41 protein-coding genes are annotated in these 41,595 nt (G+C 63.8%); 32 read left to right on the top strand and 9 right to left on the bottom strand.

Going from position 1 to position 41,595, the window contains the following annotated elements:
• The 11 genes from QZ501_RS05870 to QZ501_RS05820 form a co-directional block, all read left to right on the top strand.
• A partial coding sequence (locus QZ501_RS05870) for an ANTAR domain-containing protein (protein ID WP_295717964.1) occupies nt 1–354 on the top strand: 354 nt, incomplete at its 5' end.
• A complete protein-coding gene (locus tag QZ501_RS05865; protein WP_151439895.1) occupies nt 347–1,510 on the top strand; it encodes a CmpA/NrtA family ABC transporter substrate-binding protein in 1,164 nt (387 codons plus the stop codon). The genes QZ501_RS05870 and QZ501_RS05865, both read left to right, overlap by 8 nt.
• 296 nt (nt 1,511–1,806) lie before the next feature.
• Nucleotides 1,807–3,186, top strand: a complete 1,380-nt coding sequence (locus tag QZ501_RS05860) for a CmpA/NrtA family ABC transporter substrate-binding protein (protein WP_295717961.1) — start codon at nt 1,807–1,809, stop codon at nt 3,184–3,186.
• A gap of 57 nt (nt 3,187–3,243) precedes the next feature.
• Nucleotides 3,244–4,197, top strand: coding sequence for an ABC transporter permease (locus tag QZ501_RS05855; protein ID WP_295717973.1), 954 nt, complete (start codon nt 3,244–3,246; stop codon nt 4,195–4,197).
• Between the two features lie 17 nt (nt 4,198–4,214).
• On the top strand, nt 4,215–5,087 hold the full coding sequence (locus tag QZ501_RS05850) for an ABC transporter ATP-binding protein (protein ID WP_295717959.1): 873 nt from the start codon (nt 4,215–4,217) through the stop codon (nt 5,085–5,087).
• Between the two features lie 245 nt (nt 5,088–5,332).
• Nucleotides 5,333–6,541, top strand: coding sequence for an FAD-dependent oxidoreductase (locus QZ501_RS05845; RefSeq protein WP_295717957.1), 1,209 nt, complete (start codon nt 5,333–5,335; stop codon nt 6,539–6,541).
• Nucleotides 6,542–6,574: 33 nt separating this feature from the next.
• Nucleotides 6,575–9,112, top strand: a complete 2,538-nt coding sequence (nirB, locus tag QZ501_RS05840) for a nitrite reductase large subunit NirB (RefSeq protein ID WP_295717955.1) — start codon at nt 6,575–6,577, stop codon at nt 9,110–9,112.
• 11 nt (nt 9,113–9,123) lie between these two features.
• Complete coding sequence (gene nirD, locus QZ501_RS05835) at nt 9,124–9,489, top strand: nitrite reductase small subunit NirD (RefSeq protein WP_295717953.1); 366 nt, start codon at nt 9,124–9,126, stop codon at nt 9,487–9,489.
• Between the two features lie 164 nt (nt 9,490–9,653).
• On the top strand, nt 9,654–10,277 hold the full coding sequence (locus tag QZ501_RS05830) for an OmpW family outer membrane protein (protein WP_295717951.1): 624 nt from the start codon (nt 9,654–9,656) through the stop codon (nt 10,275–10,277).
• Nucleotides 10,278–10,460: 183 nt separating this feature from the next.
• Complete coding sequence (locus QZ501_RS05825; RefSeq protein WP_295717949.1) at nt 10,461–11,054, top strand: LemA family protein; 594 nt, start codon at nt 10,461–10,463, stop codon at nt 11,052–11,054.
• Between the two features lie 13 nt (nt 11,055–11,067).
• On the top strand, nt 11,068–12,996 hold the full coding sequence (locus QZ501_RS05820) for a M48 family metallopeptidase (protein WP_295717946.1): 1,929 nt from the start codon (nt 11,068–11,070) through the stop codon (nt 12,994–12,996).
• On the opposite strand, the gene QZ501_RS05815 is transcribed toward QZ501_RS05820, so the two are convergent.
• On the bottom strand, nt 12,997–14,241 hold the full coding sequence (locus QZ501_RS05815) for an FAD/NAD(P)-binding oxidoreductase (protein ID WP_295717943.1): 1,245 nt from the start codon (nt 14,239–14,241) through the stop codon (nt 12,997–12,999).
• A gap of 216 nt (nt 14,242–14,457) precedes the next feature.
• Here QZ501_RS05815 and QZ501_RS05810 point away from each other — a divergent pair, with 216 nt between their 5' ends.
• From QZ501_RS05810 to QZ501_RS05800, 3 genes are read left to right on the top strand one after another with little or no spacing between them, the layout of a single operon-like run.
• Nucleotides 14,458–15,453 carry a peptidase U32 family protein gene (locus QZ501_RS05810; RefSeq protein WP_295717941.1) on the top strand — a complete coding sequence of 332 codons (996 nt, stop codon included), beginning with the start codon at nt 14,458–14,460 and terminating at the stop codon, nt 15,451–15,453.
• Nucleotides 15,450–16,349, top strand: a complete 900-nt coding sequence (locus QZ501_RS05805) for a U32 family peptidase (protein ID WP_363174636.1) — start codon at nt 15,450–15,452, stop codon at nt 16,347–16,349. The genes QZ501_RS05810 and QZ501_RS05805 overlap by 4 nt, the downstream gene beginning before the upstream one ends.
• Nucleotides 16,346–16,801: an SCP2 sterol-binding domain-containing protein gene (locus QZ501_RS05800; protein ID WP_202405674.1), complete on the top strand. Its 456-nt coding sequence runs from the start codon at nt 16,346–16,348 to the stop codon at nt 16,799–16,801. The genes QZ501_RS05805 and QZ501_RS05800 overlap by 4 nt, the downstream gene beginning before the upstream one ends.
• Here the strand turns inward: QZ501_RS05800 and QZ501_RS05795 are convergent.
• The 3 genes from QZ501_RS05795 to QZ501_RS05785 are packed head-to-tail and all read right to left on the bottom strand — an operon-like array spanning nt 16,773 to nt 19,212.
• Nucleotides 16,773–17,525 carry a molecular chaperone DjlA gene (locus QZ501_RS05795; RefSeq protein WP_160899031.1) on the bottom strand — a complete coding sequence of 251 codons (753 nt, stop codon included), beginning with the start codon at nt 17,523–17,525 and terminating at the stop codon, nt 16,773–16,775. The genes QZ501_RS05800 and QZ501_RS05795 overlap by 29 nt on opposite strands.
• Nucleotides 17,522–18,208 (bottom strand): N-acetylmuramate alpha-1-phosphate uridylyltransferase MurU, encoded by a 687-nt coding sequence (gene murU, locus QZ501_RS05790; RefSeq protein WP_295717936.1) that lies wholly within the window; start codon nt 18,206–18,208, stop codon nt 17,522–17,524. Before murU ends, QZ501_RS05795 begins: the two co-directional genes overlap by 4 nt.
• Nucleotides 18,205–19,212 carry a phosphotransferase gene (locus QZ501_RS05785; protein WP_151439909.1) on the bottom strand — a complete coding sequence of 336 codons (1,008 nt, stop codon included), beginning with the start codon at nt 19,210–19,212 and terminating at the stop codon, nt 18,205–18,207. The genes murU and QZ501_RS05785 overlap by 4 nt, the downstream gene beginning before the upstream one ends.
• Nucleotides 19,213–19,378: 166 nt before the next feature.
• On the opposite strand from QZ501_RS05785, the gene QZ501_RS05780 reads away from it, so the two are divergent.
• The 9 genes from QZ501_RS05780 to QZ501_RS05740 all read left to right on the top strand — a co-directional run bounded on the left by QZ501_RS05780 (nt 19,379) and on the right by QZ501_RS05740 (nt 28,543).
• Nucleotides 19,379–21,778, top strand: coding sequence for an LPS-assembly protein LptD (locus QZ501_RS05780; RefSeq protein ID WP_295717932.1), 2,400 nt, complete (start codon nt 19,379–19,381; stop codon nt 21,776–21,778).
• Nucleotides 21,779–21,800: 22 nt separating this feature from the next.
• Nucleotides 21,801–23,126 (top strand): peptidylprolyl isomerase, encoded by a 1,326-nt coding sequence (locus tag QZ501_RS05775; RefSeq protein WP_151439910.1) that lies wholly within the window; start codon nt 21,801–21,803, stop codon nt 23,124–23,126.
• A complete protein-coding gene (gene pdxA, locus QZ501_RS05770; protein ID WP_295717929.1) occupies nt 23,123–24,130 on the top strand; it encodes a 4-hydroxythreonine-4-phosphate dehydrogenase PdxA in 1,008 nt (335 codons plus the stop codon). The genes QZ501_RS05775 and pdxA overlap by 4 nt, the downstream gene beginning before the upstream one ends.
• Nucleotides 24,127–24,939: a 16S rRNA (adenine(1518)-N(6)/adenine(1519)-N(6))-dimethyltransferase RsmA gene (gene rsmA / locus QZ501_RS05765; protein ID WP_295717926.1), complete on the top strand. Its 813-nt coding sequence runs from the start codon at nt 24,127–24,129 to the stop codon at nt 24,937–24,939. The genes pdxA and rsmA overlap by 4 nt, the downstream gene beginning before the upstream one ends.
• Nucleotides 24,936–25,742 (top strand): symmetrical bis(5'-nucleosyl)-tetraphosphatase, encoded by an 807-nt coding sequence (locus tag QZ501_RS05760; RefSeq protein WP_160899036.1) that lies wholly within the window; start codon nt 24,936–24,938, stop codon nt 25,740–25,742. The genes rsmA and QZ501_RS05760 overlap by 4 nt, the downstream gene beginning before the upstream one ends.
• A 25-nt stretch (nt 25,743–25,767) precedes the next feature.
• Nucleotides 25,768–26,130 carry a DUF423 domain-containing protein gene (locus tag QZ501_RS05755; RefSeq protein ID WP_151440046.1) on the top strand — a complete coding sequence of 121 codons (363 nt, stop codon included), beginning with the start codon at nt 25,768–25,770 and terminating at the stop codon, nt 26,128–26,130.
• Nucleotides 26,131–26,161: 31 nt separating this feature from the next.
• Entirely contained in the window at nt 26,162–26,362 is a 201-nt protein-coding gene (gene thiS / locus QZ501_RS05750; RefSeq protein ID WP_151439914.1) for a sulfur carrier protein ThiS, read from the top strand.
• A 64-nt stretch (nt 26,363–26,426) separates the two neighbouring features.
• Entirely contained in the window at nt 26,427–27,224 is a 798-nt protein-coding gene (locus QZ501_RS05745; RefSeq protein WP_295717967.1) for a thiazole synthase, read from the top strand.
• Nucleotides 27,224–28,543, top strand: coding sequence for an NADH:flavin oxidoreductase/NADH oxidase family protein (locus QZ501_RS05740; protein WP_295717923.1), 1,320 nt, complete (start codon nt 27,224–27,226; stop codon nt 28,541–28,543). Before QZ501_RS05745 ends, QZ501_RS05740 begins: the two co-directional genes overlap by 1 nt.
• Nucleotide 28,544: 1 nt before the next feature.
• Here QZ501_RS05740 and QZ501_RS05735 read toward each other — a convergent pair whose 3' ends face one another.
• The gene (locus QZ501_RS05735; protein WP_295717921.1) at nt 28,545–29,834 is read right to left on the bottom strand and encodes a sensor domain-containing diguanylate cyclase; all 1,290 of its coding nucleotides are present in this window, start codon (nt 29,832–29,834) and stop codon (nt 28,545–28,547) included.
• A 275-nt stretch (nt 29,835–30,109) separates the two neighbouring features.
• Here QZ501_RS05735 and QZ501_RS05730 point away from each other — a divergent pair, with 275 nt between their 5' ends.
• From QZ501_RS05730 to QZ501_RS05715, 4 genes are read left to right on the top strand one after another with little or no spacing between them, the layout of a single operon-like run.
• Complete coding sequence (locus QZ501_RS05730; RefSeq protein ID WP_295717919.1) at nt 30,110–30,910, top strand: hypothetical protein; 801 nt, start codon at nt 30,110–30,112, stop codon at nt 30,908–30,910.
• A gap of 1 nt (nt 30,911) precedes the next feature.
• Nucleotides 30,912–31,946 carry an ABC transporter substrate-binding protein gene (locus QZ501_RS05725; RefSeq protein ID WP_295717917.1) on the top strand — a complete coding sequence of 345 codons (1,035 nt, stop codon included), beginning with the start codon at nt 30,912–30,914 and terminating at the stop codon, nt 31,944–31,946.
• On the top strand, nt 31,943–33,460 hold the full coding sequence (locus tag QZ501_RS05720) for an iron ABC transporter permease (RefSeq protein WP_295717915.1): 1,518 nt from the start codon (nt 31,943–31,945) through the stop codon (nt 33,458–33,460). Before QZ501_RS05725 ends, QZ501_RS05720 begins: the two co-directional genes overlap by 4 nt.
• A 2-nt stretch (nt 33,461–33,462) precedes the next feature.
• Nucleotides 33,463–34,482, top strand: a complete 1,020-nt coding sequence (locus QZ501_RS05715; protein WP_151439920.1) for an ABC transporter ATP-binding protein — start codon at nt 33,463–33,465, stop codon at nt 34,480–34,482.
• A 6-nt stretch (nt 34,483–34,488) separates the two neighbouring features.
• On the opposite strand, the gene QZ501_RS05710 is transcribed toward QZ501_RS05715, so the two are convergent.
• Nucleotides 34,489–35,298: an inositol monophosphatase family protein gene (locus tag QZ501_RS05710; protein WP_295717913.1), complete on the bottom strand. Its 810-nt coding sequence runs from the start codon at nt 35,296–35,298 to the stop codon at nt 34,489–34,491.
• A 94-nt stretch (nt 35,299–35,392) separates the two neighbouring features.
• Here QZ501_RS05710 and QZ501_RS05705 point away from each other — a divergent pair, with 94 nt between their 5' ends.
• Nucleotides 35,393–35,893: a DnaJ domain-containing protein gene (locus QZ501_RS05705; RefSeq protein ID WP_192497283.1), complete on the top strand. Its 501-nt coding sequence runs from the start codon at nt 35,393–35,395 to the stop codon at nt 35,891–35,893.
• 19 nt (nt 35,894–35,912) lie between these two features.
• Here the strand turns inward: QZ501_RS05705 and QZ501_RS05700 are convergent, their stop codons facing one another.
• Nucleotides 35,913–36,656: a secretin N-terminal domain-containing protein gene (locus tag QZ501_RS05700; protein WP_160899043.1), complete on the bottom strand. Its 744-nt coding sequence runs from the start codon at nt 36,654–36,656 to the stop codon at nt 35,913–35,915.
• A gap of 103 nt (nt 36,657–36,759) precedes the next feature.
• Between QZ501_RS05700 and QZ501_RS05695 the strand changes: the two genes are divergently transcribed.
• The 4 genes from QZ501_RS05695 to QZ501_RS05680 are packed head-to-tail and all read left to right on the top strand — an operon-like array spanning nt 36,760 to nt 40,677.
• The gene (locus QZ501_RS05695) at nt 36,760–37,884 is read left to right on the top strand and encodes an NAD(P) transhydrogenase subunit alpha (RefSeq protein WP_295717910.1); all 1,125 of its coding nucleotides are present in this window, start codon (nt 36,760–36,762) and stop codon (nt 37,882–37,884) included.
• A 2-nt stretch (nt 37,885–37,886) separates the two neighbouring features.
• On the top strand, nt 37,887–38,192 hold the full coding sequence (locus QZ501_RS05690) for an NAD(P) transhydrogenase subunit alpha (RefSeq protein WP_077531660.1): 306 nt from the start codon (nt 37,887–37,889) through the stop codon (nt 38,190–38,192).
• A gap of 11 nt (nt 38,193–38,203) precedes the next feature.
• Nucleotides 38,204–39,622, top strand: coding sequence for an NAD(P)(+) transhydrogenase (Re/Si-specific) subunit beta (locus QZ501_RS05685; RefSeq protein WP_295717904.1), 1,419 nt, complete (start codon nt 38,204–38,206; stop codon nt 39,620–39,622).
• Entirely contained in the window at nt 39,622–40,677 is a 1,056-nt protein-coding gene (locus tag QZ501_RS05680; RefSeq protein WP_295717902.1) for a mechanosensitive ion channel domain-containing protein, read from the top strand. The genes QZ501_RS05685 and QZ501_RS05680 overlap by 1 nt, the downstream gene beginning before the upstream one ends.
• A 16-nt stretch (nt 40,678–40,693) precedes the next feature.
• On the opposite strand, the gene QZ501_RS05675 is transcribed toward QZ501_RS05680, so the two are convergent.
• Nucleotides 40,694–41,344 carry a DsbA family oxidoreductase gene (locus tag QZ501_RS05675; RefSeq protein WP_295717901.1) on the bottom strand — a complete coding sequence of 217 codons (651 nt, stop codon included), beginning with the start codon at nt 41,342–41,344 and terminating at the stop codon, nt 40,694–40,696.
• On the bottom strand, nt 41,341–41,595 hold a 255-nt coding region (locus tag QZ501_RS05670), incomplete at its 5' end, for a DsbA family protein (RefSeq protein ID WP_295717900.1). The genes QZ501_RS05670 and QZ501_RS05675, both read right to left, overlap by 4 nt.

Genomic DNA, 41,595 nt, shown 5'->3' with positions numbered 1-41,595 from the left:
AGCCATACGATCCAGCAGGCCGTTAACGCCGGCGTCAGTGCCTACATTGTGGACGGGCTTGAACAGCATCGGGTCAAGCCGATCGTGGAGGTGGCGGTGGCGCGTTTCGAGGCTTTCCAGTCACTGCGTCATCAGCTGGAGGAGACGCGGACGGCGCTGGAAGAGCGTAAGGACATCGAACGGGCCAAGGGGCTGGTGATGAAGCAGAACAACTGTTCGGAAGATGAGGCATTCCACAGCATGCGTAAACTGGCGATGGATCGGAATCAGAAACTCAGCGAGGTGGCCCGCCAGCTGATTGAGGTACTGGGTGGGGCCGAAGGGGCGGGATCCCCGGAGGCAATGGATGACTGACTGGATGCATGGTACGGAATCAAGTGAGACCATCCGGTTGGGATTCATCCCCCTGCTGGACGCCGCGCCCCTGATCATGGCTCAGGAGGCAGGCTTCTTCGCGGAGGAAGGGTTGGATGTCAGCCTGTATCGACAACCCTCCTGGTCCAGTCTGCGGGATCGTGTCGGCGTTGGAATGCTGGATGGCGCCCAGATGCTCGGGCCCATGGCCCTGGCCATCAATATGGGGCTCGGGGCGCCGCCGTGCCCGGTCATCAGCCCTATGGTGCTCAGCCGTAACGGCAATGCCATCACGGCCAGGCGAGCGCTCTATGAGCAATTGACTTCTACCGGCTTCGATCTCTCCGAACCCTCGGAGGCGGCATGTGCCCTGGCGCGGGTCGTGGCGTCCAGTGATGAGCCGATCAGGCTGGGCATTGTCTACGCCTGGTCCACCCATTACCTGCAGCTGCTCGACTGGCTTGCCAGTGCTGGACTGTCGCCCGGCCCGGGTCTGGAGCTGGTAACGGTGCCGCCGCCGGAGATGATGACTGCACTGGCCTACGGCAGCGTTGATCTGGCCTGTGTCGGTGAGCCCTGGAATTCGCTGATGGAGTATCACGGGCTGGGCCAGATCCTGGCGACGGGGTGCCAGGTCTGGCAGAACGCGCCGGAGAAAGTCCTGGGCGTGCGCCGCGACTGGGCGCAGGCCAACCCGGAAAAACTGCGTGCGTTGATGCGTGCCCTGGTCCGCTGCTGCCGCTGGCTGGATGACCCGGATAATCGCGAACTCGTCCACCGCATACTGGTGCACCCCCATTACCTCGGCAGTGCCATTGAGCCTCTCGGAGATCAGGGCGAAAGTCTCTTCCACCCCAGGGTCCAGCAGCACTTCTTTCGTCAGAGTGCGAACTTCCCGTGGCTCTCCCAGGCGCAATGGCTGCTGTCGCGTATGCGTCTGCGCAACCAGGGCGAGCAGCTGCTGGAGACACCGGATCTGGACAGCATTTTCCGTCCCGACCTCTACCGCAAGGTCGCGGAAAGCCTGAGTCTGGACGCGCCGATTATGGACTATAAGGACGAGGGGGAGCACCGTCAGCCCTTTGTGGTGGAAGGAGTCCGGGGGCAGGTTGAGGTAGCCCCGGATGCCCTGATCGCAACCGCCGGTCAGGACTGATCCGCGCCGGTGCATGGGGGCTGCCTGATGCACCTGATTCGGTCGTGGATGATCATCTTCTGCGGGTCGGGTTCCATAAAAAGCCTTTAAAATCAGAATCAATGATCAGTGGCATGCTTCCTGCTTAGGCTTGGGTGTGCCACGGACAGGTTGACGGTTTGCCATGGCACGGACCGGCGTGGCGGCCGGGGTGCAGATGGAGCTGCACACCAGAACATGAATTGAAACGGCAAAGGCGCCTGCTCCCGGACTGGGGGCAGGCGCTTTTTTTTGGTTTGTTGCAGGGGAGAAGTCCAATGAACGGGAACAGGCGGACAGTGTCCGGAATCGGCGCGCTTCTTCTGGCGGGTCTTGTGAGTGCATTGCCGGCGGGGGCCGAGGAGATCGGCCCGGCCGAAAAGCCGGACCTCAAGCTGGGGTTCATCAAGCTGACCGACATGGCCCCGCTGGCCATTGCCAAGGAGAAGCACTTTTTCTTCGACGAGGGTCTTTTTGTGGACCTGGAAGCCCAGTCCAACTGGCGCGTCCTCCAGAATCGCGTGGCCCGGGGCGCGCTGGATGGCGCCCACATGCTCGCGGGCCAGCCCATCGGGGCCAGCATCGGGGTTGGCGGTAACAGCTCCGACATTGTGACGGCATTCAGCATGGACCTGAACGGTAATGCCATTACCGTTTCGAACGATGTCTGGGAGGCCATGCGCCCCCATGTGCCGAAGCGAGAGGACGGCAAACCTGCCCACCCGATCAGTGCCGAGGCGCTTGCACCCGTTGTGGAATCGAGCCTGGACGAGGGCGAATCGTTCGACATGGGGATGGTTTATCCCCTCTCCACCCACAATTACGAGATCCGTTACTGGCTGGCGGCTGGCGGGCTTCACCCCGGGTTCTACGAGCCGCTTGAGGGTGACAACAGCGGTCGCAGCGGAGCGGATGTCCGGCTTTCCGTGACGCCACCACCGCAGATGCCCTCCACCATGGAGGCCGGCACCATCCAGGGCTACTGCGTGGGCGAACCCTGGAACCAGCAGGCCGTTGCCAAGGGCATTGGCGTTCCCGTGGTCACCAACCATGACATCTGGCCCCACAACCCGGAGAAAGTCTTCGGCGTGACCCGGGAGTGGGCCGAAGAGAACCCGAACACCCACCTGCGCGTGCTCCGGGCGCTGATCCGGGCAGCCCACTGGCTGGACGAGAACGGCAACGCCAATCGCGAGGAGGCCGTCGAGATCCTCTCGGATTCCCGTTACGTGGGGGCGGACGAAGAGGTCATCGCCAACTCCATGACCGGGACCTTCGAATACGAACCCGGCGACGTGCGCGAGGAGCCGGACTTCAACGTCTTCTTCCGCCACAACGCCAACTACCCCTACTACAGCGACGCCATCTGGTTCATGACCCAGATGCGGCGCTGGGGCCAGATTCCGGAGCAGAAGCCGGATGACTGGTACATGGAGAAGGCGCGCGAGGTCTACCAACCCGCCACCTATGAAAAGGCGGCGCGTTCTCTGGTGGCGGACGGCACCCTGAAGGCCTCCGATTTCCCGGATTTTGACGACATCGACGGCTTCAAGCCGGTTCAGGACGACTTCATCGATGGCCGGGCCTATAACGGCCGGGAACCCAACGCCTATATCAACAGTTTCGAGATCGGACTCAGCGGCGATGAAACGCCCTGATCAACAGGAGGCGGCGTTATGCAACAGACAGCCCCGGTGACACGGATCGCCGACTTCATGAAGCAACGGATGGCGGGGTTCAATCTCCAGGGTGCCATCAGGGCCCTGAGCATGCCGGTACTGGGCGTGCTCGTGTTCCTCCTGCTGTGGCAGATGGCGGCCCAGAACGTTACCACCTCCCTGGGCAGCCTGCCCGGGCCGGCGGGCGTCTGGGAGCAGGCGGGCAACCTCTGGGCGGACCATCTCGAGGAGCAGCGGCGCGCCGCCGAGTTCATCGAGATGCAGAAGGAACGCAATGCTCAGATTCTGGAGCGCAACCCGGACGCCGAGGTGCGGATCCGCCCCTACAGCGGCAAGGAAACCTTCATTGATCAGATCCTGACGAGCCTGGGGACGGTGTTCTCGGGCTTTGTCCTGGCCTCACTGGTAGCGATCCCCCTGGGCATTGTCGTGGGGCTGAACCGGTACCTGTACGAGGCGGTGAATCCCGTGATCCAGGTGTTTAAGCCGGTCTCGCCGCTGGCCTGGCTGCCCATCGTTACGCTGGTGGTGTCCGCGACCTACACGGTCGATGACCCCATGGTCTCGCGCGCCTTCATCACGTCCATGGTCACGGTCTCGCTGTGCAGTCTCTGGCCCACGCTCGTGAACACCATCATGGGTGTGAATGCGGTGAGCCAGGACCTGCGCAACGTCAGCCAGGTCCTGCGGCTGGGCTTTTTCACCCACGTCTGGCGGGTGGTGCTGCCCTCCGCCATACCCATGATCTTCACCGGCCTGAGGCTGTCGCTGGGAATTGCCTGGATGGTGCTGATCGCCGCCGAGATGCTCGCCCAGAGCCCCGGGCTCGGCAAGTTCGTCTGGGATGAGTTCCAGAACGGCAGCAGCGAATCACTGGGTCGCATCATGGTGGCCGTGATCGTTATTGGCCTGATCGGGCTGGTGCTGGACCGCGGCATGCTGATGCTGCAGCGCCTGCTCTCCTGGGATCGCGCCAGCGCCACACACTGAACAAGGGAGGTTTCATCATGAGTCATTCACGTCCCCATCTCGAACTGTCCTCAGTGGGCATGGGGTTCCCCGTCAAGGGCGGGACCTTTACGGCCCTGGAGGACGTCAACCTGCGCGTCGCCGAGGGCGAGTTCATTTCCCTGATCGGCCACTCCGGCTGCGGCAAGTCCACGGTTCTCAACATCATCGCGGGCCTGATGCGGGCCACGCGTGGCGGGTGCCTTCTGGACGGCCGCGAGGTCACCGAGCCCGGCCCGGAGCGCGCTGTGGTCTTCCAGAACCACTCGCTGATGCCCTGGCTGAGCGCCTTCGGCAACGTCGAACTGGCCGTGCGCCAGGTGTTCCGCCGTTTCATGACGCGCCAGCAGCGCCGGGACTGGGTCATCCACAACCTGGAACTGGTGCACATGGGGCATGCCATGGACAAGCGGCCGGATGAACTCTCCGGCGGCATGCGCCAGCGCGTGGGCATTGCCCGGGCCCTGGCCATGCAGCCGAAGGTGCTGCTCATGGACGAGCCCTTCGGTGCCCTGGATGCGCTGACCCGGGCGCACCTGCAGGACTCGCTCATGGAGATCCAGCGTGAGCTCAACAGCACCGTCATCATGATCACGCACGACGTGGACGAGGCGGTGCTGCTGTCCGACCGGATCGTGATGATGACCAACGGGCCGGCCGCAACCATTGGTGAGGTCCTGGACGTGCCGTTGGCGCGGCCTCGCGACCGTGTCGGGCTGGCGGACTGCGCCGAGTACAACCGTTGCCGTCAGTCGGTGCTGAGCTTCCTCTACGAAAAGCAGCAGAAAGTGATGTCGATGCCCAGGAAGAGTGGTGAGGCCTGGGGTGATCCGGAAGGGGCGCCATCGGCATCGGGGGCCGTGAACGCCTGATTCTGGTGCATCAGCGCCCACGTGTGCACCAGCAGGGTTCCAGTGACTCCCTTCCATCGACATGCCTTTGTTTCCAGGTAGTTGATTCTGTTGGGGAGTAAGTGTTGGCACGCAACCTGCTTCCTGAAGGGTGTGTCTGAGGACACGGACATTGCGAATCAACAGGGCATTGGCGCCTGATCGGTCTTCCTTAAGGGAAGGTTGGCAGGCGCCTTTTTTGTTGGGGCAGGGCCCCGGAGGCAGGAATGGGTGGTGAGCTCGTCATTATCGGACACGGCATGGCCACGCAGCGGCTCCTGGAGTCGCTGGCGGGGGAACAGCACGGCTGGCGTGTGACCGTCATCAGTGACGAACCGGAGCTGGCCTATAACCGGATCCTGCTCTCCCCCTGGCTGGCCGGCGAAACCACCACGGATGCGCTGGCGCTGGCATCGCCCGGCTGGTACGCGAATCAGGGCGTGCAGCTGCACCAGGGTGACGGCGTGGCCTGGATTGATCGCGCCGCACGGGCAGTGATCACCCGGGCCGGCCACAGGATTCCCTTTGACCGGCTGGTGATCGCCACCGGCTCCCGTCCGGCCATACCAGTGATCGAGTGGGCCGACCTGGAGGGCGTAACCGGATTCCGGAGCCTTGAGGATGCCCGGTGGATGGCGGAGGGCTCCCGGCAGGGAGGCAATGCCGTCGTTATTGGTGGTGGCTTCCTCGGGCTGGAAGCGGCCGAAGGCCTGAGGGCGCAGGGGATGACAGTGTCCGTGGTGCATCGGGGGCACTCCCCCCTGAACCGGCAGTTGGACGCGACCGCCGGCGGGATGCTCGCTGAGGCGCTCCGCCGGCGGGGTATGGTCCTGCACCTGGCCAATGGTGTGGATCGGATCCAGGGCAACGGCCGGGTCGAGGCGGTTCGCCTTCAGGACGGCCGTGAACTGGCAGCGGATCTGGTGGTGATGGCGGCAGGGATCCAGCCGAACCGGGAACTGGCGGAGGAGGCCGGGCTTGAATGCGAGCGTGGCATTCATGTGGACGCCACGCTCACCACCAGCGACGAACGCATCCATGCCCTGGGTGAATGCTGTCAGTTCCGGGATCAGACCTACGGTCTGGTCGAGCCGGTCTACCGGCAGGCAGAAGTTCTCGCTGACCGGCTCTGCGGTGGCCGGCGGGTCTACCGTGAAACGCCCGTGGCAACGCGGCTCAAGATCAGTGGTGTGGATGTGTTCTCCTGCGGGGATATTGAACCCCGTGACCGGGACACCGAATCCATCCTCTACCACGACCGTCGCGGTGGCGAGTACCGCCGCCTGCTCCTGAAGAACAACCGCCTCGTCGGTGCCGTCCTGTATGGCGATGCATCGATGGGCCCCTGGCTCTTCGATCATCTGAGCCGGGGAACGGATCTCAGTGCCTGGCGCGCGAGCCTGGCATTTGGCGAAGCATACTGCGAGGCGGCCTGAGATGCTGCCCGCTGGCAACCGGAGGAAAATGCCATGACACAACAGAACCTGATCGTGATCGGTAACGGCATGGTCGGCCACCACTTCCTGGAGCAACTGGCTGAAAGCGGCCAGGCGGACGGCTTCCATGTGACCGTACTGGGGGAGGAGCGGCACATCGCCTACGACCGCGTGCACCTGTCCGAGTACTTCCAGGGCAAGTCCGCCGATGACCTGGCGTTTTCCACGGCGGACCAGTATGCCCAGTGGGGGTTCGAGTTGCGGCTGAACACGGCGGCGACCGCCATTGACCGGGAGGCCCGCACGCTCACCCTCGACAGAGGCGAAACACTGCCCTACGACAAGCTCGTGCTGGCCACCGGCTCCTATCCCTTCGTGCCCCCGATCGAGGGCAATGACCGCGAGGATTGCCTGGTCTACCGGACCCTGGACGACCTGGATGCCATCCGCGAGGCCGCTTCCCGGTCGAACACCGGTGTGGTGGTTGGCGGCGGCCTCCTGGGGCTGGAAGCCGCCAACGCCCTGCGCGAACTGGATCTGGACACGGCGGTAGTGGAATTCGCACCCCGGCTGATGCCGGTCCAGGTGGACGAAGAGGGCGGTGGCATCCTGCGCGAGAAGATCGAGGAACTGGGCGTGCAGGTGCTGACCGGCCGCGCGACCCAGCGCATCGAGGCGGGCACCAACGCCCGTCACCAGATGGTGTTCCAGGATGACCGGCTGCTGGAGACGGACCTGGTTGTATTCTCCGCCGGCATCCGTCCGCGCGATGAACTGGCACGGGATGCCGGCCTGACCATGGGCGAACGCGGGGGCGTCGTGATTGACGATCACTGCCGTACCAGTGATCCCGACGTCCTCGCCATCGGTGAAGTGGCGCTGTGGAATGACAGCATCTTCGGCCTGGTCGGGCCGGGCTACCAGATGGCTAAGGCGGCCCTGGATACTCTGACCGGGGGCGACCGGGCCTTCACCGGGGCGGACATGAGCACCAAGCTCAAGCTCATGGGTGTGGACGTGGGCGCCATCGGCGATGCCCACGGCAACCAGAACCCGGGGGCGCGCTTCTACCGCTACACCAACGGCATCGCCCAGGAGTACCGCAAGCTGGTGGTCTCCGCCGACGGCAAGCAGCTCCTGGGTGCGATGCTGGTGGGGGATAACAGCTATTACGACACCCTCCTCCAGTATGCCCTGAACGGCCTGGAACTGCCGGACAACCCGGAATCCCTGATCCTGCCGGCCAGCGAGGGCGGTGCCCCGGCGCTGGGCGTGGATGCCCTGCCGGAGACTGCCGGCATCTGTTCCTGCCATAACGTCACCAAGGGCGACATCGTCCAGTACGTACACGACGGGTACACCTCGGTCGGGGACGTTAAGGCCGCGACCAAGGCGGGTACCGGCTGCGGTGGCTGCGCTGGCCAGCTCAAGGAGATCGTCGACCACGAGATGGCGGCGCTGGGCATGGAGGTGGACAACAGCGTCTGCGAGCACTTCCAGTACACGCGCCAGGAGCTTGAGCACATCATCCGCGTCGAGGGCATCCATGATTTCCATACCCTGCTGAAGAATCACGGCCATGGCCTTGGCTGCGACATCTGCAAGCCGGCGGTGGCCTCGATCCTGGCTTCCACCTGGAACGACTACGTGCTCAACCCGGAACACGTGGGCCTGCAGGACACCAACGATACCTTCCTCGCCAACATGCAGAAGGACGGGACTTTCTCCGTGGTGCCCCGTGTCGCCGGCGGCGAGATCACGCCGGACAAGCTGATCACCCTGGGCGAGGTGGCCAAGGAATTCGAACTCTACACCAAGATCACCGGCGGCCAGCGCGTGGACCTCTTCGGGGCCAAGCTCAACGACCTGCCCTCCATCTGGCAGCGGCTCGTGGATGCGGGCTTCGAGACCGGCCACGCCTACGGCAAGGCCCTGCGGACCGTGAAGAGCTGTGTCGGCAGCACCTGGTGCCGTTACGGCGTGCAGGACAGCGTGCAGCTCGCCATTGATCTGGAGCACCGCTACAAGGGCATCCGCGCCCCGCACAAGATCAAGTTCGGCGTCAGCGGCTGCACCCGTGAATGCGCCGAGGCCCAGAGCAAGGACTTCGGCGTGATCGCCACCGAGAACGGCTGGAACCTCTATGTGGCGGGCAACGGCGGCATGCGTCCGCGTCACGCGGATCTCTTCGCCCAGGACCTGGATACCGACTCGCTCATCCGGTTCGTTGACCGGTTCATGATGCTCTACATCCGTACCGCGGACCGGCTGCAGCGTACCGCGCGCTGGCTGGAGAACCTGGAAGGCGGCCTGGATTACGTCTACGACGTGGTCGTCAACGATTCACTGGGCATTGCCGAGGACCTGGATAACCAGATGGCGCGGCTGATCGAGAACTACCAGTGCGAGTGGAAGACCACGCTGGAGGATCCGGACAAGCTCAAGCGCTTCCGCCAGATGATCAACGACGACGGCGACGACCCCTACGTGGTCACGGTGGAAGAGCGCGAGCAGCCGCGCCCGGCCAAGGCCGAAGAGAAGCTGGAACGCATTCCGGCGGTATCCGTCTGAGGAGGATTCACATGACACATCAGAATGAATGGACCCCTGTGGGCAGCAGGGCCGACCTGGTACCGGGCGCGGGCATTGGCGCGCGCTTCGGTGACCGCCAGGTGGCCATCTTCTACATCCCCGAGTTGGAGCAGTCACTGTTCGCGGTGGACAACTACTGCCCGATCTCCGGTGTGAACATCATCGCCCGGGGCATTGTGGGTGATATTGAGGGCGAGCCTGTGGTCGCGACACCGTTGTACAAGAAGCATTTCTCACTGCTCGATGGCCGCTGCCTGGAAGACGCCAGGTACAGGATCCGAACCTACGCTGTGCGCCTGGAAGGCGACCAACTGCAGCTCGCGCCGCAGGAGCAGGGGCAGGGCGCTGCGGCCTGAATCCTGAACACCAGCCGGGGGCACGGATAGGATCCTGGCTTGCCGCGTGGCGGGGCGGGTGGAGAATTGACGGAAATCAAATTCAAAATCAATGAGATAGATCAATCTTGTTTTGGGTTAACGGGCTTATGCTGGTTCCATAATCCAACGGCAGGAGCCCGACCATGAAATTGAACCCGATTCGCCAATCCCTAATCGCTGCCCTTTCCATCAGTGTCATTGGCGCAGCTGCCCCTGCTTTGGCCTACGACAAGGGTGACACCATTGTCCGTGGCGGTATTGCCAGCGTGGTGCCCGGTGGCAGCTATTCCTCGGATCTGAATCTTCGTGCAGATTCGGATATCCAGGCGGGCGCAAGTATCAGCTATATGATGACCGATAATATGAGCGTGAATCTTCTGGCCGCCACACCTTTTGAGCACGATATAGAGATGAGCGGCGCAGGTACAATTGGCTCAACCAAACATTTGCCGCCGACGGTAACTGTCTCCTGGTTTCCATTGGCTGGACAGAACCTTGCGTTTAAACCCTATATTGGGGCAGGCGTGAACTACACCACTTTTTTCGATGAATCTCTCGACGGCAGCAACGCAAGCCTAAAGCTGGATGATTCAATCGGTCCCGCGGCTCAGGTTGGCGTAGATGTACCATTGGATGAGAGTTGGAGTGTTGGTGCGGCTGCTTATTATGCGGATATTGATACTGATCTGACGGTAGCAGGTAAGGATCAGGGCACGGTGGAGATTGATCCCATGATCTACCGCCTGCACGTCGGCTACAGCTTCTGAACCCAGTGACTCTGCGAGCGGGCGTCAATTGGCGTCCGTTCGAGTCCTTTCCTGATTGTTCCTGTCTATTCTTCTCCCCAAGCTGTTATCCACTGATTCCGAAACCGCCCCTGATTACTGGCGTTATCGTGACTTTTCCTCTTTAATCCTGCTCAGTATCCGGACCTGAAGAGGATTGAGCGTATGGACACAACCTCCCTGATCGGCCTGGCGGTGATCGTCCTGATCGTCGGCTATGCCATCGTCATTTACAACCATCTGGTCACGCTGAAGAACCGCTTCAAGAATGCCTTTGCGCAGATTGATGTCCAGCTCAAGCGTCGGCATGACCTGATCCCCAATCTGGTGGAAACCGCCCAGGGCTATCTGACTCATGAGCGCGAGACGCTGGCCCGGGTGACCGAAGCCCGCACCGGGGCGATGCAGGCCCAGGAAAATGCCCGGAAAGATCCCGGGGACGGACAGAAGATGAACAACCTGGCCAGTGCCGAGAACATGCTCACCAAGGCCCTTGGCGGTTTCAATGCGGTGATGGAGAATTACCCGGACCTCAAGGCCAACGAGACCATGCTGCAGCTTATGGAGGAGCTGTCCTCCACCGAGAACCGCGTGGCCTTTGCTCGCCAGTCGTTCAATGACTCCGTGATGGACTACAACACCTACCGTGAGAAGTTCCCCAACAACTTCATGTCGGGTTTTTTCGCCTTCAAGCCCGCCGGGCTGCTGGAATTCGATACCGAGGCGCTGAGCGAGCCGCCGTCCGTCTCCTTCAGCTGAGGGGGTGGCTACCATGCGCTTTTTCGAACGCCAGGACCGGGCGCGGCGCCAGTCGCTGGTCCTGATTCTGCTGTTCCTGCTGGCCGTGAGCCTGATCATCCTCGCGGTCTCGGCGGTGCTCTACGGCTTCTACGTTTTCTGGGTCCACTACCCGGTGCCGTTCCTGGACTGGCTCCTCTCGGAGCCCGGCTGGGCCGTGACCGGTACAGTGGCGGCCATTGTCGCCATGGGGTCACTCTACCGTTACGCGGATCTGCGTCGCGGCGGGGAACGGGTGGCGCGCATGGCGGGTGCCCGTCCGGTTCCCGCTGATACGGCAGAAAAGGGAGAGCGTCAGCTGCGCAATGTTACTGAGGAGATGGCCCTTGCCAGCGGGGTCACCGTCCCGCAGCTGTTCGTGATGGACCAGGAGGCGGCCATCAACGCCTTCGTGGCCGGTTATCAGCCCAATGAGGCGGTGCTGGTGGTGACCCGGGGCACTCTGGATGAGCTCAGCCGCGATGAGCTGCAAGGCGTCGTGGCCCATGAATTCAGCCATATTCTCAACGGCGACATGCGCATCAACGTGCGGCTCATCTCGATGCTGGCGGGTATTCTGCTGATCGGCCAGCTGGGCCAGTACCTGGTGCGGTTCGGCATCTGGGGCTGGAGCGGTTACCATCACCGGCGCCGCTACGATGGCGCTCTCGTACTCGCGGGCGCCGTGCTGGTGATTGTGGGCTACGTCGGGCTTTTCATGGGGCGGGTTATCAAGTCGGCGGTCTCGCGCCAGCGCGAATACCTGGCGGATGCCGCCGCCGTGCAGTTCACCCGCAATCCTGAGGGCATCGGAGGGGCGCTGTACCGGATCGGCGTGGCTGCTTCCGGATCGCGGCTCAGAGCCACCAGTCATGCGGAAGACCTGAACCACCTGTGCTTCGGGGAAAGCGTCTCTCTGGCGCGCCTTCTGGCTTCCCATCCTCCGATTGAGGACCGGCTTAACGCCATCGATGAGACCCTGCTGGTGCGCATGAAATCCCGGGATCGCAAGGCTGCCCGGGAACAGGGTGAGGCGCCGCCCACGGCAGCCAACGAGGCAGCAGCGGCCATGGGGTTCTCGGGTGCGGGCGGTCTCGAGATCGGCAGTGGTGCCACCTCGGTGGGGGCGCTCAGTGAGTCCGGGACCTGCCATGTCCGCTCACTGCTTGCCGCGCTGCCCGGCGGCCTGAACCAGCAGCTGCATGGGGCCGAGGGGGCAGTCCACCTGTGTCTGGCGCTGGCGCTGGAAGAGGCGGACCACGGCGCCTTGGATCAGTGGCTCCTGGAGCTGGAGCCGGTGGGTGCCGTAGCGATTGACCCACTCCTGGTGCGCCAGATGATCCAGACGCTGCGTGATCTGGGCCCGGCCTACCGGGTGCCGCTGGTCGAGCTGTCACTGCCGGCACTGCGGGAGCTGGAGACACCGGCGAAAGGCCAATTACTTCGGGACATGGAACAGCTGATCCGCGAGGACCGTGGCGCCCGCCTGCACGACATCGCCATCCTGGGCTTCCTCAAACATCATCTCGGCAAAAGCGCGGGTCGCAACCGGAAGGTGGTCCACCGTCGCTACGGGGCGGTAATGCCGGACATCCGCCGGCTGTTGTGGCTGATGGCATCGGCGGGTACACGCGCCGATCCGGAGCCCCTGTACCGGGAGGCCATGGCGGGATTCGAAGCGGAGGCCAGGCGGCCTTCCGGCGAGGGCACCAGCGCCCGCAAGCTGCTTCAGTCACTGGGGCGGCTGGACGGGCTGCCGGCGATGCTCAAGCCCGCCATCATTGATGCCTGTGTTCACTGCATCCAGGAAGACGGGCGTGTCAGCCCGCGTGAGTATGAGCTGCTGCGCATCATTGCCGATCAGCTGGACTGCCCCATGCCGCCGCTGCCCGAGTCCGGGGATAACACCCCGGAGGAAGACTGATCAGCCGGTTTTCAGGGGCTTGTGGGCAATGTCGGGCTCCTTGCCCTTAAGCATCTGGTTCCAGTAGAACGGTGGCAGCAGGTGCTTCTTGACCACCCAGTAGAACCGGGATTCGCTGAAGGGGCTCAGGGGCAGGGTTGGCGTGACCACGCCGTCGTACATGAACTCGGCCAGCATCACCTTGCCGTAAGCGGTGACCAGCGGGCAGGAGGTATAGCCGTCGTACTGGGCTGACAGTGCCTCTCCGTCCATCCGTGCCAGAAGGTTCCTGACGGTGACCGGCGCCTGCTTGCGCACCGCGGCGGCCGTCTTGGAGGTGGGCAGGGAGCTGGCATCGCCCAGTGAGAAGACGTTGGGGTAGCGGGTGTGCTGTGTGGTGCCCTTGTCCACGTCCACCCAGCCGTCGGCATTGGCCAGCGGGCTCTGTTTCACGAAGTCGGGTGAGGTCTGGTGCGGTGTCACGTGTAGCAGGTCGTAGGGCTGTTCCACCTCGGTGGTTTCCCCGTTGGCGTCCTTGGTGGCGAAGCGGGCCACCTTGCGCTCGGCATCAATGGCAACCAGGTCATGGCCCAGGTTGACGCCGATGCCGTAGCGGTCCATCACCTTCTGCAGGTGCGGTACGAAGTCCGGTACGCTGAACAGGGCGCCGGCGCCGCTGTAGAACTGCAGGTTGCTCTCCGGGCTGAGGTTGTTGCGGCGCAGGTGGTCCGCCGCCAGGTAGGCGATCTTCTGTGGCGCGCCGGCGCATTTCAGCGGGGGCGGCGGCTGGGTGAAGATAGCGTTGCCGCCCCGGAACTGGCGCAGGCATTCCCAAGTGTAGGGTGCCGTTTCCGGACTGTAGTTGCTGCACACGCCGTTGCTTCCCAGGGCTTCACGCAACCCTTCCACGCGATCCCAGTCCAGCTTGATGCCGGGGGCGACGACCAGGTGCTCATACTGCACCTGGCGGCCGTCCTCAAGTGTGAGCTGGTTGCTGTCCGGCTCGAACGTGGCCACGCCGGCGTGGATCCAGATGGCCGTTTCCGGCAGTGTTTCCTTCTGGGCCCGCTGGGTGCTGTCCATGTCATAGGTGCCGCCGCCGACCAGCGTGAATGCCGGCTGGTAGTAGTGGACTTCCGAGGGTTCCACCACGGCCACATCCAGTTCCGGACGCTGGCGTAGCAGGGAAGCGGCCACCGTGGTGCCGGCAGTGCCACCGCCGACGATGACCACCTGATGGCTGGGGGACTGGGAGGAAGCGTTCATGGGGCCTCTCACTCTGGTTCTGGTTAATAGTGCGTTGGAATTGCTGCTTATGGTAACGCGTTTTCTGAGATCATAATTTGATAAAAACAAAATTGTAAGTCTTTTTTGGAATATACAAATCAGGCAAGTGCATGGTGGGGGCAGTTGACGGATTCGGTGGCGGGAGCGCGCGGGTAGCGGGATCATACCCGTCGCCGTCAGCCACCGGAGGCTCCCATGGAACTCGTCTGCCCGGCGGGCAGCCTGCCCGCTCTCAAGGCGGCTGTTGATGCGGGAGCGGATGCCGTCTACATCGGCTTCCGCGACCACACCAACGCCCGCCAGTTCGCCGGCCTCAACTTCACCGAAAAGCGCATGCGCGAGGGGATGGAGTACGCCCGCCAACGTGGCACACGCGTTTTCTGCGCCCTCAACACTTACCCGCAGCCCGCGGGCTGGAAGCACTGGACGTCAACGCTGGACCGGGCGGCGGACCTGGGGTTTGATGCCCTGATCCTGGCGGATATGGGGCTGCTGGACCATGCGGCCCGTCACCATCCCGGGATTCCGCGCCATCTTTCCGTACAGGGCTCGGCCACCAGCCATGAAGCACTGAGGTTCTATCACCGGGAGTTCGGTATCAGCCGCGCCGTGCTCCCCAGGGTCCTGTCCATGGATCAGGTGCGGCAGGTGGCCGGGCATTCCCCGGTGGAACTGGAAGTGTTCGCTTTCGGCAGTCTCTGCATCATGGCCGAGGGGCGCTGTTATCTGTCTTCCTATCTGACCGACGAGTCCCCGAATACCTGTGGTGCCTGTTCACCCGCAAAGGCCGTGCGCTGGGAGGAGAAGGGCGATGAGCTGGAGGCGCGGCTCAACGGTGTTCTGATCGATCGCTTTGCCGGCCATGAGCAGGCGGGCTACCCGACCCTGTGCAAGGGGCGCTTTGAAGTGGAGGGGGCCGTCTACCACGCCATTGAGGAACCCACCAGTCTCAACACCATGGATCTGCTTCCGGAGCTGCACCGCCTTGGTGTTTCCGCCGTCAAGATCGAAGGGCGGCAGCGCAGCCCCGCCTACAGCGGTCAGGTGGCCGGAACCTGGCGGGCGGCGATCGACCGCGTGAAAGCGGATCCCGAGACCTTTGAACCCGCCCCGGAATGGCAGCGCACGCTGGGCGACCTGTCCGAGGGTGGGCAGACCACACTGGGCGCATGGACCCGGAGCTGGAAATGACGATGAAACTCTCACTGGGGCCGATTCTCTGGTACTGGCCCCGCCAGGATGTGCTCAACTTCTACGCCGAAGCGGCCGAATGGCCGGTGGAGACCATCTATCTCGGCGAGGTGGTGTGTTCCCGCCGCCGGGACATGAAGGTGGCGGACTGGATGGATCTGGCCCGCGATCTGCGCGACTGCGGCAAGGAGGTGGTGCTTTCGAGCCAGACGTTGATCGAATCCGAAGCGGACCTGCGCACCCTGCGCCGCATCCGGGACAACGGCGAATTCCTGGTCGAGGCCAACGATCAGAGTGCGCTGAACATGGTGATCGAGGCCGGCCTGCCGTTCGTCACTGGCCCCTCCATGAACGTCTACAATCCCGCAACACTGCGGGTTCTGCTGCGCCGGGGCCTGCAGCGCTGGTGCCTGCCAGTGGAACTGAGCCGCGATACGCTCGCCGACATGCAGGCCACGCTGTATGAGCAGTCCCTGCATGCGCCGGTGGAAGTCTTCGCCTGGGGCTTTCTGCCACTGGCCTGGTCCTCCCGCTGCTTCACCGCGCGCTACTACGGCAAGCCCAAGGACCGCTGCGAGTTCGTCTGTCAGCAGCATCCGGACGGGTTGGCTCTCAGGTCCCGGGAGCATCAGGATGTTTTCCGGCTCAATGGCACCAGCACCCTGTCCGGCGCCCGCTATGACCTGATGCGGGAGCTGCCGGACATGCAGCGGCTGGGCGTGGACACCGTGCGCCTGAGTCCGGAGCACGAAGGTATGGCGGAGGTCGTGGCACGTTTCGACCGGGCGCGTCAGGGAGACATGCCAGAGCGTCATCCGCTTCACCTGGCGGAGGCGCCCCCCTGTGACGGCTACTGGTATGGCCGGCCGGGCATGGACTGGAGTCAGACCCCATGAAGCAGACACTGGACCGAATGGCGCGCAGCCTGATTCCGCTGGTGGATGCCCGGCTGCCCTGGGGGCTCAAGCAGGGGCTGGTGGAAGTGCCCCTGAATCACCTTTTTGCCGAAGCCCTGGTAGAGGGTGATTTCGAGGAGCTGGAAGGGCGTGTGCTGCGGCTCGAACTGGAAGACGCCACCACCGGGGTGACCCTGGGGTTCTGGGGTGGACGCCTGCGAATGGCGGACGCAGCGCCCGAGGCGACCATACGGGGCACCACGGAAGCCTTCCGGCGCCTGGCGGAGCGTCGGGAGGACCCGGACCGCCTGTTTTTCCAGCGTCAGCTGGTGATCGAGGGGGATACGGAGCTGGGGCTGGCGGTCAAGAACCTGCTGGATGCGCTGGAATGGCGCATTCCTCTTCTCAGCGGCCCTGCCGCGCTCAGCGCGCCTCCGGATGACGCCGGTTGATCAGATCCCAGGCCTTGTGGATCTCCTCCAACCGGGCCCGGGCCAGCTCCGGGTCCATGTCCGTGTGCTGGACGCGGTCCGGATGATAGAGGCTGCGCTGTTTGCGGTAAGCCTGGCGCAGGGTCTCCAGTGAATCCGAGGGTTTGCCACCAACCACCTGGCAGGCGCGGGCGAGACCGGTCAGGGGCGTTTCGCTGGTGCCTTCGCCCGGGGAAGTGATCCAGACCTTGCCCCGGTAGCTCTGAAGGATGCGGTTGCTGGCGGTGGCCGGCAGGCCGGTGGCGATGATGGCGGTGTGGCAGCGGGCAATGCGGGCGGCCGAATCCGGGCCGTCCTGGTAGCACAGGTGCGCCAGCGCCATGCTCAGGCGCAGCGCTGAATCCGGCCAGCGGCGCGTGAGCAGCCGGAACCACAGGGGCACCACCGGCTGGGCATCCTGCTTGCCGTTAGTGAAGCGCCGGATCAGCCGGCGGCGCTGACGGGGCCCTGCATTGAAATTGCGCATCAGGGACTCGCCGTAGCGGATGTCCAGCTCGGTCACCCGGCCGTCCGCCTTGGCCACATAGCCCATCAGCCGGAACAGTGTGCCGCGTGCCCATCGGGGCAGACCGGTGCGTTCCAGGAGCCGGGCGCCGTGATGGCCGCAGGACGCCAGCTCACGGAGCAGGTCGGAAAGGTTCTCCGGCAGTGCGTCCGTACTGTTGTGGCTGTGTTTCGCGCTCATGGGGCAGCACCACTCCCTGCCAGTGTGCGCGCCGTTTCGAGGCGCTCTGGGGTGCCAACATCCACCCAGTGACCGTCATGGCGGAGGCCGCTCACCCGCCCCTGCTGGCAGGCGGTGCGCAGAATGGGGCCAAGCCGGTCCTCTTCATCCGGTGCACTGTCGATCAGGCGCCGGCTCAGCCGGCTGATTCCGGCAAAGGTGAGCGATTCACCCTGGTCCCTGGTTATCCGGCCATTGGCCAGTGCGAAATCCCCGCCACTGTGGTGGGCCGGGTTCGGCACCAGGACCAGGTGGGCATCCAGATCTTCCCCCAGTGGCGTGGTGGCAAGCGCGGCCATGTCGAAATCCGTCCAGACATCCCCGTTGATGACCAGGAATTCATTGCCTGTTTCCGTGAGCATCGGCAGCGCCCGGCGTAATCCGCCCAGAGTCTCCAGCGGCTCCCCCTCCCGGGAGTATTCAATGCGGGCCCCCAGATGGGCGCCATCGCCGAGCTCGGCTTCAATCCGCTCGCCGAGCCAGGCGGTGTTGATGACGATATCGGGAACACCGGCCCGCACCAGGGCCTCGATGTGCCACTGGATCATCGGCCGACCGCCCACCGGCAACAGCGGCTTGGGGGTCTCCAGAGTCAGTGGCCGCAGGCGTTCGCCGCGCCCGGCTGCCAGGATCATGGCCTTCATGTGGCCCCCGCCATGGGTTCCACGGCCGGTGCCACGCGTTCCGCGAGCCAGTCCCCGAAGTGTTCGAGCGCCGGCTGACGCCGTGCGGCCGAGATGATGTAAGCCAGGGTGCGCGGGATGTCCGCCAGGTAGCGCGGCTTGCCATCGCGCTGGTCGAGCCGCGCGAAGATGCCGCTGGCCTTGAGGTGGCGCTGGATGCCCATGAGCTCGAACCACTGGCGGAAGGTGGCCTCGTCCGCCTGATGCAGGCCGGCCTCCCGCGCCTCCAGGCGGTAGGCCTCCAGCCACTGGTAGACCTTTTCGAGCGGCCAGGCGACGTAGCAGTCCCGCAGCAGTGAGGCAGCGTCATAGGTGATGGGGCCGGTGACCGCGTCCTGGAAGTCGATGATGCCGGGGCTGTTATTGTCCGTCACCAGCAGGTTCCGGGAGTGGTAGTCACGGTGGACCGTAACCCGGGGCTGGGCGAGGGCGGACTCGGTCAGGGTGGCGAAGGTGGTCGCCAGCATGGCCTGCTCCTGGCTGGAGAGCTTTAGGCCGAGCTTCTGTTCCAGAAGCCAGTCCGGGAAAAGCTGCATCTCCTGCTGCAGGCGCTCGCGGTCATAGGATGGCAGGGGATGGTCCGGCGGTGAGGACAGGCCCTGAAGGCGGACCAGCGCACTGAGGGCTTCGCCGTAAAGCCGGTCCGCGCTTGCCTCGCTGGTGAGTTCATCCAGGTAGAGCCGGTCGCCCAGATCCTCCAGCAGCAGGAACCCCTGCGCCTGATCCTCGGCCAGCAGTGCCGGCACATGCAGGCCGTGTTCGTGCCAGTGATGTGTCAGCGCCACAAAGGCCCCGCAGGATTCCTTCTCCGGCGGGGCATCCATCACGATCCGGGAGCCCTCCGGGGTCTGCACACGGAAATAGCGCCGGAAACTGGCATCGCCGGCCACCGGTTCCGGTGTCCGCGGCGCCGTTCCGAGGCACTGGTCCAGCCAGGCCAGCATGGCGTCGTAGCGTTGATCCATGGTTGCTCCCGTTAATGGGCGCCGCGCCAGGCAGCACCTTTCAGATGTGTTGTATTCTGCATTAACCCTCTGCCAGCTGGCCAGAGAGCGTTAACATGCTGCAGTGGCCCATGTAGACTGTGCCCCTGTTTCAGCCGCATGCCGGTGGACGCTCCGGAGAGGGTGAGTGGCAATACAGAAGTGGACAAACAACCGCGCCGGGCGACTCCGGATGCTGGCTGCCAGCATCACGCTCGCCTGTGTGTCCGCGCAGGCCCAGGAACCCCGCTCGGCCGCCGCCATCGATTGGGTGGAGTGGGAGCAGCTGCCCCCGGAACTGCAGGAAAAGGTGCCGGCCTACTGTGGCGGCGCCTATCGCCCTCCGGCACTTGAATCCAGCAGTGCCGATGACGCCCCTGTGGGAGAAGGTGACGGCAGGCCTGTCCATATCACCAGTCGAGAGGCCCGCTACCGTATGGACGAGACCCTGGACCTGAGCGGTGACGTGCGGGTACGCCAGGGCGAGCTCCGGGCACGCAGTGACCGTGCCCAGTACAACCAGAGCAGCGGCATGCTCAACCTCAGTGGCGGCGTGGTCAGCCGCGCCAACGGGGTGCTGCTGACCGGCAATGAAGCCGAGGCCAGCGATGAGGGCGGCAGCCTGACCCTCAATACTGCCCGCTTCCTGCTCCATGATGCCCATATGCGCGGCAGTGCCGGTCGTATCAAGCGCACCGGGGAAGAGGCCATGCGCATTGATCAGGCCGTCATGACCACCTGCCAGCCCGGCCGCAATGACTGGTCGCTGGCGGCGAGCGGGGTTGACCTGGATCAGGCGAGTGGCTTCGGCACTGCCCGCAATGTCCGGCTGCGGGTGAAGGATGTGCCGGTGATGTACGTGCCCTGGATCCGGTTCCCGATCGATGATCGCCGCCATACCGGTTTCCTGTACCCAACGTTCGGCAGTTCCAATGCCGGCAGCGGGCTGTTCCTTGCCACGCCTTTCTACATGAATCTGGCGCCCCACTACGATGCGACCTATACCCCGCAGTATATCCATGGTCGGGGGTACTTCTCGGAGCTTGAGACCCGCTATCTGAGTCGCTTCGGGCAGACGGATGTACAGCTGGGCTTTATCGACAGTGACTCTGAATTCGAGTCGGAGAATCCTGGTATGGACGGCAAGCGCTGGGGCCTGGATGTCACCAGTGATGCAGACTTCGGTGGCGGCTGGCGAGGGGATCTGGATTACGCGGCGGTCTCAGACGACGACTATTCCAGTGACCTCAACCGGACCCTGGACATCCAGCAGAACACCCATCTGCGCCGGGATGGACGGCTCCGCTACAGTCAGCCCGGCGTGAGTTTTTCTGCGGCACTGCGTGGCTTCCAGACCATCGACCCCGCGATCCCGGAAGCCAGCCGCCCTTACAACCAGCTGCCAAGGCTGCAGCTGGATCTCAGTGCCAGCAGTGGCAACTGGTATGCCGCCCAGGATACGGAGTACAACTACTTCTGGCGTGAAAATGGCGATCTTCAGGGTGACCAGGCGGCCATTGGCCACCGCCTGCGGACGCGCCCGGAAGTGGGGTGGGAGCTGCGGGGGCTGCCGGGATTCATCGGCACGTCGGTGATGCTGGACCATACCCAGTACCAGCTGGATGACATTGAACGGGATGAGCGCTTCAGCCGCAGCGTACCCTTTGCAGACGTGGATGCCGGGCTCTACTTCGACCGTTTCTTTGATGTGGGCGACAGCTTCTACAACCAGACGCTGGAGCCGCGGCTGTATTACGTGTACTCACCGGAGCGCGAGCAGGACGGTATCCCTGTCTTTGATACCCGGCTCAACTCCTTCAACTTCAACCAGCTCTTCGCCCGTGACCGTTTTGTGGGAGGGGACCGTGTGGGGGATAACAACCGCCTCACGACGGCGCTGACCTCGCGCGTGTATGATATGGACGCCGGAATCGAGCGGGCCCGCGTGAGCCTTGGCCAGATCCACCGTTTTGACGATGAAGAGGTGGCGCTCAATGGAGCTGGCACCACGGAGGAAAGGCGTTCCCCGTACGCCGGTGAGCTCGTGCTGCGGCCGCTGGAGACCATGGACCTTCGGGTCACGGGACAGTGGGACGCGGATGAACGTGAGACCGTTCGTGGGCGGAGCCAGTTCCGCTTCCATACCAGCGACTACCGCTATCTGTTCAACGCCGGCCACACCTATGATGCGGACACCGACCTGGAGCAGTCGGATGTGAGCACGGTGCTGGCGCTGGGCGAACAGACGAGCCTGATTGGCCGCTGGCTCTACGATATGGAGAATAGGGAGACAGCGGGCACACTGCTGGGACTTGAGTACAGCAGCTGCTGCTGGAACCTGCAGCTCGTGGCCCAGCGTTACCGTACCCGGGATGAGGGACTGGATACCCGGTTCCTGTTCCAGATCCAACTGCTCGGGCTGGGTGGCAGTGGCGATGCCCAGGATACCGCCCGTGATGCCATTCCCGGCTTTGATCAGCGCACTGCCATCAGAGAGCGCCCAACGCCCGAACAGCTGCGGCGCCCGGCGCAGGAACGATGGCCCTGAACCCATTCAGACTGAGGTAAGCATGATTCCGAAACGACAGCGCCCTTCAAGCCTGCTGGCCCTGGTATTCCTGGCCTGCCTGCCCATGCTGGCGGCCGGAGCCGAACGCCAGCCGCTGGACCGCGTTGTGGCCGTGGTGGACGAGGGCGTGGTTCTGCAGTCCGAGCTCCAGGCACGGATCCAGCAGATCCGCTCACGGCTGAGCGCCCAGGGCACACGGCTGCCACCGGAATCCGTGCTGCGCCAGCGGGTTCTGGACCAGCTCATCCTGGAGGAGATCCAGATCCAGCGGGCTCGCCAGATGGGCATTCGCATTGGTGACTCCGAGCTCAACAGCGCCATGCGCAATGTGGCCCGGAACAACGGCTTCAACAGTCTCAACGCCTTCGAGCAGGCGCTGTCCAGCGAGGGGCTGAGTTTCCAGCAGGCGCGCGAGCAGATCCGCCGGGAGATGCTGGTCAGCCGCGTTCAGCAGCAGCGCGTGGGCCGGCGCGTGCGTGTTACCGAAAGGGAGGTGGACAACTTCCTGAGTTCCGCGGAAGCGCGTGAACGTTCCGGGATTGAACACCTGCTCGGTCACATCCTGATTGAGGTGAACAACTTCAATAACGACGAAGCGGTCCAGGCGGCCCGGAGCAAGGCGGAGTCGATCCAGGAGCAGCTTGAGGACGGTGCCGACTTCCGCGAGCTGGCGGTTGCCGAATCTGACGGTCGTAACGCGCTGGAAGGCGGTGAGCTGGGGTGGCGTTCCGGTCAGGAGCTGCCGTCGCTGGTGGCCGGCGAGATCCCGCGCCTGGATGTGGGCGAGCCTTCGCCGGTGCTGCAGAGCAGCAGTGGCTTCCACGTGGTCACACCATTGGACCGCCGGGGGCAGGATACCAATGAAGTGGAACAGCGCCGGGTGAGCCATATTCTGGTCAATACCCAGGAGCGCTCTGACGCCGAGGCGGAGTCACTGATCCGCGAGATCGAGTCGCAACTGGAGAATGGAGCTGATTTCGCTGCGCTCGCCAAGGAGTATTCGGATGACCCCGGTACCGTCTCTGAGGGTGGTGAACTGGGTTGGGTCGGGCCCGGCGAAATGGTGCCGGCGTTTGAGGACACCATGATGGAGACCGGTGTTGGCGAGACCAGTAACCCGTTCCGCTCACGGTTCGGATGGCATATCCTCAAGGTTGAGGATAGGCGCGTGGCGGAGCAGAGCGATGAAATCCGGCGCAATGAAGCCCGCCAGGCGCTGCAGCAACGCCAGTACGAGCTGGAACTCCAGAACTGGCTGAGCCAGATCCGCGAGGAGGCCTACGTGGACGTCAAGACCGTGGTCAGTGGCATGGAGGGCACGCTTTGACCCGTCCGGCACGGCTGGCGGTAACAGCCGGTGAGCCTGCCGGCATCGGGCCGGATCTGTGTCTTACTCTGGCTGACCGTGAGCGGGAAACGGAACTGGTGGTGATCGCGGACGCTGACCTGATGCGTGAGCGGGCCAGGGTGCTTGAACTGGACGTGCGGATTGAGCCCTGGGAACCGGACCAGCCCATTCCGACCGGAGCCGGTGTGCTTCCGGTCTGGTCGGTGGCCTCTGTCGCGACGACCCGGGCCGGGAAGCTCGACCCGGAGAACGCGGGCTATGTGTTGCGGACCCTGGAAGCGGCTGTTGAGGCCTGCCAGCTCAGCATCGTGGATGGCATGGTCACCGCGCCGGTGCACAAGGGGGTGATCAATGAGGCCGGCATCCGCTTCAGTGGTCACACCGAGTTCCTTCAGGAGAAAACCGGCGCCAGTGGTGTCGTGATGATGCTGGCCACCGAAGGGCTGCGCGTGGCGCTGGCCACTACCCACCTGCCATTGCGTGACGTGCCGGATGCTATTACCGGCAGCCGCCTCAGCCGGGTGCTCCACATCCTTAATGACGACCTGCGAAAGCACTTCGGCATTGCCCAGCCGCGCATACTGGTCGCGGGTCTCAACCCGCACGCCGGGGAAGGCGGGCATCTCGGCCGCGAAGAGATGGATGTGATCGAACCGCTTCTGGAACGGCTGAACAGCGAGGGTATGAACCTGATTGGTCCGCTGCCGGCGGATACCCTGTTCACGCCCTACAACCTGGAAGAGGCGGATGCCGTCCTGGCCATGTACCACGACCAGGGGCTGCCGGTGCTCAAGCACAAGGGGTTTGGCCGGGCGGTGAACATCAGCCTGGGCCTGCCGATCATCCGCACCTCCGTGGATCACGGTACGGCCCTGGACCTTGCGGCTACTGGCCAGGCCGACGCGGGCAGCCTGCATGAGGCCATCCAGACGGCGGCCCACATGGTACGCCAACGCGAGCGGACACGGCAGGAGCGCGCATGAGCCGGCCGTTGGGACACCAGGCGCGCAAGCGCTTTGGCCAGAACTTTCTGCACGACGCGGGGGTGATCGACCGCATCGTGGGCGCCATCAACCCGACGCCCGAGGATAACCTCGTCGAGATTGGTCCGGGCATGGGCGCACTCAGCGAGCCGCTGCTGGAGGCCTGCCCGTCCCTTCAGATGATCGAACTGGACCGGGACCTGATCCCCGGCCTGCGGGCCCAGTTCTTCCGCTATCCGGAGCTGGTCATCCACGAAGGCGACGCCCTGCGGTTTGACTACCGTGCCATCGCCGGCAAGGGGCCGATCCGGGCAGTGGGCAACCTCCCCTACAACATCGCCACGCCGCTGATCTTCCATCTGTTCGAATTCAGCGACGTGATCCGCGACATGCACTTCATGCTCCAGAAGGAGGTCGTGGAGCGCATGGCCGCGGCGCCGGGGGAAAGCCAGTGGGGCAGGCTGGCGATCATGACCCAGTACCGCTGCCGGGTGCAGCCGTTGTTCACGGTCGGTTCGGGTGCCTTCAGCCCAGCGCCCAAAGTGGAGTCCGCCATTGTGCGGCTGGTGCCCCACGGGACTATCGACAACCCGGCCCATGACCAGGAGCTGCTGGCGAAAGTCGTACGGACGGCCTTCAATGCCCGCCGCAAGACGCTGCGCAAGGCGCTGGCACCGTTGTTCGGGGATGGAGACTGGCCACGGCTGGGCATCGACCCTACGCTCCGGCCCCAGAACCTGACGCTGGCGGATTACGTGATGCTGGCCAATGATCTGTACGCACAGGCATCCAACGGGAGTACGGAATGAGTGAGTACGCCATCGGCGACATTCACGGCTGCCATGACAGCCTGAGGGCCCTGATGGACCGCATCGGCTTCAGCCCGGACCGGGACCGGCTCTGGTTTGTGGGAGACATCATCAACCGGGGGCCGAAGTCCCTGGAATCCCTGCGGCTGGTGAGGGACCTTGGTGACAATGCCCTGGTGACCCTGGGCAACCATGACATGCACTTCCTGGCGGTGGCGCTGGGCGGGCATGAGCCCCGGCCCAAGGATACGCTTCAGGCGATCCTGGAGGCTCCGGACCGCAATGAGCTGATCGATTGGATGCTGCAGCAGAACTTTGCCATCCCGGATGAGGCGCGCGGCCTGCTGATGGTGCACGCCGGTATTCCGCACCTGTGGACGGCGGAGCAGGCGGTGGGGTACAGCCGTGAACTGGAAGCAGTGCTCCAGAGTGACCAGGCGCCGCGCTACTTCCGTGAAATGTACGGCAACCGGCCCGAACGCTGGGATGCCGCCCTTGAAGGGATGGACCGCTGGCGGGTGATCACCAACTACTTCACACGCATGCGGTTTCTCGCTGAGGACGGCACCCTGGATCTGGCGACGAAAGAGGGGGTTGGCGCGGCGCCCGATGGTTTTGCGCCCTGGTTCCAGTACCCGCGGCCGGATTCGGTGGAACTGATTTTCGGGCACTGGGCCGCCCTGGAGGGTCGAACCAATACGCAGGGTATCCATGGGCTGGATACAGGCTGCGTCTATAACGGCCAGCTCACCGCAATGAATCTGGATACAAAGGAGATGACGCGTGTTGAACCCTGCGACTGAAGCCGGCTTCCCGGCAGGGACCTGGCTGAGCGTGGCCGCGATCCTGGGCGGACTGGCCGTGGCGGCGGGCGCCTTCGGGGCGCATGCGCTGGAAGGCAGGCTGTCGGAGCATTACATGAACGTCTTCCAGACGGCGGTGCAGTACCAGATGTTCCACGCCCTGGCCCTGCTGGGCGTGGCGCTTATCGGTCTCGTCCGGCCGGATGCCTCCTGGCTGGTACCGGCGGCCTGGGCCTTTCTGGTGGGCATCCTGCTGTTCAGTGGCAGCCTGTACACACTGGTTCTCAGTGGTGTGAAAGTGCTGGGGGCCATTACGCCGATCGGCGGTGTCGCGTTCCTGGTGGGATGGGTCTGTCTGGTGGTGACTGGATTGCGGCTGGGGGCTTGAAGCTGATGGGCTCAACCATCAGTTTAAGAGTATGAACATTATCCTGAACGGCGAAAACACCGAAGTCGGCGAAACCGCCAGTATCCAGGCCCTGATCGAGCGCCTGGAGCTGACCGGCCGTCGTATTGCCGTGGAGGTCAACGAGGAGATCGTGCCCCGCAGTGAGCATGAGTCACACCAGCTTGCGCCCGGAGACCAGGTCGAGATCGTGCACGCCATAGGCGGCGGCTGACCCCGTAGGAGCGGCCATGGCCGCGATCCTGCCCCCTGATCCCATGATCCAGACGAGAGACACCATGACCAACGAATCCCCGCAGGATACCCCCCTCACCATAGACGGCACCACCTACAGCTCCCGCCTGCTGGTGGGTACCGGTAAATACGGCAGCTGGGAGCAGGCGCGGGATGCCATTGAGGCCAGTGGGTCGCGGATGGTGACCATGGCGGTCCGCCGCACCAACCTGGGCCAGAACCCGGATGAGCCGAGTCTTCTCGATATTGTCTCGCCGGAGAAGTATACGCTGCTGCCGAACACGGCGGGTTGTTACTCGGCGAGGGACGCGGTGCGCACCTGTAAGCTGGCGCGCGAGCTTCTGGATGGGCACAACCTGGTGAAGCTGGAGGTTCTGGGTGATGAGAAGACCCTGTACCCGGACGTCACCGAGACCCTGAAAGCGGCGGAACAGCTGATTGATGATGGCTTCCGGGTCATGGTCTATACCAACGACGATCCCCTGATTGCCCTCAAGCTCGAGCGCATGGGGTGCATAGCTGTGATGCCATTGGGTGCCCCCATCGGATCCGGGCTGGGCATCCAGAACCGCTACAACATCCGCACCATCGTGGAGAACGCCAGTGTGCCCATCCTGGTGGATGCCGGCGTGGGCACGGCCTCGGATGCCAGTCTGGCGATGGAGCTGGGCTGCGATGGCGTGCTGATGAACACCGCCATCGCGGAAGCAAAAGACCCGGTCCGGATGGCGGGCGCCATGCGCAAGGCGATTGAGGCAGGGCGCGATGCCTACATGGCCGGGCGCATGCCGAAGCGGGCCTACGCCAGCGCCTCATCGCCGCTGGACGGGACCTTTTTCTGATGACGGCTTCCCCGGGGCTGGATACACCGCTGCCGCTGCCCTGCGGCTCTGTACTGCCCAATCGTCTTGCCAAAGCCGCCATGACCGAAGGCGTGGCGGATCAACACCTGCATGCCACGGAACGCCATCAACGGCTCTACGGGCGCTGGTCGGACGGTGGTGCAGGCCTGCTGATCACCGGTAACGTTATGATCGACCGGCGGGTTCTGGAGCGCCCGGGCAATGTGGCGATTGACCCGGTGCCGGCCGAGGGCGAGCCGGCCGGGATGGAGGCGCTGCGCGCCTGGGCGCGCGAGGGCACACGCAACGGCAACCACCTCTGGATGCAGATCTCGCACGCAGGGCGCCAGTCACCGCGTTACGTGACCAGTGAGCCGGTTGGCCCTTCTGAGGTGCAGCTGGAGTTGATGGGCAACTACGCGCGGCCGCGGGCACTGACCGATCCGGAGATCCTCGATTTCATCGAACGCTTCGGGAGCGTGGCGCGGACCGCAAAGGCGGCGGGCTTTACCGGCGTCCAGATCCATGGGGCGCACGGGTATCTGCTCTCCTCGTTCCTTTCCCCGGTGACCAACCAGCGCGCGGACCGTTGGGGCGGCTCGCTTGAAAACCGGGCACGGTTCCTTCTGGAAGCAGTTCGCTCGGCCCGCGAGGCGGTGGGGCCGGACTTTCCGGTGGCCGTGAAGCTGAACTCGGACGACTTCCGCAAAGGCGGGTTCAACCACGAGGAGTGCCTGCGGGTGGTGCAGTGGCTCAATGATGAAGGCATCGACCTGCTGGAGATCTCCGGCGGCACTTACGAGCAGCCGCGCCTTCTGGGCCACAGTGGCGATGCCGACACGGCGAGCGAGCCGGGCGCGGTCCGGGCCAGTACCCGTGCGCGGGAGGCCTACTTCCTGGAGTATGCTGAGGCGATCCGTAAGGTCTGTCGGTGTCCGCTGATGGTCACTGGCGGCTTCCGTACCCGCAGCCTGATGGAAGAAGCCCTGGCCAGTGGCGAGCTGGACGTGATCGGGCTCGGGCGGCCCCTTTGCACGGACCCGGATACCCCGAAAGAGCTGATCGAGAAGCGGATTGACCAGGCCGTGAACCACGAGGCCCGCCTGCGCCTGGCCAACACCGGTTGGTTCTCCCCGGCAAGCCCGCTGATGCCCCTGAAGATGATCAACGTCCTCGGCGCCCAGGCCTGGTACTACCAGCAGATCTTCCATCTGGCGGACGGCGAACCGGTGGACCTGAACCTGAGCGTGCTCGGGGCCTTTGCGCGTTACTTCGGGGACGAGCTGAGTACGGCGTTTTGGCTCAGGCGTAGCGGATGACCTATACGACCTGGTCCCGGCCGTTATCCTTGGCCTCGTAAAGATGCCTGTCGGCTTCCTGGATCATCGCCTCAACGCTCGGGGATGCCTTGCTATAGGTGCTGACACCAATGCTCAGAGTCAGGTGAATAGGGCCGGCCTGGGTGTGGATTGGCTCGTGGGCGATCAGGCTGCGCAGCCGCTCCGCCATCTGGCGTCCGGAGTCATTGCCTGTCTCGGGTAACAGCACCGAGAATTCCTCGCCGCCGATCCGGGCGGCCGTGTCCGATTTACGCAGCATGCCCTGGCAGCGTTCGGCAAACGCCTGGATGACTTCATCCCCGGTGCTGTGGCCGTACTGGTCATTGATCCGCTTGAAATGGTCCATGTCGATCATCAGCAGGCTCAGCGGCCGCCCGTGGCGTATGGCCCGTTCCACTTCCTTCTCCGCCTGCTCGAGGAAGTGCCGGCGGTTGGGGAGGGTGCTCAGTTCATCATGGGTGGCGAGGTACCGCAGCTGTTCCTCAAGCCGGCGCCGCTCGTTGATTTCGGCCTCCAGGTCGAAGCGGATCTGCTTACTCTGGGTGATATCCGTCTGGATCGAGTTAAAGCCATACAGCTTGCCGTCTGAATCGAATTCAGGCTGGCAGGAGATGCGCAGCCAGTAGTGGGCGCCGCCTTTTGTGTAATTCAGAACCTCGCAGGAAAAGCCCTGCTGGCGGGCCACGCAGTCGCGCATGTAGGCAATGGTTTGTGGATCCGTTTCCGGGCCCTGTAGGAGGTCGCCGGGCTTGTGGCCCCGCGCCTCCTCCAGGCTGTAACCGCTGAGGGTTTCAAAGGCGCTGTTGGCCCAGTTGATGCGGCCGTTACTGTCCGTCATCAGTATCAGTTCCTGGGTGTTTTCCAGTACCCAGGCCAGCCGCTGGTTGTGCATCCGCTGTTGCTGGTTCTCCGTGATATCACGGAATATCCCGAACAGATACCTTGTGTTGGAAGCCGGGCTGCTCTTGAGTTCACCCAGCGTCTCCACCCAGCGGACGTCTCCATCCACGCGGACGATGCGCGCATCGAAAGACAGCGGCTTGCCCGTCTCGATGGTTTCGTTGATCAATGCCTCAACACGATCACGATCGTTCGGGTGGTAGAAACTGAGAGCATTGTCCACGGTAGGGGGAATCGCGTTGGGCGACATCCCGTGCAGGAGGAACACTTCTTCAGACCAGAAGAGCGTGTTGTCATTGAGCCTTATATACCAGTGCCCGGATTGGGCCACCTTATGGCTCAGTCTCAGAATATCTTCGTTCTGCAGCAACGTATCTCTGATCGTTTCAGGTTGGTGTCTGCGCGAGATCCCTTCACATTCATTGTTCAGTCTAGCAGTTTCATCTTCAGAGGCAGCCCGTTGAGCTATTCGCGGTTGTCGTGGGCCACCCGAGCAATAGGGTGGATGGGGTTTGTCATGCTTGCTTTTGCTGGGTGAGTCTTGTCTGGGCTTATCACATGCCCGGGTGGCAGGCCGCGATGCCTTTACTGTTGAGGTGAGAATCGTTATTGTTTGCGAAATTGGTTGGGATAGAGGGAAACGTGATGCGTAAGCGTTTTACGGCAGTTACCGGAGCACTGGCACTGGCCGTGTCTGTTGGCTTCGCCTCCACCAGTGCCTTGGCCAGTGGTGAGATTGGTGAGCATGTCCAGAACCTCAAGAGCAATCTAGGCACCTATGAACAGGATGTTGGTCGGTTCACCGACCGCCTTGACACCATGGCGTCAGCCTATGCCGAGAACGGCCCGGACGCCGTGGAAACGGATCAGCTCATTGAGCTCTGGGAAGAGGTAAAGCTGCACGCGGCGGTGGAGGTGACCTATGTGCCGGTCTATGCCTCCATCTGGCAGGGCATCTATGGCTTCAAGGAAGCTGTGGACAATGACAGCGGCATTGAGCGTGTCCGCGCGGAGAAGGCAGCTCTGGAAGCCGCGCTGTGGCAGGGTCTGGGCGCCGTGAAGATGGCTTCAAAGCATCAGGCATCCGGTGGTTCCAATAAGGGTCAGGAGGCTGGTTCCGCGGGAGGTGACCCGGTTGACCGGATCATCACCAACCTGGAGAAGGTCACCGTGGAGCACGCTGAAGGTGAGACCGAAGAGGCCACTGAGCTGGTGCATGACACCTACATGGAGATCTTCGAGGGTATTGAGGGGGCACTGATCGAGCAGGACGCGGAACTGGTTGAGTCGCTGGAGAAGGACTTCAACGTGACGCTGCCCCAGCAGTTGGAGAAAGGCGCGCCTGTCTCTGAGGTGACCGCTCAGGTTGATGCCATGAAAGAGAAGCTCAGCCGGGCACAGGAGCTGCTTCAGAAAGCCGAAGAGAGTCAGGGCGATGTGTTCTGATGTGACCCGAAGGGATGTGGTGCGCGCTCTGGGCGCGCTCGGTATTATGGGCGCTCTTCCTCTGCCCGGCCTGGCAGCCGGCAGGGGCGGGGCGCCCTTTTCCGTTGAGTCGCTGCCAGCGCTTGAGGGGGAGCTGACGCTCTATCTGGGGCGTGGCGAAGGCGGCCTCTATGAGGATGTCATCAATGCCATCCGGGATCGCAACCCGGGGCTCTCTCTGCAGGTGCGCCGCGGCCCCACGGTGGCGCTGGCAAACACCATTGTGGCAGAGGCCGAAGCCGGGGTGCGGCAGGCGGATCTGTTCTGGGCTGTGGATTCCGGATCCCTGGGGCTGGTCAGTGATGCCGGCCTTGCCCAGCCCGTTCCCGAGGCACTTGGTGCCGGGCTGAGAGAGGGGTTCCGCTACGATAACTGGGTGCCTGTCTCCGGTCGGATCAGAACACTGCCCTTCAACAGTGATCGTCTGAGCCTGGAGCAGATTCCCGAAGACATCATGGCACTGCCGGAAACGGACCTCAGCGTTGGCTGGGCACCCGCCTATGGCTCGTTCCAGTCCTTCATCACCGCCATGCGGCTGCTCGAGGGCGAAAAAGCCACGCGCGAGTGGCTCCTGGGCATGAAAGCCCGGGCCCGCCAGGACGCGGGGGAGTTCGGTGTCGTTATGGGTGTTTCCCGGGGGGAAGTGGATCTGGGGCTGGCCAACCACTACTACACTCTTCGACTGCTGTCCGGCCAGCCGGACGCCCCGGTCGCCCTGGCCATGACCCGTGATGACGCCGGTTCACTGCTGAATGCCTCCGGCGCCATGGCACTGTCGGAACGCCCCGTGGCCATGGACTTCATCCGCTATCTGCTGACCACCGAGGTCCAGTCCTATCTGGCGCGTGAGGCGTATGAGATTCCGATGGTCAGTGGTGTGGAACTGCCCGAGGGGCTGCCGTCGGAGGATCGCATCCAGCCGCCCGAGCTTGAGCTGACCCGCCTTGCGGACATGCGTCCGACGCTGGACCTGATGCGTGATGCCGGAGTGTTATGAGGCCTTGGCCGGTCTCCTATGTGCTGGCCGCACCCGTTGCCATACTGGCGGTGCTGCCGTTGCTGGTCCTGCTGGACCTTGGTGTCGGGGCGGACACCCTGTGGGACCCCCACTGGCTGGACGTTCTGGGGCAGTCACTGGCGCTGGCCGGGCTGACGGTTGTCGGGTCGCTCTTTCTTGGTGTGCCTCTGGCGGTCATGACCGCCTATGTCAGGCTTCCCCTGCGTGGTCTATGGTTGCCTCTTCTGGCGGCACCACTGGCGATGCCGAGCTACATCGGTGCCTTCACGTTCTATGCGGCCTTCGGGCCCGGGGGCGAGATTGAGCAGCTGACAGGCATTCCGACACCGGAACTCCGCGGTCTTACCGGAGCGGCCGTCGTGATGTCGCTCTACACCTTCCCCTTTGTACTGCTGACCACCCGGGCGTCCCTGCGGGGGCTGGATGCCAGCGTCCTGGATGCGGCGCGTACGCTGGGGCTGTCGCTGCCGCAGGCCCTGTGGCGGGCGGTTCTGCCCCGGGTGCGCCGGGGCATTGCGGCGGGCGCGCTGCTGGCGGCGCTCTACACGCTCTCGGATTTCGGTACGCCGGCCATCATGGGCGTGGACACGTTCACCCGTGTGATCTTTGTTGAATACAATGCCTTTGGTCTCAGCCAGGCCGCGATGCTCTCATTGCACCTGCTGGTGATTGTGGGTCTGATCCTGTTTCTGGAAAGCCGCTTCGGAACAGAGCAGGAACGACCCGGCCGCACGCTGGTTGTGACCCCCGGTACCCTCTCCGGAGCTGGTATGATGGGACTGGCGGTGCTGGTCTTTGCTCTGGCTGTGGGGCTGCCTCTGGCACTTTTCGGTATCTGGATCGCGCGTGATGGTCTGGCCGGCTTTGACCCCATGACGGCGGTCAACTCGGCCTGGGCAGCCTCCCTGGCGGCACTCGGCGCGGTTCTGCTGGCGCTGCCGGTCGCGTATGCGGCGCTTGCAGGGCCTGCGGGCCGCGTCATGGACAGGCTGACCTACTTCGGTTTCGGGGTGCCTGGCATCGTCATGGGTACGGCTCTGGTCCATCTCGGGCTCAGGGTGCCGGTGCTTTACCAGACCCTGTTCCTCCTGGTGCTGGCCTACATGCTGCGGTTCCTGCCGTTGGCGGTGGGCGCGGTGCGCTCCACGGCGGAGCGGGTGGACGACAACATGACCCACGCCGCCCGCCTTCTGGGGGCCTCCCGCTGGGAAGCGTTCCGCCGCGTGAGCCTGCCGCTGACGCTGCGGGGTGTGGTTGCCGGAGGGGCGCTGGTATTTCTGGAGGCGATGCGCGAGTTGCCCGCAACACTGATGCTGCGCCCGACTGGGTTCGACACCCTGGCCACGGAGCTCTGGCGCGTCTATGAGGCTGGGTACTTCGGCCGTGCCGGCGTTCCGGGCCTGCTTCTGGTGGTGATCTCAGGGGTGGCGCTGGTGTTGATGGTCAGTGGTGAGCGGGGCCTGAAAGCGGGCCTTGCAGAGAATAAGGGGTAATCATGCTGGATGTTCGCAACCTGAGCCTTGCCTACGGCCAGACACCCGTACTGGCGGATCTGTCTTTCAGTCTGGGCGCGGACGAGATCCTGATGCTCGTGGGGCCGACCGGCTGTGGCAAGACCACGGTGCTGCGTACACTCGCTGGGCTGGTGCGCCCGGATGCCGGGGAGATCGTGCTCGGGGATCAGCGGATTACACCGAAGCGGGACGTGCCGCCGGAGAAACGGCGGGTCGGGATGGTATTCCAGGACTTCGCGCTGTTTCCCCACCTCAGCGTCATCGACAATGTCGCCTTCCGTCTCAGCGATCGCGGGCCCGCCCATGAGTGGCTGGAGCGGCTTGGGCTCACAGCGCTGGCCGATGCCATGCCGGAGCGCCTTTCCGGCGGGCAGAAACAGCGTGTCGCCCTGGCCCGGGCACTGGCCCACAAGCCCCAGCTGATGCTTCTGGATGAGCCGCTGTCCAATCTGGACGCCGCCCTCAAGGACACTCTTCGGTGGGATATCCGTACGGCCCTCAAGGAGGCCGGAGTGCCGGCGCTCTGGGTGACCCATGATCAGGAGGAGGCACTTTCGGTTGGGGACCGCCTGGGGGTTCTCAATAACGGCCGCCTGGAACAGCTCGATACCCCGGAGCAGTGCTTCAGCCAGCCAACAAGCCGGTTCGCCGCCCAGTTCCTGGGAGAGGCGGCTTTCGTGCGTGGGCACCGGGACGGGCCTGTGGTGGCGACGCCGCTTGGCAGCGCCACCGCCATCACCCAGGGCGCCAGTGGTGAGAAAGTAGACCTGATGGTACGCCCTGATGATCTGACGGTGGTGCCCTCACGGGACGGTAACGGCGTGGTTGAGTGGCGCCGGTATGAGGGCGAGACACGGCTTTACGCCATCCGCGTCTGCGATGGCGAGGCCCTGCGGGTGCGGACCAACCATGAGCTGGATCTGGCTGTGGGCGCGCCGGTGCATCTGCGGATCAGTTCTGAGCACCCTCTCGCCGCGTTCACGCCAGAACCAGCGGCCTGATGCCGTTCAGTCCGGCTCCGGAAGCAGGGGCTTGAGGCTGGCGTGGATGCCGGGTGCGGTGATGATGATATCCCGCCCCCACAGATCCTCTGGATAGCCCTCCGGTACTTCCGAGAAGTGACCACAGGTGGCGCCGGCTTCCAGCGCGATCAGCCGGGCTGCGGCGAAGTCCCAGGGGCTGACGCTCTCGTAGTAACCATCCAGCCGGCCACAGGCCACCCAGCAGATGTCCACGGCTGCGGAGCCGATGCGCCGGATGTCACGGCACTCGGTGAGCACCCTTTCCAGGCGCCGGATCAGGGTCGGAATCTCATCCTTACCGTAGGGGAAACCGGTGGCGATCAGGCTCTGGCGCAGGTTGGTGGCGCCGGAGACCTCAATCGGCATGCGGTTGAGCAGCGCCCCCTGACCATGGGTTGCCATGAAGGTTTCCTGCTGGAAGGGGCAGTGGACCACGCCGGTCCGGACCCGCCCCTTTTCGGCGTAGGCGATGGACACCGCCACCTGGCCATGGCCGTAGGCGTAGTTCACCGTTCCGTCGATGGGGTCAACGATCCACAGCGGTGTGTCAAGGTTCTCCGCCTGTGTCAGGTCGGGCATGGCTTCCTCGGAGAGGATGCGGTGACCGGGGTAGGCGTTACGAATGCGCTGAGCGATGAACTCGTCCGCCTTGATGTCCGCCTGGGTCACCAGTTCGGTGGCATCCTTATAATTGTGCTCCATGCTGCCCTGACGGCGCTCCTGGATGATGAGCTCACCGGCCTGGATGGCTGTTTCCTCGGCGAATTCGGTAATGGCGGTCAGGTCGTCATGCATTGAGGTGCGGCCCCTCTGGTAGGATATGGCGGATCGGGTCGGTCTGCCGCGTAGTGTACTCCGGCCCCCGGTATGGCCACAAAACGGAAACCCTATGCATCTGATTCTAGGCCTTGTTCTTACCGTCCTGCTCTTCCTGCTGCTGCGCCAGTGGGCGCGCCTGGATCCGGCGGAAAAGCGCAAGGGGCTGTTCTGGGGCGTAGCCGTGGCGGTGGGCGCGCTCTGTACACTGCTGGTGGTCACCGGGCGGCTGCATGTGATCGGAGGGCTGCTGGCGGCACTCGTGCCCTTTGCGCATCGCGGCTGGCGCGCCTTCCAGCTCTGGCTTCTGTGGCGCCGTATCCGTAGTGCCGGGGGCGGCGCGGATAGCGGGCAGGAGTATGACAGTGGCCAGCAGGCGCCGCCCAGCTCGGGCCGTATGGATCCGGAGCAGGCACGGGATGTTCTCAATCTGCCCGTGGATGCCGGCCGGGATGAGATCGTGAAGGCGCACCGGCGGCTGATCCAGAAGGTGCATCCGGACCACGGTGGCAGTGATGAGCTGGCTGCAAGGGTGAATGAGGCCAAGGAGGTGCTGCTGAAGACCCTGCGGTAAAGCGGGTTTCCGGCGGTACTCAGCGGGCTGGAAGTACGTTCACCTTTACTTCCCAGAGTCGGCTGCCTTTTGACTGTGTACTGTAGACCCGGCTGCCCTTCTGATCCCGGATACTCCGGCGCTCCTCACCCAGCTCCACCCATTCGCCGGGGTTTACCCGGCGGATGGTCACCACACCGGCCGTTTTGTAATCCGGCTGGCCCGGTACGGGCTCGTTGCGGATGGCGGTGATGTGCAGCTCCACCTGGTTCTCGCTGAGCACCGTGGGGCGCACAAGGAAGCCGCTGGTCATGTCCACTTCCTCAAGAATCACCATCGGGTTCCTGCCACCACGCGCCGCCACGGGCAGCCGCGCGATACGACCGGACGAGATCTGTGCGATCTGCTGGTCCTGGACCACCAGTGAGCGCGTCGAGTCCTTCCGGGTACTGTAGACACGGCTGCTGCCACGGTTGTCGTCCTCACCCGATGCCATCTTCCGGTGGCGCAGGGAGAGGCGTACCTGGCGTACGGGCTGGTCGATCTGCTTGAGCAGGGTCTTGATCTCGGCGAGCTGTTCGGGCTCAGCGCGCACCATCAGGGTCTGTCCGTCCGGCGAGAGTTTTATGTCATCCCCGTAGAGGTTGCGGAGCTGGGGGACTACCGTCTGAGCCCGCCGGTTCTCCAGTTCAAACACATGGCTTTCCGGAGCGGCGAATGCGGCCGGTATGGCCAGCAGCAGTGACAGACAGGCCAGAATAAGGTTGCGGTTGACTGGTTTCATGATATTCCATGGAATGCCATCTATGCTCAGGGTATCGCACCGGCAACAGGTGCGCGACCGTTTCACGCTCAGGATAGCATCCTGCTAACGAGGGAGTGCCGTTATGACGGTGACCATCACTGCGCCCCGGGAGACACGGGCCAACGAGAAGCGGGTGGCCGTGGTACCCGCGGTGGCGCCCAAGCTGGAAAAGCTGGGGACTGAGATCCGTATCCAGAAGGGGGCTGGTGAAGCGGCCCGGATTCCGGACGAGGCCTATGAGGATGCCGGCATCCATGTAGGGAAGCTGGAGCTGGGCAAGGCGGATATCGTGCTCAGCGTTCAGGCCCCCAGCCCGTCCGAGATCCGGAAGATGAAAAAGGGCAGTATCCTTCTGTCCTTTGTCTACGCGCACCGGGATCCCAAGGTCGTGGAAGCACTGGTGGAGCAGGAGGTCACCTGTTTTGCCATGGATCGGGTGCCGCGCATCACGCGCGCTCAGGCCATGGACGCGCTCTCCACCCAGGCCGCCCTGGCGGGCTATTACGGCGGGCTTCTGGCGGCAACCAACCTGCATCGTATCCTGCCCATGATGACCACGGCGGTGGGGTCCATCCGTCCGGCCAAGGTGTTGGTCATCGGTGCCGGTGTCGCAGGGTTGCAGGCCATTGCTACCGCGCGGCGCCTGGGAGCCATGGTGGAAGGCTATGACGTGCGCAGCGAGGCCGCGGAGCAGGTGGAATCGCTGGGCGCGAAGTTCGTGGACACCGGCGTCTCCGCGACTGGCGAGGGCGGTTATGCCCGGGAACTGACCGATGAGGAGAAAGCCCGGGCGGCGGAAGTGGTGACACGCCATGTCCAGAACGCGGATGCGGTGATCACCACCGCGAATATACCGGGGCAGGAAAGCCCGAAGGTGCTCAGTGAGGAACAGATCCGGGGTATGAAACCAGGCGCCGTGATCGTGGATCTGGCGGCCGACGGTGGCGGTAACACGCCGCTGACGCAGCCGGGCGAGACGGTGGAGGAGGGCAGCGTGACCATTGTGGCCCCACTGAACGTGCCCAGTCTGCTGGCCGAGCACGCGTCTGAACTCTACGCCAAGAACCTGCTCAACTTCCTGGGGCTGATCGTCGCTGATGGCGAGATCCAGCTCAACTGGGAAGACGAGGTCATTGCCCGCTCGTGCCTGACGCACGCGGGCGAAATCCGGGACGAAGTGGCGGCTGAAGCCGTCAGGGGGGACTGATCATGGATGCCACCACGGCCATTACCGGCTTTGTTGCGCTCTACATCTTCATGCTGGCGGCCTTTACCGGCTACGAGATCATCGGCCGGGTGCCGGCGATCCTGCATACGCCGCTGATGTCCGGCTCCAACTTCGTGCACGGCATCGTGGTGGTGGGCGCCATCTGGGCACTGCTCAATGCCGCCACACCACTGGAGCAGACGATCGGTTTCATCGGCGTCCTGCTGGGCGCGGGTAACGCGGCCGGCGGTTACGTGGTAACCGACCGCATGCTCGACATGTTCAAATCCAGTGACCGGCAGGACTGAGGGGCACAATCATGGTGAGTTTCCTGATCGCAGCGGCTTTCTTTGTCGCAACCCTGCTGTTCATCTACGGGCTCAAGCGCATGGCGAGCCCCGTGACCGCACCCTCCGGTATCCGTGTTGCGGGCTGGGGCATGGTGATCGCGGTCGCGGCCGCCTTCCTGTATGCCTTCGACGTACGCCCGGCGGCTTCGGAGCACCTTGGTACCAATTTCCTGCTGGCCCTGGTCGCATTGGGGATCGGTGTGGCCTGGGCCTGGCGCAGTGGCAAGCGCGTCGAGATGACGGGGATGCCGCAGATGGTGGCGCTCTACAACGGCATGGGCGGTGGTGCCGCGGCGGCCATCGCGGCCGTGGAGCTGTATTCCGGTAATGCCCAGCACTACGGTTTCGTGGTGACGGTTCTGGCGCTGGTTGGCGGTCTGATCGGCGCGGTGGCCCTCTCGGGTTCGGTCGTCGCCTGGGCCAAGCTGGATGGCCGGCTCAACAGGACCCTGCGTTTCAGCACCCAGCAATTGGTTAATGGTGGGCTGCTGGCGCTGGCCGCGCTGTTTGCGCTCTATGTCCTGATCGTCGGTGCCGGTGGCGTGCCCACCACCGGCATCACGCTCTTTTTCATTGCCGCCCTGGTGCTGGGGGTGCTGCTGACCACGCCCATCGGCGGCGCGGACATGCCGGTGGTCATTTCGCTCTACAATGCCTTCACCGGCCTGGCCGTGGCGTTTGAGGGCTTCGTGCTCCAGAACCCGGCGATGATCATTGCCGGTACCGTGGTGGGGTCCGCCGGCACGCTGCTGACGTTCCTGATGGCGAAGGCCATGAACCGCTCGGTGAGCAACGTCATCTTCTCGAACTTCGGTGAGGAAGACGATGGCTCCGGCGGTATCGAGGGCTCCATGAAATCGGTGGATGCATCGGATGCCGCCATCTCCATGTACTACGGCTCGAAGGTGATCATCGTGCCCGGCTATGGCCTGGCGGTGGCGCAGGCCCAGCACAAGCTTTACGAGTTCGTGAAACTGCTGCAGAAGCAGGGTGTCGAGGTGGCCTTCGCCATCCACCCGGTGGCCGGACGCATGCCGGGGCACATGAACGTACTGCTGGCAGAGGCCGGCATTCCCTATGACATCATCCATGACCTGGAGGACATCAACGAGGAGTTCGCGCTGTCGGATGCGGCCCTGGTGATCGGCGCCAATGACGTGGTGAACCCCGCGGCGCGCACCAACGAGTCCAGCCCCATCTATGGCATGCCCATCCTGAACGTGGACTATGCCCAGCAAGCCTTCGTGGTCAAGCGCGGTCAGGGCAGGGGCTATAGCGGCGTCGAGAACGAGCTCTTCTTCGCGGATAACACCCATATGGTGTACGGCGATGCCCAGAAGGTGATGGTGGAGATGATCGAGGCGGTCAAGTCACTCGGTAACGCCTGATGCTGGCTTCACTGGAGACCGTGCTGGGGACATGGCTGTTCCCGGTGGTGGCCGTGGTTTTTGCTGTGGTCGCCACGCTGGTTGGCTATCGGCTGTCACTGGCTGTCATCCGCCACTTCACGAGGGCCACTGACACGGCGCGGCTTTTTCTGGATGCCGCCGCCGGCCCTATCGGTGTGTCCCTGTGTCTGATTGCCGTGAATGCGGTATTGCAGGGCGTCGGGGACCAACTGCCGTTGCTGGCCGGCATGCGGCATGTCGCCAGCCTGTTGCTGATTCTGGCCGTGACCTGGGCGGCGGTACGGTGCGCCTCGGCGATTGGTGATGTCATCGTCACGCTCAATCCCGTTGAGGCGGGTGAGTGGCGGCGAGCCCGGAAAGTGGAGACCCAGACGCGCTTCCTGGTGCGCGGCCTGAACGTCCTGGTGGTTATCATCGGTGCCGGCCTGGCGTTGATGACATTCGAGCCCATGCGCCAGTTCGGGGCCAGCCTCCTGGCGTCCGCCGGTATCGGCGGGATCGTTCTGGGGTTCGCGGCACGCCCGGTCCTGGGCAATCTATTGGCGGGCATGCAGATCGCGCTCACCGAACCCTTCCGCATTGACGATGTTCTGAATGTGGAAGGCGAATGGTGCTGGGTCGAAGAGGTTACGGCCACCTACGTGGTGCTGCGGGTGTGGGACCTGCGGCGGATCGTTATGCCGCTGCAGTGGTTCATAGAGAATCCCTTCCAGAACTGGACCCGCCACAACACGGACCTGATGGGTGGGGTTGTGCTGTGGCTGGACTACGCGATGCCCCTTGAGCCGCTGCGCGAGGAGTTCTCACGCCTGCTGGCGGCCTCCGCGGAATGGGATGGGAAGACGGCATCGGTTCAGGTGATTGAGGCGGGGGAGCGCGGCATGCAGGTCCGTTTTCTGATGAGCGCAGCGGATTCCAACCAGCTCTGGAACCTGCGGTGCGCCATACGCGAGTCGCTTGTCGTGTTCGTGAACGGCCATTATCCCGGGTATCTGCCGCGTATGCGGGCGGAACTGGTTACCCCGGGGGAGTAGTTCCGCCTGCCCTCGGTCAGGCCGCGGTGCCCGCCTGGATGTCGCGGAACGCCTGAACAAGGTAATCCGGCTCCTGGGCACCGGAGATCAGGTACTGCTGGTTGATGACGTAGGCCGGGACGGCGGAGATGCCGGCTTTCTGGTAATAGGCCTCTTCCTTCCGGACTGCTTCCGCGAAGTCGCCCTCATCCAGGACCCGGCGCGCCTCGCCCGTATCCAGGCCGATGGCGGCCACGCATTCCAGCAGTACCCCATCGTCTGAAATATCGGCCGCGCGCCCGAAATAGGCCTCAAAGAAGGCCTTTTTCATCTCGGTCTGGCGGTTCTGTTCGCCGGCCCACATGACCAGCCGGTGTGCGTTGAAGGTATTCCGGGTGTAGCGCTCCTGCATGCGCTCGAAATTCAGGCCGAGTTCATGGGCAATGGCCGTCATGTCGTTCTGGGCCTTCTCCATTTCTTCGGGGCTGCGGCCGTACTTGCGGCTCAGGGCCTGCAGGATGGGTTCGCCGTCGGTGTCCTTGTCCGGGTTGAGTTCAAACGGATGCCAGCTCACCGTGAAATTGCATTCGCCGGCAAGCTGGTCCATCGCCTGCTCCAGACGGGCATAGCCAATGGCGCACCAGGGGCAGGCAATGTCGGAGACGATGTCGATATGCAGGGTTGTCATGGGGAAACGGCCTGGTTCTGGGATGACTGCTGCCCTGATTCTGGGGATCGCTCGGGATGGGTACAATCCCCGCCACGCATGGTTTCCTGGATCAGCCACAGCCGGTCCTGGCCCCAGGCCGTAACGTTGCCGAAGCGGAACCCGGGCACGCCCCAGAGACCGATCCGGTAGAGTTCCTGGCGGTTGGCTTCCACTTCGTCACGCCAGTCTTCGCTGTCCAGCCACTGGCGGGCTTCGGTCCAGTCCAGGCC

The sequence above is a fragment of the uncultured Halovibrio sp. genome (genome assembly GCF_913056445.1).
Lineage (GTDB): Bacteria > Pseudomonadota > Gammaproteobacteria > Pseudomonadales > Oleiphilaceae > Halospina > Halospina utahensis_B.
Note: the sequence above shows the minus strand (reverse complement) of the source record. Positions and strands in the feature narration are given on the sequence as shown.

What these genes read in the sequence shown, in the direction of transcription:
- QZ501_RS05740 (WP_295717923.1), top strand. Translation starts at nt 27,224, where the DNA reads ATGACGGCTTCCCCGGGGCTGGATACACCGCTGCCGCTGCCCTGCGGC.
- QZ501_RS05715 (WP_151439920.1), top strand. Translation starts at nt 33,463, where the DNA reads ATGCTGGATGTTCGCAACCTGAGCCTTGCCTACGGCCAGACACCCGTA.
- QZ501_RS05820 (WP_295717946.1), top strand. Translation starts at nt 11,068, where the DNA reads ATGCGCTTTTTCGAACGCCAGGACCGGGCGCGGCGCCAGTCGCTGGTC.
- QZ501_RS05805 (WP_363174636.1), top strand. Translation starts at nt 15,450, where the DNA reads ATGACGATGAAACTCTCACTGGGGCCGATTCTCTGGTACTGGCCCCGC.
- QZ501_RS05850 (WP_295717959.1), top strand. Translation starts at nt 4,215, where the DNA reads ATGAGTCATTCACGTCCCCATCTCGAACTGTCCTCAGTGGGCATGGGG.
- thiS (WP_151439914.1), top strand. Translation starts at nt 26,162, where the DNA reads ATGAACATTATCCTGAACGGCGAAAACACCGAAGTCGGCGAAACCGCC.
- QZ501_RS05845 (WP_295717957.1), top strand. Translation starts at nt 5,333, where the DNA reads ATGGGTGGTGAGCTCGTCATTATCGGACACGGCATGGCCACGCAGCGG.
- QZ501_RS05675 (WP_295717901.1), bottom strand. Translation starts at nt 41,344, where the DNA reads ATGACAACCCTGCATATCGACATCGTCTCCGACATTGCCTGCCCCTGG.
- QZ501_RS05745 (WP_295717967.1), top strand. Translation starts at nt 26,427, where the DNA reads ATGACCAACGAATCCCCGCAGGATACCCCCCTCACCATAGACGGCACC.
- QZ501_RS05760 (WP_160899036.1), top strand. Translation starts at nt 24,936, where the DNA reads ATGAGTGAGTACGCCATCGGCGACATTCACGGCTGCCATGACAGCCTG.
- QZ501_RS05855 (WP_295717973.1), top strand. Translation starts at nt 3,244, where the DNA reads ATGAAGCAACGGATGGCGGGGTTCAATCTCCAGGGTGCCATCAGGGCC.
- QZ501_RS05690 (WP_077531660.1), top strand. Translation starts at nt 37,887, where the DNA reads ATGGATGCCACCACGGCCATTACCGGCTTTGTTGCGCTCTACATCTTC.
- QZ501_RS05865 (WP_151439895.1), top strand. Translation starts at nt 347, where the DNA reads ATGACTGACTGGATGCATGGTACGGAATCAAGTGAGACCATCCGGTTG.
- QZ501_RS05775 (WP_151439910.1), top strand. Translation starts at nt 21,801, where the DNA reads ATGATTCCGAAACGACAGCGCCCTTCAAGCCTGCTGGCCCTGGTATTC.
- QZ501_RS05685 (WP_295717904.1), top strand. Translation starts at nt 38,204, where the DNA reads ATGGTGAGTTTCCTGATCGCAGCGGCTTTCTTTGTCGCAACCCTGCTG.
- nirD (WP_295717953.1), top strand. Translation starts at nt 9,124, where the DNA reads ATGACACATCAGAATGAATGGACCCCTGTGGGCAGCAGGGCCGACCTG.
- QZ501_RS05710 (WP_295717913.1), bottom strand. Translation starts at nt 35,298, where the DNA reads ATGCATGACGACCTGACCGCCATTACCGAATTCGCCGAGGAAACAGCC.
- QZ501_RS05825 (WP_295717949.1), top strand. Translation starts at nt 10,461, where the DNA reads ATGGACACAACCTCCCTGATCGGCCTGGCGGTGATCGTCCTGATCGTC.
- QZ501_RS05795 (WP_160899031.1), bottom strand. Translation starts at nt 17,525, where the DNA reads ATGAGCGCGAAACACAGCCACAACAGTACGGACGCACTGCCGGAGAAC.
- QZ501_RS05680 (WP_295717902.1), top strand. Translation starts at nt 39,622, where the DNA reads ATGCTGGCTTCACTGGAGACCGTGCTGGGGACATGGCTGTTCCCGGTG.
- QZ501_RS05815 (WP_295717943.1), bottom strand. Translation starts at nt 14,241, where the DNA reads ATGAACGCTTCCTCCCAGTCCCCCAGCCATCAGGTGGTCATCGTCGGC.
- murU (WP_295717936.1), bottom strand. Translation starts at nt 18,208, where the DNA reads ATGAAGGCCATGATCCTGGCAGCCGGGCGCGGCGAACGCCTGCGGCCA.
- QZ501_RS05810 (WP_295717941.1), top strand. Translation starts at nt 14,458, where the DNA reads ATGGAACTCGTCTGCCCGGCGGGCAGCCTGCCCGCTCTCAAGGCGGCT.
- QZ501_RS05860 (WP_295717961.1), top strand. Translation starts at nt 1,807, where the DNA reads ATGAACGGGAACAGGCGGACAGTGTCCGGAATCGGCGCGCTTCTTCTG.
- QZ501_RS05705 (WP_192497283.1), top strand. Translation starts at nt 35,393, where the DNA reads ATGCATCTGATTCTAGGCCTTGTTCTTACCGTCCTGCTCTTCCTGCTG.
- QZ501_RS05800 (WP_202405674.1), top strand. Translation starts at nt 16,346, where the DNA reads ATGAAGCAGACACTGGACCGAATGGCGCGCAGCCTGATTCCGCTGGTG.
- QZ501_RS05700 (WP_160899043.1), bottom strand. Translation starts at nt 36,656, where the DNA reads ATGAAACCAGTCAACCGCAACCTTATTCTGGCCTGTCTGTCACTGCTG.
- QZ501_RS05730 (WP_295717919.1), top strand. Translation starts at nt 30,110, where the DNA reads ATGCGTAAGCGTTTTACGGCAGTTACCGGAGCACTGGCACTGGCCGTG.
- rsmA (WP_295717926.1), top strand. Translation starts at nt 24,127, where the DNA reads ATGAGCCGGCCGTTGGGACACCAGGCGCGCAAGCGCTTTGGCCAGAAC.
- QZ501_RS05785 (WP_151439909.1), bottom strand. Translation starts at nt 19,212, where the DNA reads ATGGATCAACGCTACGACGCCATGCTGGCCTGGCTGGACCAGTGCCTC.
- QZ501_RS05695 (WP_295717910.1), top strand. Translation starts at nt 36,760, where the DNA reads ATGACGGTGACCATCACTGCGCCCCGGGAGACACGGGCCAACGAGAAG.
- nirB (WP_295717955.1), top strand. Translation starts at nt 6,575, where the DNA reads ATGACACAACAGAACCTGATCGTGATCGGTAACGGCATGGTCGGCCAC.
- QZ501_RS05830 (WP_295717951.1), top strand. Translation starts at nt 9,654, where the DNA reads ATGAAATTGAACCCGATTCGCCAATCCCTAATCGCTGCCCTTTCCATC.
- QZ501_RS05720 (WP_295717915.1), top strand. Translation starts at nt 31,943, where the DNA reads ATGAGGCCTTGGCCGGTCTCCTATGTGCTGGCCGCACCCGTTGCCATA.